Raw genomic sequence first — 57469 nt, forward strand, 5'->3', positions numbered from 1 at the left:
ACCCAGGCCGCGGCCATGAAGGTCATGAAGATCAGGATGTATTCGCTGACCTCCACGCTGTAGGTGCTCGGATGGTCGAAGATGTAGCGGAAGATGACTTCCTTGAAGACCATGAGCATCAGGGCCACCAGGCCGATTTCCGTGAGGATCTCGGCGAAGCGGGAAAGTTTCGTGATGCCGTTGATGATGGGATTGCCTGGACCGTTCATGCTGGGTGCCCCCTGTATTCGTTCCCCGGAGGCCCGGAGGCCTCCAGGGAACGTGTCAACGCGTTGTGCCGTTTGTCCGCCTGGCATCCCTGGAACAGTAGTGGCGGACGAGGATGGCAGGTTCAAGAGCGGGATGCCATCAGATCGAGGTGGTAAGGGCCGCTAGCGATGACTCTTCGCGAAGTCGATGTACTGCTTGCCGTTGGAGACCTGGGACAACCACCAGTCGTTGACCGGGGCGACGGTGTCCTCGAGGGCCTTGAACTCGGCGTCGGAGAGGGTATGCACCGCGACGCCCTTGTCCTTGTAGAGCTGGATCACGCCGTCCTCGAATTCGATGAGTTTGGTGAGCTGCTCTTCGTCGCGCTCCTTGGCGCACTGCATCATGACGTCCTGGATGTCCTTGGGCATGGAGTCCCAGATGGACTTGTTGATGACCAGGAAGCAGTTGCAGTAATACATGTTGGTCAGGGTCAGGTCCTTGACCACTTCATAGAGCTTGCGCCCGGCGCCGGTGATCAGCGGGCGGGTGCAGCCGTTGATCAGCTTGCGCTGCAGGGCCAGGTAGAGCTCACCGGAGCTCAGCGTGGTGGGGGAGCCGCCCAGGGCCTCGCAGATCTTGCTGGCCGTGCTGCCGGAAACGCCCCAGAGCTTGCCTTCGAAGTCCGCGGGCTTGGTCACGGGGCCCTCGGAGTAGATCTGGTATCCGCCCGCGCAGGCGACGCCCAAGAGGTGCAGGTTGTGCTTGGCCAGCTCGTCCTTCACGCCCAGGTCCCAGAGCCCTTCGTGCAGGGCCTTCTGCATGGCGGTGGCGTCCTTGAACAGGAAGGGCAGGCCGCCGATGCCCATGGCCGGGATGATGCCCGTGGTGTACGTGTCCAGGGGGGAGGTCATGTCGATGTCGCCGCGCTCGCAGGCGGGGACTTCTTCCTTGGCCTTGTACAGCTGGGCGCTGTGGTAAATTTCGATCTTCACTTTGCCGTTGGTCTTCTGCTCGACCTTTTTGGCGAAGTTTTCCATCGGCTCGATAATAAAGGTGTACTTGGGGTTGAAATAGGTCGAGTAGGTGAGTTTGTAGGTCTTTTCGGCCTTGGCCGTCTGCGCCGAGGCGGCGCAGACGATTAGGGCGAAGACGAAGGTAACAAGGATACTCAGTGACTTCTTTCTCATAACACCCTCTGTCTGTTGGCCGCGCCGGGGCGCGGCGTGTATTGCCAGGCCCGCGACGGCCGCCCCTACGGCGGCTGTTGCGGGCTGGTTTGCCGAATGGTGTGCGGGCCTTGCCGCGGCGGCTAGTCGGCCTTGTACTTGGCCTCCAGGTCGTAGTAGGCGGGCAGGCCGATGAAGGAGTTGAACTCCTCGAAGGTGATCAGGGAGTCGTTGAAGTTCGAAGTGCTCTTCTTGTCCTTCAGCTCCAGGAGGTAGTCCTTGACGCCCTTGGCGGCGGCGTACAGGGGGCCGGTGCAGTAGATGGCGATGCCGTAGCCCATGGCCTGGAGGTCGTCGGTGCTCAGGTTGGGGGTCCGGCCGCCTTCGAGCATGTTGGCCAGGGTGGGGGTGTCGGGGAAGGCCTTGTTGAGCTTCTTCATCTCCTCCTCGTTCTCCGGGGACTCCAGGAACAGGAGGTCGGCGCCGGCCTCTTCGTAGGCCTTGGCGCGGCTGATGGCCTCGTCGATGCCGAAGTTGGTGCGTGCGTCCGTGCGGGCGATGATCACGAAGTCCTCGTCCTTGCGCGCGTCGCAGGCGGCCTTGATCTTCTGGATCATCTCATCCTGGGGGATCAGCTTGCGGCCCATCATGTGTCCGCACTTCTTGGGGAAAACCTGGTCCTCCAGCTGGATGGCGCAGACCCCGGCCTTCTCGTACTCGCGCACCGTGCGGATCACGTTCAGGGGGTTGCCGTAGCCTGTGTCGCCGTCGGCCAACACGGGCACATCCACGGCGGCGGCGATGTCCGAGGCGCGGCGGGCCATCTCGCTCATGGTCAACAGGCCCACGTCGGGCTGGCCCAGGACGCTGGCGGACTGGCCGTAGCCGGTCATGTACACGGCCTTGTAGCCCAGGGCTTCGATCATCTTGGCGCTGAACACGTCGTAGGCGCCGGGGGCGACGAGAATTTCGGGATCTTTGAGCAGTTTCTTGAGCAGGGTAGTCTTCTTCACTGTGTGACCTCCGAGAGAGAAGGGTGGTTATGTCTCCGCGTGACGTCCGGCCCCTGGCCGAACGGATAACGACTCCCGAAGAGCAAAAGTCGGTCCAACCGCCGCCGGGATGCGGCGGATGGCCCGGCGCCGGGATTTTCTCCCGGGGCGGAACGAAAAATCCCTCCCCTGCGGCCTTTAACCCTTATGCGTTATTGCATAGCCTGTTTTGCCGATAATCCTGTTTTTCCTGATATGTTAACGAAATAGCCGCTGCCCCAAGGGGGCAACGGCTATGAATTATCGAATAGGTGTTTGGTTATCCGGCTGGAATTGCAGCTATTCTTTGCTCAATCTGCGGCTGAGGCTGGGCTGGGTGATGCCCAGGAAGCGCGAGGCCACGGACTGGTTGCCGCGCGCCCTGCGCATGGCCTCCTGGATCAGGCAGGTCTGGATGCCTTCCAGGGTGGGCAGGACGTTCATGCCCGTGAGGAAGTCCTTGAGCCCGTCGCAGGCCGGGCAGGGGAACTGGTCGTCCTGGTGCACGCGGTCCCGGAAGGTGTCCAGGGAGAGCATCCGGCACTTGTGCTTGCTCACGGCGTCCAGGACCAGGGTCTCCAGTTCGCGCACGTTGCCCGGGAAATGGTAGCAGCCGAGCAGGGTGATGAGCTCCGGCGGGTAGGACGGCTGCTTCTTGCAGAGCTTTTCCGCCGCGCTCTTCATGAAATGTTCCACCAGGAGCGGGATGTCCTCCAGGCGGTCCCGCAGGGGCGGGATGCGGATGTGGTGGGTCTGCAGGCGATAGTACAGGTCGCGCCGGAAGCCGTCCTCCTCGCCCATGGTGCGCAGGTGCTTGTTGGTGGCGGCCAGGACGCGCACGTCGGCCTTCTGGGGCACGTCGGAGCCCAGGGGATAGTATTCCTGCTCCTGCAGCAGGCGCAGCAGCTTGATCTGCGAGGCCGGTGACAGGTCGCCGATCTCGTCCAGGAACAGGGTGCCCCCGGCGGCCCGCTTGATGAGCCCCTCGCGGGCCGAGTCCGCGCCCGTGAAGGCCCCGCGCCGGTGCCCGAACAGGGTGTCCGAGAAGTTCACGTCGTCCAGCCCGGCCACGTTGAGGCTCACGAAGGGGCCGGGGCGGCCGGAGAGGCTGTACACCGCGCGGGCGATGAGCTCCTTGCCCACCCCGGTTTCCCCGGTGATGAGCACGGGCTCGGGCGAGGCGGCCACGGCCTCGATGTACTGGAAGATGGCCAGCATGGCCGGGCTGCGGGTGATGATCCCGGCGAAGGCCTCGGGGGTCTCCAGGGCGTCCGAGAGCACGCGCTCCTTGAGGGCCTTGTTCTCGCGCGCCAGTTCGCGGCGCTCCACGGCGCGGCGAACGCTTGAGAGCAGCCGCATGTTCTCCATGGGTTTGACCAGATAGTCGAAGGCCCCGGCCTTCATGCAGTCCACGGCCGTCTCCAGCTCGTCCGTGGCCGTGATCACGATGACGGGCACCTCGGGGTGCTCCTCGGTGAGCCTGGGCAGGAGGTCCAGGCCCGTGGGCCCGGGCATGACCAGGTCCAGGAGCACGGCCTCGAAGGGATATTCCTCCATCAGCGGCCGCACCTTGGCGCTGGACTGGCAGCAGACCACCTGCTCGAACCCGCCGCTGTTCAGGATCAGCTCGAAACTTTCCAGGACTTCGGCCTCGTCGTCCACCACGAGTATGGGTTTGTCTGACTGGCTCTTGATGCTCATGCGTGTGCTTCCTTGTCGCTCTGGTTTATCGCGGGAACGTTCCTGCGCCCAGGGGGGTTGGGGTTCTGGGCAGGGAGATGTCGGCCGGTATGCGGATGCGTACGGTGGTGCCCTCTCCGGGGCGGGAGTCGAATTCCAGTGAGCCCCCGAATTCCCGGACGATGCTCAGGGATATGGACAGCCCGAGGCCGGTGCCTCCGGTGTCGCGCTTGGTGGTGAAGAAGGGGTCCGTGACGTGCCCCAGCTGGTTCTCGGGAATGCCCACGCCCTGGTCGCGGCATTCCAGGACCACGAATCCGGCCTCCAGGGCCGTGCGCACGTGGATGGCCCGGCCCGGGCCGGTCAGGGCCTGGCAGGCGTTCTGGACCACGTTGATGACGACCTGCTCCAGGCGCTGGAAATCCGCGCGCACCAGGGGCAGACCGTCGGCGAGCTCCAGGGAGAAGTTGTCGGTGCATTTGCGGATCATGCTGCCCAGGAGGATCTCGGCGGACTGGATGACCTCGTTGACCTGCACGGGAACCAGGGCCTCCACGGTGCTCTGGCGCGAATAGGTGCGCAGCTCCTTGACGATGCGCTGGATGCGCACGGCCCCTTCCAGGATGCGCGAGCAGAGCACGGGGACCTTTTCGCGGAACTTGGAGTAGGGCAGGCCGCCGATGACGAAGTCGCCGTTGTCGCGGTGGTATTCGTCGAGGATGGCCCCGGTTTCCTGCCAGGCCTCGGCGAACAGCTGGGCGTTGGACATGATGAAGGTGTTGGGGTTGTTGATCTCGTGGGCCACGCCCGAGGTCAGGATGCCCAGGGAGATCATGCGGTCGGCCTGCACCAGCTGCTGCTGGCGCTTGGCTTCTTCGCGCTCCACCAGGATCTTGGCGCTGATGTCTTCGAAGATGGTCACGGTTTCCGTGAGCCTGCCCCGGGGGTCCAGGAGCGGGGCCGTGTGCAGGGCCAGGAAGACCTGGTCGCGGCCCGGGCGCTCCAGGACCACGCGCGCGTCCTGGGGCTGGCCGCCATGGGGCAGCGCCCGGGTGACGAAGATCTCCTCCTGGGACAGGGGCGTGCCGTCCATGTCCGTCATCAGGGCCGCCGGCTGGGCGTAGCCCGCCCCGCCGTCCCCGGCCCGGGCCAGGGCCAGGATGTCCTCGGCCCGCGAGTTGGCGAAGGTGATGGCCCCGGAGGTGTCGGCCAGGATGATGCCCAGGGGGCTGGTCTCCATGATCCGCGAGACGATGGCGTGCTCGCGGCGCAGGGCCTCCTCGGCGCGGCGCTGCTCGGTGATGTCCAGGAGCGAGCCCTCCAGGAAGGGCCGTTCGTCCCGCGCGTTGGAAACCAGGCGGCAGGACATGGAGACCCGGATGATCCCGCCGTCGCGGCGGCGCACCAGGGTCTCGTAGCCGTCGATCTTCTGCTCCATGCCCAGACGGGCGATGAAGGCCTCGCGTTCGTTGGGGTCCAGGTAGACGTCCCGTCCGATGTCGGAAACGGACTCCATGAGGTGCTGTGGGTCCCGGTAGCCCAGGATGCGCGCCAGGGAGGGGCTGGCCTCCATGTAGGCGCCTTCCAGGGTGCTCTGGAAGATGCCCATGGCCGCGTTCTTGAAGATGCCGTGGTATTTTTCCTCGGCGCGGCGCAGGCGGGATTCCGTCCTGCGGCGGCGCTGGATGTTGGCCAGCAGGAAGAAGACCAGCACGGCCAGGCCGCCCGTGACGCTCAGCGTCAGGACCAGGAGCACCTTGTGCAGCATGGGGATGGGCGCCACCGGCGTCGCTAGGCGGCAGGACACGATGCGCCAGCCGCGCACGGGATAGGGCACCGTGGCCACGAGATATTCCTGGTCGTCCATGGTTACCCGCTGCCTGTCCAGGTCGAAGTCCAGGGGTTTGATGTCGTTGGGGCCGAACTGGCGGGTTCGCTTGATGTTCTCCATGGCCGAGCCGCCCAGGGGCCTGATGGAATGGTACAGCCAGCCGGGTTGGTTGCTGGCGAAGATGACCCCCTCGGGGGAGACGACGGCCGTGGGGTCCTCGGTCTCCTTGAGTAGGCCTTCCACCTCCTCGATGCCGATCTTGAGCATGATCAGGCCCAGGGGCATGGGCTCGCCGTCCACGTATACGGGCGCGCTGAGGTACAGGCCGCGGCTCCGGGTGACGGCGCCGAAGGCCGGGAACACGGCGGTCTCGCCGCGCAGGGACTGGTGCACGTAGGGCCGGAAGGAATAGTTGTTGCCCGTGGTGGACGCGGCCTTGTTGTCCGAGCTGGAGACGATGGTGCCGGACCTGTCGTAGACCGCGATGAGCTCGGAATGCATGACCTCGTTGGCCGTGTTCAGGGCCAGGCGGATGTCGTGGTTGTCCTGCCCGGCCTCGCCCTGGAGCACGTCGGCGGCCAGCTTGTTGTGGGCCAGGGTGCGGATGACCTCCATGCGTTGCTTGAGGTTGTGCTCCATCTGCTTGGAGAGGATCTCCATGTCCTGGCGATGCGAGCTGCGCAGGTTGTCCTGAGCCAACAGGTGCAGGGTCACCAGGGAGATGACGCCGAGCGCCAGCGACAGGATCACCAGGAACAGGACGAAGGCGGAAACCATGGGCAGGCTGTTTAGGCGTTTGTCCTTGGGCAGAGGCATCTGTTCTCCACGTCAGCAGGGCTGCGGCCGGGCCTTTCGCCTTCTCTGGCGGGGACGGGCGGCCGTGAGGTGTCCGTACGAGGGTAGTTGAGTGTGTAGTCCGTTCGTACATCCAAGCAATTCTTTTGCCAAGATGCCCCGGGGATGCGCGCCGGGACGAATTGGTATATGGTGCGCCCCGCGCACGGCGACGGGGCCGCGCGGAAAAAAGAGAGGCGAGATGCGGATCATCGGCGGCACATTGGGCGGGCGGACCATCCGCTCCGTGGAGGGCCCGGGCTACCGCCCGGCCACGGGCAAGGTGCGCGGGGCCGTGTTCTCCATGCTGGAGGCCCGGGGGCTCGCCTGGGACGGGCTGGCCGTGCTGGACCTGTTCGCGGGCAGCGGCTCACTGGCTCTGGAGGCCCTGTCGCGGGGCGCGGCCCACGCCGCCTTCGTGGAGAAGAACAAGAAGGCCGCGGCCTGCATCGAGGGCAACCTGAAGGATCTGGGGATCCCCCGGTCCAGGGCGCGGGTGCTCTGCGCGGATCTGTTCAAGGCCCTCGCCGCCGCGCCGGACCGCCAGTACGGCCTAGTGTTCATCGATCCGCCCTATGGCAAGGACCTGCTGGTCCCGGCCCTGGAGCTGGCTCTGGCCAATGGCTGGGTCGCGCCCGGGGCCTTCGTGCTGGCCGAGGTGGAGGCGGCATTGGACATCCGCCCCGAGACCGTGCATGCTGATCTGGCCCTCGAAGCCGACAGGCTGTATGGGCAGACAAGGATTCTGATATGGACGAGGACCGTGCAGTGACCGCCATCTATCCCGGGACGTTCGATCCCCTGACCAACGGCCACGTCTCCATCGTGCGACGGGGACTCAAGCTTTTCGACACCGTCATCGTGGGCGTGGCCGCCGATTCCGGCAAACGCCCTCTGTTCACCTTGGACGAGCGCGTGGCCCTGGCCGAGAAGGTCTTCGAGGACGACCCCAAGGTGAAGGTGGAGCCGTTCTCCGGCCTCTTGGTGGACTATGTGCAGCGCCGCGGGGTCAAGGCCATCCTGCGCGGGCTGCGGGCCATCTCGGACTTCGAGTACGAGTTCCAGATGGCCCTCATGAACCGCCGCTTGGCGCGCGACGTGCAGACCGTGTTCCTGATGACCGACTACAAGTGGATGTACATCAGTTCCTCCATCATCAAGGAGGCGGCCTGCCACGGCGGCAACATCCAGGGTCTGGTGCCCAACGTGCTGGTGCCCGAGATCTATAAGCGCTGCGCCGAGCGCGCCAGGGAGCAGGGCGGGGACGCCGGGTAGCCATGGCCGTCTCGGTGCTCTGCGTCGTGGGCCCCACGGCCGCCGGCAAGACCGGCGCGGGCATCGCCCTGGCCCGGGAGCTGGGCGGCGAGGTCCTGAACTTCGATTCCCGCCAGGTCTACGAGGATTTCCCCGTCATCACGGCCCAGCCCACTCTGGACGAGCGTCGGCTCTGCCCGCACCTGCTGTACGGTTTTTTGCCCACGCACCGCTCCCTGGGGGCGGCGGCCTACGCCGACCTGCTCCTGGAGACCATCGCCCAGGTGCGCGGCCGGGGCGCGCTGCCCGTCCTGGTGGGCGGCACGGGCCTGTACCTGAAGGCCCTGCTGCAACCCCTGGCCCCCATCCCGCCCATTCCCGAGGCCATCCGCAAAAAGATCCAGGAGGCCTGCGAACGCCTGGGCCCCAACGGACTGCACCGCGACCTGGCCGCCGTGGACCCGGCTCTGGCCGCGCGCCTGCACCCCAACGACCGCCAGCGCATCATGCGCGGGCTGGAGGTCTACGCGGGCACGGGCAAACCCCTGTCCTGCTGGCACGCCGAAACCGCCGAGGCCCGGGACATCCACGCTCTGAAGCTGGGCGTGGGCCTGCCCCTGCCCGAGTTGACCCCGTATCTCTATCAGCGCATCGACGTGATGCTCGAGGCCGGGGCCCTGGACGAGGCCCGCGCGGCCATGGGGAAGAACGCCGACCCCGACGCCCCGGGCTGGAGCGGCATCGGCTGCGCCGAGGTCCTGGCCCACCTGCGCGGGGAAATCGACCTGGAGGAGTGCAAGCGCCTCTGGGGCAGGAACACCCGGGCCTACGCCAAGCGCCAGTTGACCTGGTTCAAGGCCGACAAGGACGTGGCCTGGTTCCGGCCCGGGGAGCATGCGGCCATGCTGGCTGCGGCGCGGGCGTTTTTGGTCGCCTAGGGACCCGTCGCCCTTGCCAATCCGGCTTGGAAAAGCCACTATCCCCGTCATGCAACGCGTTCGATTTCTTGCCTTTCGGTGGCTGCCGCTGTTCGCCGCGGCCCTGTTCTCCTTTTTTCACTGTACCCCGGCCCTGGCGCACCCCCACGTGTTCGTGGACAACGACGTGTGCTTCGTGTTTTCGGACCAGGGCCTGTCGGGCGTCCGCGTGCGCTGGGTGTTCGACGACATGTTCGGGACCATGATCCTGGAGGACTTCGACAAGGACGGGGACCATGACTTTTCCCGGGCGGAGATCGCGGCCGTGAAGGCCGGGGCCTTCGATAACCTCAAGAACTTCGATTACTTCACCTTCGTCGAGGTGGACGGCGCCGTGCGCAGGGTGAGCGAGGTGCGGGACTTTCGCGTGGGCTTGATCCACGCCAGGCTGTTCTACGAGTTCTTCGTGCCCTGCGAGGTTCCGGCCGCCGGAGGCGGGCACACGGTGCTGCTTTCGGTGCACGATCCGGAATACTACGCCGACGTCTACACTCCCGAAGAGGCCAAGCCCGGGCTGGAGCGCGCCGGGGCCTTCGACACGCAGGTCCGCGTGCGCCTGAACTCGGACAAGCTGTACTCTCCGTTCCAGGTCTGGACCCCGGAGATAACCCTGACCTTCGCCCCGCGATGATGCGCCTGCTCGCAGCGATCATCCTCCTGGCGGCCCTGGCTGTTCCGTGCCTGGCGGCCACCACCGCGAATCCCTTCGCCTCGGGCGGCGGCCGCGCCGAGGCGGACGCGCAAGCGCGGCAGCCTGGGGATTCCGTTTCCCGGCCCTCGGGCGCGGCGTTCGGGGCGTTCATGCAGCGCGTGGTGCGCGTGCAGCGGGAGCTGCGCTCCGGGCTCTCGGCCCGGGTGCGGGCCCTGCACGCCCATTGTTCGGCCTGGGGGCTGCTGGCCTTTCTGGGCCTGGCCCTGGGCTACGGCGCGGTGCACGCGGCCGGTCCCGGGCACGGCAAGGCCGTGGCCACGTCCTTCGTGCTGGCGCGCGGGGAGCCGCCCGCGCGCGCCGCGCTCCTGGGATTGGCCATGGGCGCGGCCCATGCGGCCTCGGCCGTGCTCCTGGTGCTGGTCCTGCGGGTGGTCTTCGAGGGCGCGTCCATGGCCGGGTTCTCCAGCCGGGGTCTGTGGCTGGAGCGGGCCAGCTATCTGCTGGTGGCCTGCCTGGCCATGTGGATCATGGTCGAGGGGGTGCGGGGCCGCAAAGAGCAGGGCGCGGCGCGAACCAGCCGCCGTGGCTTCTGGGCCACGGCCCTGGCCACGGGCCTGGTGCCCTGTCCGGGCGCGGCCATCGTGCTGCTGTTTTCCCTGGCCCTGGGGGCCTGGGGGCTGGGGCTGGCCGCCGTGGTCGCCATGGCCCTGGGCATGGGCCTGACCATCGCCACGGCCGCCGTGCTGGCGGCCTGCTGCCGGACCTCGGTGCTTTCCCTGTCCGCTGCCCGGCCGAGGCTGGCTGGCGGCCTGCACGCGTTCCTGTCCCTGGCGGGCGGGCTGGTGATCCTGGCCCTGGGGCTGTCCCTGTTCCTGGGGACCTTCGGGTAGGACTCAGGCTCCGGAGGCCTTGAAGAAGGCCAGCGTTTCGGCCCAGGCGTCGGCGTGGGTCTCGGCGCAGGGGAAGGAGCCCGAGGCCGGGTCCGGCCGGGCCGAGAGGTTGGAGAAGGCGTGCCCGGCCCGGGGGTAGACCACCACGCGGCAGTCCGCGCCCGCAACGTCCATTTCCCCTTCCAATTGCGCCAGCTGGTCCATGCTGGCCACCCTGTCCAGGGCCCCGTGCAGCACCAGCACCCGGGCGCGCACGTCCCCGGGGTTCGCCGGGTGCGTGGTGTCCGGATAGCCGTAGAAGCTGGCCACGGCTTTGACGTCCGCGCCGCTCCGCGCCAGCTCCAGCACGGCCCCGCCGCCAAAGGAAAATCCCAGGGCCACGCAGCGCCTCGCGTCCACCCCGGGCAGGGCGCGCAGGGCGTCCAGCCCGGCCAGGGCGCGGCCGCGCATGAGCAGGCGGTCCTGCCTGAAGGGGCGCGACAGGATCGAGGCCTCGGCGCGGTCCCGGGCGCGCACGCCGCGCCCGTACATGTCGTGGCAGAGCACGAGATAGCCCTCGCGCGTCAGGGCTTCGGCGTGGGGCAGCAGATAGTCCCCGAGGCCCGTGTATTCGTGGATCAACAGCGCCCCGGGCCAGGGGCCTTGCCCTTCGGGGCGCAGGACCAGGCCTTCCAGTTCCACGCCCTGGTGGGCGTAGGCCAGCGGTTGCGGAGCGCTCATGCCGTCGTCCTCCTGCGGGGGACGCGCAGGGCCCCGGCGACCCCGCGTAGGGTCACCGCGCCGATGACCACCGCGCCGCCCGCCACGGCCCAGGGGCCGGGCAGCTCGCCGTAGCCCAGGGCCACCCACACGGGGTTGCAGACGGGCTCCAGGGTCGTGATCAGCACGGCCTCCAGGGCGCCCAGGCGCTTGATGCTCCAGACATAGAGGAGCAGGGGCAGGCCCTGCTGGATCACGCCGAGGTACAAGAGCCCCCCCAAGCCCGCCGCGTCGGGCAGGCCATGGACCAGGAAGGGCAGGCCGCACAGCGCCGTGAGCGCGTGGCCCAGTATCACCGACTCCACCGGGGACGCGGCCTTCTGGGAGCGCATGCACAGGGTGAACACGGCGTAGCACAGGCCCGTGGCCGTGGCCGTGGCCGTGCCCCAGAGCCCGGCGGGCGTGAGCTCGTCCAGGAAGAACAGCACCATGCCCGCGAGGCACACGGCCACGAAGACCCAGTCCGAGGGGCGGGTGCGCTCCTTGAGGACGGCCGGGGCCAGGAGCGCCACGTACACCGGCGCGGTGTAGGCCAACAGGATGGCGTTGGCCGAGGTGGTCAGCTTGGTGGCGATGACGTTGGTCACCAGCATCCCCGAATACCCCAGTGCCGCGCCCAGGGCGGCCGGGGACAGGGAGAAGGACAGCCTGCGGCCCATGATCAGGCCCATGATCAGGGCCAGCACCAGGGCCGAGAGGGCGCTGCGCGCGCCCGTGATGGCCATGGGGTGCAGGTCGATGACCTTGATGGCCAGCCCCCCGGTGCTCCAGAACAGGGCCGTGGCCGCCATGACCAGGGCGGCCCGGGTATGGGCCGAGGAAGGGGCGGCGCTCACGGCGCGGGTTCCATGGGGCTGCGATGCATGAACATGATCGCTCCTTGTGCCCCAACCCCGCCCCGCATTCAAGGGCATCTTTTCGTCCAATGAAAAAGTCGCCCGAAGGCGGTTTTTTGTGTGCCGAAGGAGTATTTGATCTGGATATCGAAGTGGAATTCTTGTAGCCCATAGTATAAAAGGTTTATCATAGTGTTGTAGTGTGGTTCATTGTCTATTCCCTGTGTAATGAATAGGAAGGTATGGAATTATAATGAAAAATTATACTATCCTTGCAATGAATGGGAGTCATCGGTCGGAAAATGGATTCACGGAAATAGTTTTGAAGAATTTTTTACAAGGCGCTGATTCTGCTGGTGCTCAATATGATGTGATGTATTCCTCCAAGCAAAAAATAGTAGCCTGTGAAAGCTGCGGAAAGTGTCTTTTTGAAACTCCTGGCGTGTGTAAATTCGACGACGACATGGGGGCAGTCATTCAAAAAATGGATGAAGCTGACCTGCTTGTCTTTGCCTGCCCTGTATATTTCGATTCCATGCCCAGCAACATGAAAAAAATATTCGAGCGCATGCGGTCAACTCTGGATGCGTTTTTTGAATTCAGGAACGGAAGAACATATCATCTGAAAAGCAAAAAAAAGAAACAAAAAGTCGTATTGATTTTCACGGCGGGAAATCCAGAAAAAGAGTCTTTCGTCTCCATCAGCAGAATATTCAACCGGATTGTCGACAACATGGGCTGGCAACTCGACGGGGAATTTCATTTTCCGGCGTCGCACCTTCTTGTTGCCGAGCCGGAGCTGCTGGCCGATCAACTTGAAGCCGTGCGGTTGTGTGGAACGGAGTTGGTATCACAAGGAAAGATCAGCAGGGCATTACTTGAAACAGCTAATAAAGGATATGTAAACGACCCGGAGGCCACCCTTCGGCAGATGACGCAAACTATTTTGCAGATAAGGGAGGACCGGCAGAATGGTGCGGCCAGTGGAGAAAGCTGGACGGCTGAGTAGCGGGAGATCGTCTGATTGCCAGGCCTCCGGTGCTCCAGAACAGGGCCGTGGCCGCCATGACCAGGGCGGCCCGGGCATGGGCCGAGGAAGGGGCGGCGCTCACGGCGCGGGTTCCATGGGGCTGCGATGCGTGGACATGATCGCTCCTTGTGCCCCAACCCCGCCCCGCATTCAAGGGCTTCCTTGGTCGCGCGCCTACATGGCCTGTTGCAGACGCTTGATGTCCCGCACGGGAGGCGCTCCGAACAGGCCCTTGTACTCGCGGCTGAACTGGGAGGGGCTCTCGTAGCCCACCTGGAGGGAGGCGGACGCCGCGTCCAGGCGTTCGGTGAGCATCAGCCGCCTGGCCTCGTGCAGCCTGAGCCATTTCTGGAACTGCAGGGGGCTCATGGACGTCAAGGCCCGGAAATGGTGGTGAAAGGTCGAGACGCTCATTCCGGCCTGCTCCGCCAGCCCCTCCACCTTGAACTGTTGGGCGTAGTTTTCCTTGAGCCACTCGACGGCCCGGGCGATCTGGTGGCCGTGGCTGCCCGCCGTGGCTATCTGGCGCAGCCGCGCGCCCTGGTCCCCCACGAGCAGCCGGTAGAGTATTTCCCGTTCCAGCAGCGGGGCCAGGATGGGGATGTCCGCGGGTTCGTCCAGTAGGTCCACGAGCCTGTTGAAGGCCTGCACCAAGGGCAGCGAGATTTCGCTCACGGCCATGCCCCGCCCGGTCCGTGCGCCTCGGGGCTGGGGCAAGGCGCCGTCCACGAGAAGCCGCGTCACCGCGCGCAGGTCGATGCGCATCACCAGGCCGAGCAGTGGTGTTTCCCTGCTGGCCTCGACCACGTTGGCCACCACGGGCAGGCCCACGGAGGTGATCAGATAGTGGTGCGCGTCGTACACGTATTCCTCGTCCGCCAGAAGCACGCGCTTGGCCCCTTGGGCCACGAGGCAGACGCCGGGCTCCTGGGTGTAGCTCGCCGGCTCCGTGGGCGACTCGTAGCGCATGAGCAACAGCCCCGGGACACGGGTTGACAGCAAGGGGTCCCCCTCGGTCCATCGGGCAATCTTCTCGGCCAATGCGCGGCGGGCCAGGAGCAGTTCCTCCAGGGCGGTGGCGTCGTGTTCTTGGTTCATTTCCGTCCTCCTTGGTCCGTTCCTTCTATCAGACCCTGGCGGTCATGGACAACCCGTCCTCCCTGTGCTTCGGACGATCAGGCAAGAATCCCACAGGATCGGTCTACCGCCGTCTCCCGTTCGCGTCGTACACCGACACTCACGATGCAAACAACCAGCACCCACAGGAGGGAGCCATGAATTTCGAGTTCTACAATCCAACGAAACTGATTTTCGGCGCCGGGACCCTTTCCCGGCTGGGCGAGATCGCCCGCGAACACGGGCACAAGGCCCTGGTGGTCACGGGCGGCGGCAGCGTCAAGCGCAGCGGCGTGTTCGACCGCGCCATGGACGCCCTGAAGGCTGCGGGCGTGGACGTGGCCGAATGCGCGGGCGTGGAGCCCAACCCGAGGATCACCTCGGTCAGACGCGGAGTGGACATCGCGCGCAGCCGGGGCTGCGACGTGGTCATCGCCCTGGGCGGCGGCAGCACCATGGACGCGTCCAAGGCCATAGCGGCGGGCGTGCTGTACGACGGCGACCCCTGGGATATGATCGGCCACGGCCAGGAGGACTGGGCCGTTCCCACCGAGGCCCTGCCCGTGATCACCGTGCCCACCCTGGCCGCCACCGGCTCGGAGATGAACTGCGGCGCGGTCATCTCCAACGACGAGACCAGGGTGAAGTCCTTCGTGTCCGCGCCGTGCCTGTATCCGCGTGCGGCCCTGGTCGACCCCGAGTTGACCCTCACCGTGCCCCGGGACCAGACCGCCTATGGGGTCTGCGACATCATCACCCACGTGACCGAGGGCTATTTCAACGGCGTGGACGGCACCCCCATCCAGGACCGCTTTGCCGAGGGCGTGGTTATCAACGCCATCGAATGGGGCCGCAGGGCCGTTGCCGACGGCAACGACCTCGAAGCCAGGGCCCAGGTCCAGTGGGCTTCCATCGTGGCCCTCAACGGCTGGGTGCAGGCGGGGGTGGACATGCTGCCCCCGGTGCACATGATCGAGCATGCCCTGTCCGCGCACAACGGGGTGACCCACGGCGCGGGCCTGGCCGTGGTCAATCCGGCCTGGATGCGTTTCGCGGCCAAGGCGCGGCCCCAACGCTTCGCGCAGTTCGCCGAGCGGGTGTTCGGGATATCTCCACAGGGCAGGGACGCCCTGGTCGTGGTCCGGGAGGGCATCGACGCCTTCGAGGTATTCCTGCGTTCCATCGGCTGCCCCACGCGGCTGCCCGAGCTGGGCATCGGCGACGAGCTGTTCGCGCAATACGCGGACGACGCGCGCCTGGTGCTGCACGACGCGGACGGAAACCTGCTCGGCCGCCCGGCCATGAGCAGGGAAGATATCATCGAGGTCCTGCGTTCCGCCCTGTAGCGAAAGCGGCGAAAGCGGCGAAAGCGGCGGATGCGCTGGATAAAGGAGTGCAAGTAATGGAAATCAAGAAGAACGGAACCCAGCAGTCCATGCGTGGCCCCGGGGAGTGGTTCACCGGGACCGTGCGCCTGGACCCGCTGTTCATGGAGGCCGAGGCCCCGTCCCGCGTGACCGGGGCCAGCGTGACCTTCGAGCCCGGGGCGCGCACCGCGTGGCACACCCATCCCCTGGGCCAGACCCTGGTGGTCATGGCGGGCTGCGGCCGCGCTCAGCGCGAAGGCGGGCCCGTGGAAACCATCCGCCCCGGCGACGTGGTGCGCTTCGCTCCGGGCGAAAAGCACTGGCACGGGGCCGCCCCCCACACCGCCATGACGCACATCGCCGTGCAGGAGGAACTGGACGGCTCGGCCGTGGCGTGGATGGAGAAAGTCGCGGACTGACCGGTAATCTTATCCCTTGCACAATGAAAAAGCCGCCCTTGGGCGGCTTTTTCATTGTGCAAGGCTGTAGCTCTACAGCGCCCTAGACGACGTCCCAGACCTGGCCCGTCGGCGTGTCCTGGACTTCGATTTCCATGGCGGCCAGTTCGTCGCGCAGGGCGTCGGAGGCGGCGAAGTCCTTGGCCGCGCGGGCGGCTTGGCGCTTGTCCAGCAGCTCGTCCACCTTGGCGGTGTCCACGCCCTTGCGTTTGGCCTTCACGTCGCGAAGGCCCGTGAGGAATTCCTGCGGGTCCATGCCGAACACGCCGAGCACTTGGCTCCACTTCTCGAAGTCCGCGATGACGCGCTCCCAGAGGACCTTGGCGTCCTTGCTCTTGCGCATGGCCTTGTCCTCGGCGATGCGCCCGGCCAGGCGCACGGCCCCGAACACGTGGCCCAGGGCGGCGGCGGTGTTCATGTCGTCGGCCATGGCCGCGTCCCAGTCGGCCTCGATGGAGTCGAGGTCCTGGGCCAGGCCCTCGGGCAGGGCGGCCCCGGACCACTTATCGCGGGCCACGGCCTCCTTGAGCTCGGCCAGCAGCGTGTAGATGCGCTTCAGGTTCTTCTCCGCCTCGTCCATGTTCTCGAAGGTGAAGTCCACGGGGCTGCGGTAGTGCTTGGTGATCAGGAAGTAGCGCAGGGTCTCGGGCTGGTAGGCCTCCATGATCTCACGGATGGTCTTGAAGTTGTTCAGGCTCTTGGACATCTTCTCCGAGTCCACCTGCACGAACCCGTTGTGCACCCAGTAGCGCGCCATTTCCTTGCCCGTGGCGGCCTCGGACTGGGCGATCTCGTTCTCGTGGTGCGGGAAGACCAGGTCCTGGCCGCCGCCGTGGATGTCCAGGGGCAGGGCCAGGTGCTTGTCGCTCATGGCCGAGCACTCCAGGTGCCAGCCCGGGCGGCCGGGGCCCCAGGGGCTGTCCCAGGTGGGCTCACCGGGCTTGGAGGCCTTCCAGAGGGCGAAGTCCAGCGGGTCCTCCTTTTCCTCGCCCGGGGCCACGCGCGCGCCCGAGCGCATCTCGTCGATGTCGCGGCCCGAGAGCTTGGCGTAGTCCTTGAACGAGCGCACGCGGAAGTACACGTCGCCGGAGTCCGTGGCGTAGGCGTGGCCCTTGTCGATGAGCTCCTGGGTCAGGGTCAGCATCTCGGGGATGTGCTCGGTGCACTTGGGCTCGATGTCCGCGCGCACGATGTTCAGGCGGTCCATGTCCTCGTAGAAGGCCTGGATGAAGCGCTCGGCCAGTTCTCTGGGGTCCTCGCCGTTTTCGTTGGCGCGGTTGATGATCTTGTCGTCCACGTCGGTGAAGTTGCGGGCAAACGTCACGTCGAGGCCCAGGGAACGCAGGTAGCGCACCAGCACGTCGAAGACCACCGCGGAGCGGGCGTGGCCGATGTGACAGTAGTCGTAGGCGGTGATGCCGCAGACGTACATGCGCACGCGTCCTGGCTCCTGGGGGATGAATTCTTCCTTGCGACGGGTCATGGTGTTGTAGATCTGCATCCGGTTCTCTCCGTGTCCGGCGGCCCCTTCGGCCGACTTGAGTTGTAGGGTACTGTGTTCGTTGAGCTTTATCGTCGCATCCACGGGGCGCTCCAGTCCGTGGCGCGGGGGTAGGGATAATGCATCAATTGCCCGGGGCCGTCAAAGCCCGAGGGCCCGCGCCGCCGGGGTTCAGCCCCGCGCGAGGCCCGTGACGCAGGCCACGGCCTTGATGCCCTGGCCGCTGCCCGTGAAGCCCAGGCCCTCCTCGGTGGTGGCCTTGACGTTCACGCGGCCCTTGTCAAGGACCAGGAGCCTGGCCACGGCGTCGCGGATCTGCTCCTTGTACGGGGACAGGCGCGGGGTCTGGCAGACCAGGGTCAGGTCCGCGTGGGTCAGGCGCAGGCCGTCCTCGCGGGCCATGGCCAGGACCTCGTTGACCAGCACCGAGGACTGGATGCCCTTGTAGCGCTGGTCCGTGTCCGGGAAATGCTCGCCGATATCGCCCCGGCCCAGGCAGCCCAGCAGCGCGTCGGCCAGGGCGTGCAGCAGCACGTCGCCGTCGGAGTGGGCCTGGACCTCGGGCCCGCCCGGGATGGGCACGGTGCCCAGCACCATGGGCCTGCCCGGCCCGTACTTGTGCACGTCGTAGCCCCAGCCCGTCACGGGCAGGGGAGCGGGCTCGTCGCTCGCCAGCATGGCCAGGTCCTCCGGTGTGGTGATCTTCTTGTTGGTCTCCTCGCCCGGGACCACGGCCACCTCCGCGCCCATGGCCTCGATCATGGAGGCGTCGTCCGTGACGGCCAGGCCGCGCTCCCCGCAAAAGGCGTGGGCCTGCCTGAGGAGCGCGAGGTCGAAGGCCTGGGGCGTCTGCACGGCGCGCAGTTCGACCCGGGGCAGGGTCTCGGCCACCACCTCGGCCCCCGCGCCGCCGGGGACCACGCGCTTCACCGTGTCGGCCACGGCCACGGCGGGCACCACGGCCCGCGCGCCTAGGTCCAGGGCGTCCAACAGGCGCGCGGCCAGGGCGGCGGAGGCGAAGGGCCGCGCCGCGTCGTGCACCAGCACCCGGTCGCAGTCGCCGGGCAGGGCGGCCAGGGCGTTCAGCACGGAGTCCTGCCTGCGCTCCCCGCCCACGGCGAAGCGCCAGGGCAGGCGCAGGGGATGGTCCCTGGCCAGGTCCTCGGCCTCGGCGCGCGCGGTCTCGAACTGGTCGGGCGAAAACACCAGCACCAGCCCGGAGATCCGCGCCACGCGGGCCAGGACGCTTGCGCCCTGCCAGTACAGGGGCAGGCCCCGCCAGATGAGGAATTGCTTGCTGCGCGGCAGCCCGGCGGCGGCCATGCGCGTGCCGCTTCCGGCGGCCAGGAGTACGGCCCAGGTGGTCATTGTCGCTCCATGAGGTCTTCGGCCGATGGTATCCGCTTCCGGGCACGGCCCGCAAGCCCTGAAAAGGTCGGGCGCGCCGGGGCGGATGCCCGCGGCGCGCCCGTCGCTGATGAATGGGAGCCGGACGATAAGCCGGGTTTTGTTCCCCGCTTGCGCGGGGCGGCCATCATTCCTCTAGGACCGCGGTTGCCCGCGGCCTCAAGCAGCCTACCCGAAGGCATCGGCCGAGCCGGCCTCGATCGCCTTCCTATTTGGCCTTGCTCCGGACGGGGTTTACCAAGCCGGCCATGTCGCCATGGCCGCTGGTGGGCTCTTACCCCACCGTTTCACCCTTACCCGCCAAGCTGGCGGGCGGTCTGTTCTCTGTGGCACTTTCCGAGGGTCGCCCCTCCTGGACGTTATCCAGCGTCCCGCCCTGCGGAGCCCGGACTTTCCTCCCCGCCCCAAAAGGGGCGCGGCGATGGCCTGTCCGGCTCCCAAATATCCTCTAAGGCCTCGAGGGGCCGCAGTCCAGTCTATTCCTCGTCGGCCTCGATCTCGGCCTGGGCTTCGGCTTCGGCCTCCAGCAGGGCATCGGTCTTGGCCTCGGCGGCCTCCTTGGCGGCGGCCTGGGAGGTGGGGGCGGCTTCCTTGTCCTCGAAGTGCTCGCACCAGTAGGTCAGGCGCTGGCAGTTGGGGCAGCTGATGATCTGCTCGCCCTTCTGCAGGTCGATGAATATCTGCGGGGGGATGCGGATGTTGCAGCCGCTGCAGACGCCGTCCACCACGGGCACGATGACCGGATGGTAGATGCGCGAGCGGATGAACTCGTAGCGGCCGAGCACGGGCTTGGGCACCACGGCGCAGGCGGTCTCCCGTTTCTTGGACAGGGTGGCCAGGCGCTTCTTGGCGGCGGCGCTGCGCTTCTTGATGCCGGTCTGGTATTCCTCCAACTTGGCCGAGAGCTCCTCGGCCTCGGCGGACACCTCGGCGCGCAGGCCGGTCTGGCGCTCCAGCTCCTCGGCCAGGGCCACGCGCTCTTCCTCGCGCATGCGGTTGACCTTCTCCATGTTGTCCATCTCACGCATCATGGCGTGATACTCGCGGGTGTTGCCCGCCAGCATGAGCTTGTTCTTGCTCTTTTTGATCATGGAGGAGTTGTCCTCGATCTCGGAGTCGAGGCGCCTTTGCTGGGTCTTCAGGATATCGATCTTCTCGTCGAACTGGGCCAGCCGGTTGGCGAAGTTTTCGCTCTTGGTTTCCAGCTCGGCCAGCTCCTTGGGCAGATTTTCCAGCTCGGCCTCCAGGCCGACGATCTCGTCGTCCACTTTCTGCAGGACCACGAGTTGTTCGATTTGTTCGAGATACATGCTCAACGGGGTTTCCTCCCTTGGTTCGCCCGAATGCGGGCGGGGGGTTCGGCGCGCCCCCGCGGGGGCGACGGGTCAAATTTTAACGGGCCGGTGGACCGTGAAGGGCTCCAGGCCGGGGAAGAAGCGCACCTTCACGCCTTCCTTGCCCAGTTGGTCCGCCACGAGATCCGCCAACTCCCGGGTCATGCGTTCCTCCAGGGAGAAATGCCCCACGTCCACGGTGAACTGCGGGGATTCCAGGGCCTGGTGGTATTTCATGTCTCCGGTGACGAAGACGTCCGCCCCCGCGAGGGCGGCCGCGTCCATGAGCGAGGATCCCGAGCCCGTGCAATAGGCCACGCGGCCGACGGTCTGCGGGGTCTCGCCCGACAGGGTCCAAAAATCGCGCTCCACGGCCTGGCCGAGGCGCACGGCAAAGTCTTTCCAGGGCATGGCCTCGGGCAGAGCCCCGGCCAGGCCGAAGCCCGCGCCCGGGTCGCCCGGGTCCGTGGGTTCCAGGACCGCGCAATGGGCCAGCCCCAGCTCCCGGGCCAGCCAGCCCGCGGGCCCGGCGCTCTGCACGTCCAGGGACGTGTGCGCCGCGTACAGCCAAGCCCCGGCGGACAGGACGGCGCGCGCCGTGTCCAGGAAATAGCCGGGGCGCGACAGAGGCAGCGGGCTGCGGTACAGGGGATGGTGCGTGAGCACCATGTCCGCGCCCCAGTCCAGGGCGGCGGCCACGGCCCGGGGCGAGGGGTCGATGGTCACGGCCAGGCGCGCCACGTCCTCGCACAGGCCCGCTATCTGCACGCCGCTGTTGTCCCAGTCGGCCTGCCCCTCGGGCGGGGCGATATGCTCAATGCAGGCGATGACGTTCTGGACGTTCATGCTTTCTCCAAAAAATCAAGGTGCTTCCCTGTGTCTGTAAAGGCGGAAAACACCTCTTTCTTCGTGTCCGGCCCTTGTGTCCCGGATATGGCGGCGGGAAGGGAACCGGGAGCCTGCGAGTCGTGTCCAAATGGTGGGCCAAGTAGGATTCGAACCTACGACCATCCGGTTATGAGCCGGAAGCTCTGCCAACTGAGCTATTGGCCCGGCCGCCAAATCGTCGAGCCGTTCCACATAGCGGAAAAGTGACAGGATTGTCAACGGGTCGGGCGCGGGAGGAAGGGGAAAATCCGGCCGGACGCGAGGGCGTCCGGCCGGGAAGAGAGCGGGATCAGTCGGCTTTTTCCTTGGGGCATTTTTCCTTCACGTATTTGATGGCCTGGCGGGCGGCGATGGCCCCTTCGCCCACGGCCACGGCGATTTGCTTGAAGCGGCCCACGCAGTCCCCGGCGGCGTAGATGCCGGGCAGGTTGGTCTCCTGGCGCTCGTTGGCCACCAGGTAGGGGGCGTTGCGCTCCAGGCCCAGGGTGTAGGCGAAGTCCGTGGACCCGGCCTCGCCCATGGCGATGAACAGGCCCTCGGTGTCGAAGGCCTCGCCGTCCTCGAAGCGCACGCGTTCCAGGCCGTTCTCGCCCTCCAGGGCCGTGATCTTCTTTTCGATGATCCGGATGCCGGCGGCCTCCAGCCGGGCGCGCACGTCGTCGCCGAAGGCGGGCTTCTTGCCCTGGGTGCACAGGGCCACCTTGTCCGTGTAGGTCAACAGCTCCAGGGCCTGGTTGGCGGCGTACACGCCCTCGCCCAGGGCCGTGACCTGGCGGCCGCGGTAGAAGAACCCGTCGCAGGACACGCAGTGGGACACGCCCTTGCCGTCGTATGCGTCCTCGTTGGCGATGCCCGAGCCCGTCTTGGAGACCCCGGCGGCGATGAGCACGGCGCAGGCCTTGTACTCCCCGGATTCGGTCTTGACCTTGTAGGTCATGTCCTCCTCCATATGCACGGTGAGCACGCGCTGGTCCACGATCTTCGCGCCGAAGCGCTCGGCCTGGGCGCGGCCCGAGGCCATGAGGTCGGCGGCGCTGACGGTCTCGGGGAAGCCGAAATAGTTGTCTATGGGGTAGTCCCCGTCGATCTTGGGCTTCATGCCCACGACCACGGTGTCCACGTTCGCGCGCGCGGCGTAGATGGCGGCGGAGAGGCCCGCCGGGCCTTGTCCGATGATCAGAAGCTGGACGTTTGTCATGCGCTACTCCCGGAGTGGATGCGGATGGTTGTTTCGTCTTCCCGGTGTCAGGCCGTGTGGTTCTCGGGCGGCGGGACGTGCCGGGCCAGGTAGATGAACGGGGTGTCCAGGACCGCGACCACCGCCTTGAAGGCGTAGGTGGTGGCGAAAATTTCCACGAGCACCGGGGTCTCGAACAGTCCCCAGAAGGCCCCCAGGCAGAAGATGGCCGAGTCCAGGAACTGGCTGACCAGGGTGGAGGCGTTGTTCCGCAGCCAGAGCATCCTGCCGTCGGTGCGGCGCTTCCAGAAGTGGAAGGCCCAGACGTCGTGCAGCTGCGAAACCAGATAGGCCGCCAGGCTGGCCGCCGCCAGGCGCGGCATGAACCCGAAGATGCCTTTCAGGTGCGGCTGGGCGAAGTCCCCCGGGGCGGGCGTGAACAGCAGCGCCAGCTGCATGTAGCCCGTGGCCATGACCAGGGTGGCGAAGCCCAGGAGTACGCCCTTGCGCGCGGCCTCGCGGCCGTGAAATTCGCCCAGCAGGTCCGTGGCCAGGAACACGCTGGCGTAGAGTACGTTGCCCAGGGTCGTGGTCAGCCCGAACAGCTCGATGGTCTTCAACACCTGGATGTTGCACAGGATCAGGTTGAAGACGATGAGCGCGTACAGGGCGGGCCTGCCGAACAGGCGGAACAGGACCACCACCAGGGTCAGGTCCGTGAGGGCGAAGCCCAGCCAAAGCAGTTCGTTCATCTGTCAACTCCGGAGTTAGTTTTAGAAGGAGGGCGGCCTCCTTCCCGGCGTGTGCCGGAATCCGAAATAAATGACCCATACCGGCCCGGCGGTCAAGGCCGTTGGGCCGGAAAAGGGCGCGCGGAGCGGGCCGCAGGCAGGAAAAAGGCCGCGTCCCCGAGGGGGGCGCGGCCCGATGATTCGTCTGTGGGAAAGCGTCAGTTGGCGGCTTTTTCCTGGGCCTGGAGGGGGTCGCCCTCGGTGGTGCAGACCACGTTGCGCCCCGAGGACTTGGCCAGGTACAGGGCGCGGTCGGCCTCGCCCACTAGGTCGACGTTGCGCTTCAGGCTGCCCGGGGACAGGGAGGCCACGCCGATGGACGTGGTCACGGAGAACTGCTTGTCCCCGATGCTGAAGGGCAGCTTGGCCACCTTGCGGCGCAGGCGGTCCGCCAAGAGCCAGGCGTGGTCCTCGTCGGTGTGGGGCAGGATCACGGCGAACTCCTCGCCGCCGTAGCGCGCCGCGAAGTCCGTGGAGCGCAGGCTGTCCAGGAGCAGGGCCCCGACCTCCCGGAGCACCAGGTCTCCGGCCTGGTGGCCGTAGGTGTCGTTGATCTTCTTGAAATGGTCCAGGTCGAAGAGCAACAGCGAGATGTCCTGGCCGTAGCGCTGGGCGCGGCGCAGCTCGTCCACCAGACGCTCGTCGAAGCACTGGCGGTTGTAGATGCGGGTCAGGCCGTCGTGGTCCGCGCGCAGCTTGACCTCGCGGTAGAGCAGGGCGTTCTTCAGCGCCAGGCCCAGGTGGCTCACGGCGCTCTTGAGCACGTCGCGCTGCTGGCGCGAGAGGCGTGCGGGCAGGCTGGTCAACAGGGCCAGGGCCCCGAAATTCTTGCCGCCGGCGGACAGGGGCATCATGATGGTGCGCCCGGAGGCCGGAGCCAGGGAGGCCTTGGCGTCGGCCCCGGAGTCCATCAGGTAGGTCATCTGGTAGCCGTTGACCTTGTGGCCGGAGAGGCGCGTGGCGCTCTCCATGAGCATGCTGATCCATTCCTCCTGGGCGGCGGCGTCCTCCTGGAAGGTGAGGAAGATCTCGGACTCCACGGAGCCCACCTGGTCCGTCTGCCAGAAGATGCACTGCAGGGCCGCCAGGGGCAGCAGCGTGTTCAGGTCGCGCCGGGCCTGGGTCAGGATGGCGGCCGGGTTCAGGCTTTCCGAGGCCTTGGCCATGAAATCGTTGAGGAAGATCAGGTAATCGGTCTTCTGGGAAAGGATTTCCCGCTCCAGGGCGATCTCGCGCGTCATGCGCACGATGTCGTCGTACAGGGAATGCACTTCCCGGGCGCGGTAGAGGATCTCGCGCACCTTGGCGTCGTTCACCGGGGTGCGCAGCACCGAGAGGAAGCCCTGGTCCAGGATGCGCTCCACGTCCAGGACCTCGTCGGCCCCGGCCATGAGGACCTTCTGCGGGGGGTCCCATTCCAGGACCGAGGCGCGGAAGTCCGCGTCCAGCCCGGCCCACACCCGGGTGGGTATCCAGATCAGGAAGGGGGTATCGCGCTCCATGTCCTCGTCCGTGGGCATGGCGTCCGCGGGCCAGTTGCGCACGTCGAAACCGGGCGCCGAATCCGCGAGGCGGCGGCGTTCGATGTCCGACAATCCGAATCCCCAAAAGAGGTTGTCTTTTTCCCTCGAGCTCATGGTCCGTCCTGTGTGGAAGGTCTGTTTTCGCACTTTTAATGCAGGATTAGGGCCAAAACAGTCAGCCTGGGCGGAGGGCGGCGCAATCCGGTTGAATGGCAGGACTTGCGGGCAATCCGGGAGTCGGAGAGGGACTTTCCCGGACGCCCATAAAATTGGCCGGGGCCGTGTCCGGCGGGGTCAAAGTTGCCGCCCGCGTCGGTTTTCCGACTCCCGGGGGTAAAGAAAGCTAAACAGGTGGGTCGTTTCTGCCGATTATCTAGGGAAGGAGGGCCGGGCGGAGCCCGGCGTACGCGTACTTATGCAACCCCTCGTATCCATCATCATACCCTGCTACAATTACGGGCGTTTCCTGCCCGACCTGTTCGATTCCCTGGCCGCCCAGGCCATGGGTCTGTACGACGTGGAAGTCATCGTCGTGGACGACGGCAGCACCGACGACAGCGCCGACGTGGCCCGCGAGCTGGGCCCGGGCCTGGGCGCGTGCCGGTTCAAGGTCATTCCCCTGACACATCAGGGCCACCCCGGGCCGGTGCGCAACGTGGGGCTCACGGCCGCGCGGGGGGACCTGCTGCTGTGTCTGGATCCCGACGACAGCCTGGAGTCCGAGTATCTGGAGCGCGTGGTCGGGGCCCTGGAGGCCCATCCCGAGGCCTCCCTGGCCTACACGGACTATCTGGAGAGCGGCCCCGAGGGCGTGCGCCCGGTGTTCGTTCCGGAGTTCGACCCCGGCCTGCTGCGCACCCAGAACATCCTCTGCCCGGCGGCCATGGTGCGGCGCGAGGTCTTCGACGCCAGCCGGGGCTACAGCGCGCACACGGCCTACGAGGACTGGGAGTTCTGGGTCCAGGCCGCGGCCAACGGGTTCAAGGGCCTGCGCGTGCCCGGGACCCTGTTCCGCTACAACCTCCACGAGGCCAACCGCTCCTGGAAGGCGCGGCGCGAGGACGGTCTGGCCAAGGCGCGCATCGTCATGGACAACAAGTATTTCTTCGGCTCCGAGGTGGCGGCCTGGGCCCGCGCGCTGTTGCGCGGCGAACCCTGGGCCGTGGCCTTCGGGCGCGGGCTCATCCCCCGCGCCGAGGACGTCCGGCAGCTCTTGGATTTGTCCGCCGCAGTGGCCGGGCGGCGGGGGCTGCGCAGCGCGGGCGCTTGACGAACCCCCGGCGCACAGGCATTTCAAGCCGATGCAATCAAAAAAGATCTGGGCGACATTGGACCCCTTTTTCGAGGGGGGCGAGATCATGGGGCGCAGCGTGGCCAACGAGTCCTTCCTGCGCGCGCTCCTGGCCCGCGATCCTTTTGACGAGTACCATTTCTATCTCAGCGGCGAGGGGCTCATGGACCGCCTAGCCGGGACCCTGCGCCTGCGGTTCCCGGAGGTCCACGGCCGGGGCGGGTTCAAGGTCCGGGTGCGCGGGGCCCTGGCGCACATGCTGCCGCGCGTGAACTACCACTGTTTCCACCTCTCGGACTGCATCAACCACCCCGCGTTCCTGGCGGCCCTGCGCAACGAGCTGTCCCGGGAGGTCTTCCCCATCACCGGGGTCACGCATTCCTTGTCCTACGGCCGCTACGCCCGCGACTTCCTGGCCCAGCTCTGGCACGGGGCCACGCTCCGGGACTGCGTGGTGGGCACCTCCACCACGGCCCTGGAGGTGGTGCGCGCGTACTACGATTTCCTGTCCGAGACCTTCGGGGACCTGCCCCGGCCCTCCCTGGAGCGCATCCCCCTGGGCGTGGACGCCCAGGCCCTGGCCCCGGCCACGGACGAGGAGCGCGCCCAGGCCCGGGAGCGCCTGGGCCTGGCCCCGGGCCAGTCCATGATCCTGGTCTTCGCGCGCCTGTCCCATTATTCCAAGATGGACCTTGTGCCGCTCCTCAGGGCCATGCAGCGCCTGCCTTCCCAGGGGGTGCGCCTGAGCTCCGTGCGCCTGTTCGTGGCCGGATGGGTGCGCAAACAGGAGCAGGGCTTCGTGGATACCTTCAAGAACCTGGCCGCAAACCTGCGCCTGCCGCTCACTGTGGTGCCCTGCCCGGACGAGGCGGCCAAGGCCGACCTGTATCGGGCCGCCGACGTGTTCCTGTCCCCCGTGGACAACCCCCAGGAGACCTTCGGCCTGACGATCCTGGAGGCCGGGGCCGCCGGGCTGCCCGTGGTGGCCAGCGACTACGACGGATACCGCGACCTGGTGGCCCACGGGGAGACCGGGTTCCTGGCCCCCACCATGGGCCCGGCGGACACCCGCTCCCTGGACCGCATGGCCCCCCTGATCTACGACAACGAATACCATCTGTTCCTGGCCCAGCAGACCGCCGTGGACGTGCCGTCCCTGGCGCGCTACCTGGGGCGGCTGCTCCAGGACCCGGAACTGCGCCGGACCATGGGCCGCGCGGCCCGGGCCCGGGTGGAGGAGCGTTTCACCTGGGAGAAGGTGGTGGACGCCTACGTGGACCTCTGGGACCGGCTCTGGGAGCTGCCCGTGGAGCCTCCGGCCGAGGCGGGGCTGCACCCCCTGGCCGTGCCCTTCGGCCGGGTCTTCGCCAGCTATCCCACCAGCACCTTCGACCCGGAGCTCAAGGTCCGCTGGACCCGCCCGGGCGAGGCCGTGTACCGGGGCTTCGACTTCGTGTCCGTGTACCGGGGCCTGGGCAACGCCGTGACCCCGGAGGACGTGCGCAAGGTGGCCTTTTTGGCGCGCAGGCCCCAGGCCCTGGGGCTGCTGCTGCCCAAGGTGGCGGAGATCCTGGGCCGCGACGAGGAGCAGTGCCGGTTCCTGATCCTCTGGTGCCTGAAGAACGACTATCTGGAGCGGGTCCATGACGGGGACTGAGACGCCCCGCGTGTTCACCCACACGCTCTTGCGCGGGCAGGGCGGCACCACGCGGGTGGCCCGGGCCGTGCACGCGGGGCTGGGCGCGGGCGTGTTCAGCTACGAGCGCGACGACGGCCTGGGCGAGGACGCCGACGCGGCCACGGCCCCGGCGGACGTGGGCCGGGCGGCCCGGGACGCGGGCGCGGGCCTGGCGCACGTGCACGCCAGCGAGGACTGGGCCGCGTGCATGAACGGCGTGGCCGACTCGGGCCTGAAAAGCGTCGTCACCCTGCATGACTGCCGGGCCTTCACGGGCGGCTGTCCCTATCCCCTGGACTGCAAGTTTTTCGCGGGCGGCTGCACGGCCGACTGCCCGCGCCTGTATGCGGACGCGGACCAGGTGGCCGGGGCCCGGCGCGAGGCCATGCTGCGCGCGGCCCCGGAGATCGCGGCCCCGTCGCGCTGGATGGCGGGCCTGGCCCGGGCCGTGTGGCCGGATTTGTCCGTGCGCGTGGTGCCCAACGGCGTGCCCTGGCCCGTGCGTCTGCCGCCCCGGGCCGAGACCCGGCGCAAGGTGGGCGTGGCCCCGGGCGCGCGCATGGTGCTCTTCGTGGCCCACGGCGGCGCGGACGCGGCCTACAAGCAGGGGCGCAAGTTCCTGCAGGCCTTCGAGCGGATCAAGGCCCGGGTGCCCGAGGCCCTGTGCTACGTGGTGGGCGGCGGCGCGATGGAGCGCAAGGGCTCCGTGGTGCATTTGCCCTACGTGGACGCGGCGGCCCTGGCCCGGCTGATGCGCGCGGCCGACGTGCTGGCCCTGCCCAGCCTGGCGGACAACCATCCCCTGGTGGTGCTGGAAGCCATGAGCGCGGGCCTGCCCGTGGCCGCCTTCGCCTCGGGCGGCATCCCCGAGCAGATCAGGAACGGGCAGGACGGCCTGCTGGTGCCCCCCGGGGACTGGAGCGGCCTGGCCCAGGCCGTGACCGGCCTGCTCCAGGACCTCGTCACGGCCCGCCACCTGGGCGACGCAGCCCGCGCCGACGGGGAACGCCGCTTTTCCCAAGATCGTATGGTGGGGGATTATCTGAAGCTCTACGCCCGGCTACCCTGACAGGCCGTTGAAAAACAGCAATCTGCTGCGTTGCTGCGGGAAATGCAAACCCTCGCGTACGGGGAGTACGCGTCGGCCTTGCATTCCCCTTGCGCCTTGCATCTTACTATTTTTGAACGGCCTGCCCAAGTCGGAAAAAATTAAGAAAAAGACTGCCACCAAGGCCGTTTAGAAAACACTCCATCGAGGGCGGCGAGTGTCAGGTGGATACTATATCTGTGCAAAATCTTGTGCCTGTCTATTTCACATGAGAATAAATTTTGACCAATGGGTTCTAATTGTCGAATAGGTCAGTTTGTTATTCAAAATCAAGTAGCTCAAGACGATTGTAAATGCTTAAATGGTCATCAGGTTCAAGTGCCCAGCGATAGGCTGGATGCACTTCCCATCCGAACCCGAAGTCAACAAAACTTGCAGTGAGATATTTATTTTCTTCGAACGTTTTCCTTACGGTGATGTTGTCTTTGTTTATTCTTCTTGCGGTTAGAAAGTTGATTTTATACAAGAAAAACAATAGCTCATTAGCGCTTGCTGGACTGTCTGGTGTTTTTGAGAAGTAGAATGGTGTGTCTGCTGACACCGACGATATTTTTGATTCAATTTGTCCTGTCGAATATACGTAGGAGTCAGAATATTTTTTTGATTTTTTAACCGATGGCTTCAAGGAAAAAAGTAAGCGGCGTATGTCTGGAAGCTCAGAGCGAAATTCATTTTCGATATCTTGAATCCTTTCTAGAGAATAGCTGTCAAATATCCCTTGGAAGTCTTCGGTTGTGATAGTGTTGTGATTATTTTTCCGTGCTTGCCTCGCTGCAAGTGAGCATAATTTAACAAGGTCGCGCGGACGATTCCGTACGAGTGACATCAAGATACGATATATTGGAGCGCCATTCCACTTGCCGACACCTTCAAATGTCTGTGTCATAATCGGTTTTAAATATGTAGCAATTCGCTGCTGATGTAATACAATTAAGTCTTCTTCAGAAATTTCCCGACCGTAGAAGGTTTCTACTCTTTTGGCTAATAGAGCAAGGATTTGTGTATTGTGCCAAGTGTACCATACAACTGATCCTTCAATTTTGTCTGTGGATTCATCAGATGTTCTTACTAAGTAATAGACATCTGATCTTAACGAAACTTTAAAATGAACATTATTCAACTCATTACTAATGTCGCGAATTGCATTGAGTAATGCTGATATCCTGACTATATCTTGTCTTTTCCCTTCCCATCCCCTGTCCAGATCGTCAATATAGACATTTATCCTTTTGTTTTTTTGAAAATTGTCGAATATGGATTTCTTTGCCTTGTCTGCGATTGTTGTTCCTTTAATTGTGTCAATGATTGTTGAAATAAATTTTCCTGTACTTGGAACGTTGGGGAGAATTTTTTTTGAACTCTCTTCTGAAAAGTAACGGATAACTTTGTCTGCTATGATTGATCGTATGCCTTCATCCCATATTTGTATGAGTTCAAGGAACCCCTCATTTGTATTTGCTATGCCGATTACATCGTTTGGTTTGATTTCTATAGGGAGAAACCCGTTATCAATGTCTTCGGATGCAGCAATTTTGAAAAGGGCTGATTTCCCAATGCCCTTGTGACCAACAAGAATTCTCAGTTTTAGGTTTGCACTTACTTGTTCAAATACATCATTTTTGAAGTAATATTCTTTCAGTCGTTCTACGTCTTCATCTTCAGCCGCCTCATGTCCGAAAAGGCGCTGGATATTTTCCTCTGAAAAAACATTGTTAATTTTCAATTTGCCTTGCTTGATCTTTCTAGGCAAATCTTTAAAGGGAGATGACATTTTCACCTCGTTTATTTAATTATATACAGCAAGTGGGCTTATATCAGTTCTTCATTTTTTAAGCAATATGGTTTTGTCGAGTGCGCGGGTGAATAAGTGGGGTTGGTACGGGGGCATCAGCAAGGTGGACATTCAAAACCAAATCAAATTCGATTAATTAGATTTTATCTAGCATTGTTTTGAAAATGAAATTTGATTTCGATAAGTGTCGAATCTTTTTCCTGCTGATGGCGACGAAGAGGAATCAGGCACCAAGAAGATATCTACACGGGAGGGAGAATGGAATTCAAAAAAGTAATCGCGTGGTATGATGGGAAACATCCCTAGTCTGCTATTTTGCAGTATGTTTTGTGTTCTAGTCGATGCAGCGTGCATTATCTCTGATACCCTAAATTTATCTAAACCAATTGGAAGAATGAAACCAGTTCCTCTCCCTCCCTTCCGCTAACCCGCCTCCCGTCGGACCCGATCCACGAATTCCAGAACGATATCCGCAGTGGGGCGGTGGTAGAGCATGCCTACGTGGCAGACGGGGGTGGTTTGGGCCATTTTCCAGCCCGGGGCGTGGATGAAGAGGCCGTCCAGGGGCGTGACCATGTTGTCCACCAGGGAATACACGGCCAGGCAGGGGGCCGGGGGCGGGGTGTCCGCCGCCTCGATGGAGCGGATGAGCTGGCCCTTGTAGGCTAGGCTGTGGCCCAGGTGGTTCATGCCCAGCCCGGCCATGGTGGTGCCCTGGTGCGGGGTGCCCATGGTGGCGGCGCAGAGCACGCGATCGCGCAGGGGAGAGGTGTTCAGGAATTGGCGGATGGCCAGCCCGCCCAGGCTGTGGCCCACGAGCACGATCTTCTCGCCGGGCCGCGCCGCCAGCACGGCCCCGATCTCGCGCTCCAACTGCGCCACGATGGCCGGGAAATCCAGACGCCAGCTGTTGTAGGTGGTGGCGTGGAGGTCCGTGTATCCGGCCCGGTGGAACCAGCGCGCGAAGAGCAGCCAGGCCGAGGCCGAATGGGTGTAGCCGTGCACGAAGAGCACGGGCGGGCCCTGGCGGCCGCTGCGGGCCGCGCCCAGGGGCGTGAGCCAGAGGTGCTTGACCAGGAACAGGGGGAACAGGGCCGTGGCCACGGCCTGGCTGACCAGGCTGGAGGCGAAGCCCCGCAGCAGCGGTATCCAGGGTCTGCCCCCGGATTCCCGGGCCAGCAGGTCCATGTGCTCCGTGCCCCGGGCCTGGTGCCAGAACAGGGCGTAGGTGGTGCCGCTCACGGCCACGAGGGCCAGGGCGCAGAGAATGATGATGGCTGTGGTCATGGTGTTTTCGGGCACGATCCTACAGCCCGTGCGCCGGGAAGGGAAGGGTCTACCTGGCTGTTTAAAATCGCTTTAAGCAGACCGTTCAAAAATAGTGAGATGCAAGGCGCAAGAAAAATGCAAGACCGACGTGTACTCCCGTACACAAGGTTTTGGATTTTTCGCAGCAACGCCGCAGATTGCTGTTTTGGGGCGGTCTGCTAGGCCGCCGGGATCAGCCCGGCTTCGAACTGCTCCACGCTGCGTTGCCAGGAGAATTGCATGGCCCGGGCGCGGCAGCGCGCGGGGTCCATGGCCAGGGCCTTACGCACGGCCCGGCCCAGGTCCCGGTCCAGCCAACCGGTCTCGCCGTGCAGGACCACGTCCCGGGGCCCGGTCACGGGATAGGCGGCCACGGGCAGGCCGCAGGCCATGGCCTCGATGAGCACCACGCCGAAGGTGTCCGTGAGGCTCGGGAACACGAACACGTCGGCCGCGGCCAGGTGCTCGGCCAGGTCCAGCCCGGTCTTGCGGCCCAGGAACAGGACCCCGGGGTGGGCCCTGCGCAGCTTGTCCAAGGCCGGGCCGTCGCCGATGACGGCCTTGGACCCGGGCAGGTCCAGCTTCAGGAAGGCCTCGATGTTCTTCTCCACGGCCACGCGGCCCATGTACATGGCCAGGGGCCGGGGCACGTCCAGGATGCCCTTGTCGCGCGGCTGGAAGAGCCCCGTGTCCACGCCCCGGCTCCAGTCCGCCAGGTGGCCGAAGCCGCGCGATGTGAGCTCGTCGCGCAAGGACGGCGTGGCCACCAGGGTCCGCTGGGCCGGGCCGTGGAACCAGCGCATCAGGCGGTAGACGAGGCCCGTGGGCAGGCCCGAGCGCATGCGCACGTATTCCGGGAAGCGGGTCATGAAGGCCGTGGTCAGGGGCAGGCCGCGCCGCACACAGTGGTTCCTGGCGGCCAGGCCCAGGGGGCCCTCCGTGGGCGCGGCCACGGCCTCGGGCGCGAATTCGTCCAGCATGCGCGCCAGCTTGCGCCCGGGCAGCACGGACAGGGGGATGTCCGGATAGGTGGGGCAGGGCACGGTCCGGAACAGGCCGGGATGGACCACCAGGACGTCGTGGCCCCGGGCCTGGAGGCCCGCGACCATGCGGTTCAGGGTGGTGACCACCCCGCAGACGTAGGGGTTCCAGGCGTCGGTGGCGATGGCGATTTTCATGTCTTCTACGGCTCCTGTTCGCTGAGGTCGAAACCTCGGGGACAAGTATCCGTAACCGCGCCGGGTTGTGTGAAGATGCGGTGACATGCGGGGGATGTCTCGTGATTGTTACATTTTCGCCGATTCGTTGACACAAAACTCCCGGGATGGATATGGGGTGGGGACTGTCGGCCGCGCCACGGGGCGGGGCATGAAGGAGCGACGAACATGGATCAGGAACAGTTCCGCAAGGCACCGGCGATCATGCGCAGGCGCGACTGCGTGGTGGTGGCCAACCCCGCCGCCGGGCGCATGCGCCGCGAGAAGGGCAGGCGGCGGATCGCGGCCATCGCCCGGGACCTGGACGCCCCGGTCCTGGGCCTGGACAGCGTGAGCGCCGAGGACTTCCGGGCCTGCGTGGCCGAGGCCTCGCGCACCAGCGACGTGGTCCTGGTGGCCGGGGGCGACGGCACCTTCACCGACGCCCTGAACGCCCCGCGCGGCAACGCCGCCCTGGGCTACCTGCCCTTCGGCACGGGCAACGCCCTGGGCAGCGCCCTGGGCCTGTCCAACCGGGCGGACTACCTCCAGCGGGTGCGCAGGAAGGCCGGCACCGAGGTGGGCGTGATGCTCGTCAACGGCGGGCGCAAGGCCTTTTTCGCCAGTCTGGGCGTGGACGCGCTCACCGTGCGCAAGTACGAGGAGCTGCGCGTGTGGCGGCAGAAGGGCCTGGTGCGCTACGGCCTGGCCTTCGCCGCGGCCCTGGCCGAATACCGGCCCGCGGACGTGGAGATCCGCGACGGCTCCGTGGTCAAGGCCGCGCCGGGCAGCCTAGCCACCATCATTTCCAAGCATCCCTTCTACGGCTACGGCTTGCGCGTGAACCGGGGCGACCTCACGGACCCCTGCCTGCACGTGCGGGCCTTCAACCTGGGGCGGCTGCGCACGGCCTCGGCCCTGGCCGCGGCGGCCCTCAAGGTCCGCCCGGACACCGGGGTCTTCCACAAGGGTCGGAGCTTCACTGTCTCCTGCCCCACGGAGCAGGCCTTCCAGTGCGACGGCGAATGGTGCGGCACGGGCACGGAGTTCAGCTTCGAGGTCCTGGCCCGCGACCTGCGCATAATCCTCTAAGGTGCTGGCGTTTTCAGACAATAAAAAGGGCCGCCCCAGTGGGGCGGCCCTTGTGTTTGCGTATTGGCGCGGGCTCAGCCGTCGGCGTTGATCTGGCCCACGATCTCCTTGAGGGAGGTCTCGGCGCGGTCGTTCTCCACCTGGCAGGTGCCCACGGCGTCGTGGCCGCCGCCGCCGTACTTGAGCATCAGCTTGCCCACGTCGGTCTTGGAGCTGCGGTTCAGGATGCTCTTGCCCACGGTGTAGACGGTGTTCTGCTTGTTCAGGCCCCAGAGGATGTGGATGGAGATGTTGGTCTCGGGATACAGGGCGTAGATCATGAAGCGGTTGCCCGCGTAGATGGTCTCCTGGTTGCGCAGGTCGATGATCACGACGCTGCCCTGGACCTCGGAGTTGTCCTCCAGCATCTTGCGGAACAGCTGCTCCTGCTCGAAATAGCGGTTCACCCGCTCCTTGACGTCGGGCAGCTCGAGGATCTTCTCCACGGGCATGGCCCGGCAGTATTCGATGAGGTCTTCCATGAGGCGGTAGTTGCTGATGCGGTAGTCGCGGAAGCGGCCCAGGCCCGTGCGCGGGTCCATGATGAATCCGAGGAGAATCCAGCCCGTGGGCTTGAGGATTTCGTCCCTGGACAGCATGGCCGAGTCGACCTTGTCCACGGCTTCCATCATCTGGTCGAAATCCTTGGGGAATTTCTCATGGCCGCCGTAGTATTCCCAGATCACGCGGGCCGCGCTGGGAGACTGCTTGTAGGAGCCCTTGAATTCGAAATCCGTGCCCAGGCGGGTCGCCTCGGAGGCGTGGTGGTCGAACCACATGCCGCAGCCCTTGACGTAGGGCACGTTGGCCAGGATGTCGTTGTCCGTGACATCGATTGTCCCGTCCTGCAGGTCCTTGGGGTGCGCGAATTTCCATTCGTCGATGAGCCCCAGTTCGTTGAGCAGGACGGCGCAGATCAGGCCGTCGAAATCGGATCGCGTCAGCAGTCTCATGCAAAACCTCCTTGGAACGACGCCTGGCGGGCGGGCGAGGACCGCCTGTTCCATGTTATTTACGTTGTCCATCATATAGCCATAACGCGGAATTACTGTCAAAGTTTTTAAAGGAAAGGAATCCGTGTTTGGCTCGGGAAGGCGCGGTTTGCCGTGGATGCCGGGGAGCTTGCCCCGGCCCTCGGGCGTCCGGGTCAGCTGGAGGGATCGACCGGCTTGGGGGCCGTCGGCTTGCGGTTTTTCCCGGATGCGGCCTTGGATCCGGGCCGGGCCGAGGCCGTCCTTCCAAGCAGGGCTTCCAGGGCCTCCTTCTCGTCCAGGTCCATGGGCGGATCCTGCCAGCGGGAGGGCTCGCCGTCCACGAGGATGATGTCCGCCTGGGCCCCGGCCACGAAGGCCGCCACCACGATGGGGTCGAAGAGGATCCCCGACTGCTCCTTGACGTACCTGACGGCCTCGTCGCGGGACACGGGGGCGCGGTAGGGGCGCTCGGCGGTCAGGGCCTCGAACACGTCGGCCACGGCCAGGATGCGGCCGTAGAGGTGGATGGCCTCGCCTTTCAGGCTGCCGGGATAGCCCCGGCCGTCCCAGCGCTCGTGGTGCTGGCCCACGCCCTTGGCGATGCCCGCGAACACCGGGGACAGCTTGCGCAGCAGGGATTCGCCCAGGGGCGCGTGCTTCTGCATCAGGGCGAGTTCGCTCCTGGTCAGCTTGCCGGGTTTCTGGAGGATGGCGTCGGGTATCCAGACCTTGCCGATGTCGTGCAGCAGCCCGGCCCAGTATATTTCCTGGAGTTGCGGCTGGGAGAGCCCCATCTGGCGGCCCATGGAATAGGCGTTGTGGGCCACGCGCTGGCTGTGATCGCCCGTGCGGTTGTCGCGGGCCGTGATGATGGCCGAGAAGGTCTTGAGCACGTTGCGCAGGGTCTTGCGCGACGTGTCCAGCATGCGCTTGAGCTGCGAGGCGCCTCGGCGCAGGCGGCCGAAGAGCAGCCCGCTCAGGCCAGCCACCAGCAGGAAGAGCGCCATCCTGGTCAGCCAGTTGGCCAGGTCCTGCTTTTCGCCGGTGGCCACGTTGATGGGCATCAGCGGCCCCAGGCACAGGCCCGCGGCCAGGGCCGCCAGGAGCCCGCCCCAGAGCCCGAAGCGGTACGCGGCCAGGACCAGGGGCAGATACATGAGGTGGGCGTAGACGTACTTGATGCCCCCGGTGGCCGCCACCAGCCAGACCACGCCCAGGATGCCCGCCAGGAGCAGGGCGGGCTCCAGAACGCGGCGCGAGAACGCGCCCCACTTTCCGCGCGGGCGCGGTCCGTCCATGGAGGCCAGGTCCGGCAGGGGGCCCAGCAGATGCGACAATCCGGGTTTCATGGCTGCACCGGGAGGTGGAATCGTAAAAATACCTATTCTCCATTGTAATGCCTAGCAGTGGAGTATTCTATAGTCAAGAGGGAGTTCTAAGGGAGGCGCTGGAAACGGGCCCGGGAAGGGCGGCTGGTCGGGGTCAGCGGGGCCTGGCGGTCAGGGCCTGGCAGCGCAGTTCGCGCAGCCTGCGCCCGGACTCCTCGCCCAGGCCGCGCTGGTCCTCGGGCAGGCGGACGCGCAGCATGGCGTCCAGGTCGCCGAGGGCCGTGGCGGTGTGGTCCTCCCCGCAGTCCGCGGCCGCCAGGGCGAAGAGTTCGCGGGTCAGACGCCGGGCGTGCAGCGCCGCGAGCAGGTCCACGCGCGTGCCCGGGCGCAGCTCGGGATAGCGGGCCGCCTGCATGTGCAGGCGCGCGGCCAGTTCCCCGGCGCGGATGAAGCGCTCGGGCAGGGCCAGGCGGCGGCCCAGCCTTTCGGCCAGGGGCGCGCCCAGGGCTTCGTGGCCGTGGTGGCTGGGATGGCCGTCCGGCGGCGTGGCGGTCTTGCCCAGGTCGTGGCAGAGTGCCATCCAGCAGGGCAGTTCCTGCCCGGCCAGGGCGTCCATGATCCGGGCCGTGTGCTCCAGCATGGAGCAGTCGTGGTGGGGCGCGGGCCCGGCCGGGACGGCGTCGGCCCCGTCCAGCTCCGCGAACCAGGGCGCGAGGCAGCCCGTATCCGCCAGCACGCGCAGGAAGCGCCCCGGGGCCGGGGAGCGCAGGGCCTTGCGCAACTCCGCGCCCACGCGCTCGGGAGACAGGTCCGTGGCCAGGGGCGCGGCCCGGGCCATGGCCCGGGCCAGCTCGTCGTGCAGGGCGAAGTCCGGGAGTTGCGCCGCGAAGCGCGCCGCGCGGAAGACCCTAAGGGGGTCCTGGTCCAGGGCGTCGGGTCCGGCGGGACGCAGCACGCGGCCGTCCAGGTCCGCGAGGGACGTGGGCAGCCCGGCCACCAGCCCCCGCGCGTCCGTGGGCGCGGGCAGGGCCGGGAAGTCCGGCAGGGGCAGGGCCAGGGCGTTGACGGTCAGGTCCCGGGCCGCCAGGTCCGAGGCCAACTCGTTCAGCACGTCCCCCGGGCCGAAGGAGCAGCAGGCCGCGGGAGCGCATTCCGAGCGCGGGAAGGCGAATTCCCGGCCGTCCACCAGGAACACGGGAAAGGACCGGCCCACCTCCCGGGCCCCGGGAAAGCGCCGCAGGAACTGGGCGCGCGTGGCCCCGAGCACCAGGTAGTCGCGGTCCGCGACCTCCCGGCCCAGCAGCATGTCGCGCACCGCGCCGCCCACCAGACAGATCAGCATGAGCGACCTTATATCAGACCGGGGACGAACCATGCTAGTCGGGATTGACCTCCGGGCCGGGGAGAAGTACGGAAGACCTATGATCGAATCCTGCGGGATTCTGCTCTGGGCCGAAGGCCGGGAGGGGCTAGCCGCCCCCCTGGATCCCGAGGCCCTCGCGAAGTCCCATCCCCTGTGGGCCGCCGAGGTTGACCGTCGCGGCCCGTGGCTCAAGCGCGGTCCCTGGTGGGCCCCCTCCGACGACGCTTCGACGAACGCCTCTTCCGTCATTGTCTGCGGCGAATGCGGTTCCTCACTGGACGTTGCCCGTGCGCTTTCCGCCGACGGGCTCCTGCCGGAGTGGGGCGCCGTGCTGGCCCTGTCCCAGAACTCCGGGCGTGGCCAACTCAGGCGTTTCTGGGTGTCACCGCCGGGTAACATCTATGCCGCGTGGCGCTGGCCCTCGCTGTCCGCGCCCTGGAACGGCCTGGTCCCCCTGGTCGTAGGGGGGATAATGGCCGAAGCCCTGGAACAGTGCGGGCTGAGCGTCTCCATCAAGTGGCCCAACGACCTGCTTCTGGCCGACGGCTCCAAGGTCGGCGGCATCCTGGTGGAGGAGCGAGGGGGAGAAGTCCTTGTGGGCATCGGGGTGAATCTTGTTTCAGCCCCGCTGGACAGGGATATTCGCACGGAGTGGAGCCCACGGGGAGGGTCGTTGTCACCGCTTGGTGACGTGTTTTCCACCATTTCCCTGTGGCAAAGGCTTGTGGATTTGGCCCGGAACTGGTATGACAGTCGGGCTTGCGACGCTGATCCCCGTTCTTTCCTGGCGGGGCTCGAAAAGCGGGTGGTCTGGCTGGGCCGCCGTGTTCGGGTCCTGGGCGCGCAAGAGGAGTTCTACGCTGTGCCTGTCGGCCTTGCGGAGGACGGCGGCCTGATCCTCGATCGTCAAGGCCGCAGGGAGATTCTCCGTTCCGGGAGCATCGCGCCGGACTAATTGTTAAGCGGCGATAGCCCCGCAAGGTGCGGGGCGACGTCATGAGGAGTTGTGGCCTTGGCTCAGAAACCCCCCCGTCCCATTCCGTTCAAGGACGTCCTTGAGAAGATCAAGGGCAAGAGAATTCTCGTCGCCAACCGGGGTATTCCCGCGCGCCGCATCGTGCGCACCATCCGTGAGATGAGCGACGCCATCCCCGTGATGACCGCCACCGACGTGGACAAGACCTCGCCGGCCACCACCGGCGTGCAGGAGCTCATGCTCCTGGGCGACAACCCCAGGGCCTATCTGGACATCGACCGCATCATCCGAAAAGCCAAGGCCAGGGGCGTGGTGGCCATCCACCCCGGCTGGGGCTTTTCCGCCGAGGACGAATCCTTTCCCGAGAAGTGCCGCAAGGCGGGCATCGAATTCATCGGCCCCGAGGCCGAGCCCATGCGCATCCTGGGCAACAAGGTCCAGGTCCGCGCCCTGGCCAAGCGCCTGGGCGTGCCCGTGGTGCCCGGTTCCGACGGCGCCGTGAGCATCCCCGAGGCCCGCGAGATCGCCGGGCAGATCGGCTACCCCGTGATGCTCAAGGCCGAGGGCGGCGGCGGGGGCCGCGGCATCTACGAGGTCTTCCGCCCCGAGCAGCTGGAGGACGCCTTCAACAAGGCCTCGGCCATGGCCCAGGCCAGCTTCGGCAACCCCCGCCTGTACGTGGAGCGCCTGTTGACCAACGTGCGCCACATCGAGATCCAGGTGGTGGCCGACCGCTACGGCAACGTCTTCGCTTTTGACGAGCGCGACTGCACCGTGCAGCGCAACCACCAGAAGCTGGTGGAGATCACCCCCTCGCCCTGGCCGGGCATGACCGTGGAACTGCGCGAGAGCCTCAAGGAATACGCCTGCCAGCTGGTCAAGGAAGTGGGCTACTACTCCCTGGCCACGGTGGAGTTCCTGGTGGAGGGCGACGGCACCCCGTACCTCATTGAGGTCAACACCCGTTTGCAGGTGGAGCACGGCATCACCGAGCTGCGCTACGGCGTGGACCTGGTTGAGGAGCAGATTTCCATCGCCTTCGGCGGCAAGCTGCGCTTCAGCAAGACCGTCACCAAGCCCAGCAACGTGGCCCTGCAGGTGCGCGTGAACTGCGAGGACCCGCAGGACGGCTTCTCGCCCAACTCCGGGCGCATCACCCGTTACGTGTCCCCGGGCGGCCCCGGCATCCGCCTGGATTCCTGCGTCACGGCGGGCTACGAGTTCCCCTCGCAGTACGACAGCGCCGCGAGCCTCTTGGCCGCCTCGGGCAAGACCTGGAAAAAGGCCCTGCGGGTGCTGGACCGCGCGCTTCGCGAGTACAACGTCAGCGGTGTGAAGACCACCATCCCCTTCCACCTGCAGATCATCCGCAACCGCAAGTTCCGCGACGGCGACTTCAACACCAATTTCATCGGCAACACGCCGGAGCTCATGCATTACGTCGACGAGGAGCCCGAGGCCCTGCGCCTCTCGCGGCTCATCGCCGACATCTCGGCCAAGGGCTACAACGAGTACGTGTCCCTGGGCGAATACCGGGGCCGCGCGGACAAGCGCCTGGACGCCTTCGAGCCCGTGCTGCCGCGCATCTTCCCCAACGCCCAGGAGCACCCCTATCCGCGCTTCGACCGCCAGGCCACCCTGGACTACGTGCGCGATTCGGACCACGTGCACTTCACGGACACCACGGGCCGCGACCAGACCCAGTCCAACAGCGGCAACCGCTTCCGCCTGGCCGAGGACGAAATCGTGGCCCAGTACCTGGACAACTGCGGGTTCTTCTCCCTGGAGAACGGCGGCGGCGCGCACTTCCACGTGGCCATGCTGGCCAACATGACCTATCCCTTCACCGAGGCCGCGCGCTGGAACGAGCTGGCGCCCAAGACCCTGAAGCAGATCCTGATCCGTTCCACCAACGTGCTGGGCTACAAGCCCCAGTCCAAGAACGTGATGCAGGCCACCGCGGAGATGGTCAACGAGCACTACGACATCATCCGCTGCTTCGACTTCCTGAACCATATCGATAATATGCGCCCCTTCGCCGAGGTGGTGCTCTCGTCCACGCGCAACATCTTCGAGCCCGCGCTGTCCATGTCCCACGCCAAGGGCTTCGACGTGAACCACTACCTGGGCGTCACCGAGGAGATCCTCGGGCTGGTGCGCGACATCGCGGGCGTGTCCACCAAAAAGGCCCAGAAGATGATCATCCTGGGCCTCAAGGACATGGGCGGCCTGTGCCCGCCGCACTTCATGAAGGCCCTGGTGACGGCACTGCGCAAGAAGTATCCCGACCTGGTGCTGCACTACCACCGGCACTATACCGACGGCCTGTTCGTCCCGGCCCTGGGCGAGGCCGCCAAGGCCGGCGCGCATATCGTGGACACGGCCATCGGCGCCTGCGTGCGCTGGTACGGCCAGGGCGAGGTCCTGTCCACGGCCGCGTACATGGAGCAGGACCTGGGCCTGAAGACCAATCTGAACAAGGACGTGATCCGCACCTGCAACTTCGTGCTCAAGCAGATCATGCCCTATTACGACCGCTATACGGCCCCGTACTTCCAGGGCATCGACTACGACGTGGTGGAGCACGGCATGCCCGGCGGCGCCACGTCCTCGTCCCAGGAAGGGGCCCTCAAGCAGGGGTATATCCACCTGCTGCCGTACATGCTCAAGTTCCTGGCCAGCACGCGCAAGATCGTGCGCTACCACGACGTGACCCCGGGCTCGCAGATCACCTGGAACACCGCCTTCCTGGGCGTGACCGGGGCCTACAAGCGCGGCGGAGAGCGCGAGGTGCGCGACCTGTTGGACGTGCTGGACTACGTGGTCAACACGCCCGAGGAGGAGCAGTCCGAGAACATCAGGCGTTCGCGCCTGGCCATCTACCGCGACTCCAACGACGCCTTCCGCAACCTGCTGCTGGGCAAGTTCGGGCGGCTGCCCCTGGGCTTCCCCGCGAACTGGGTCTACGAGAGCGCCTTCGGCCCGGACTACAAGAAGGCCCTGGCCCGGCGCACCGAGGCCTCGCCGCTGCTCTCCCTGCCCGACGTGGACCTGGACGCCGAGCGCGCGGCCCTGCGCGAGCACCTGCGCCGCGAGCCCAATCACGAGGAATTCGTGATGTACCTGAACCACCCGGGCGACGCCCTGAAGACCATGAAGTTCGTGCAGCGCTTCGGCGACCCCAACTGCGTGCCCCTGGACGTTTGGTTCGAGGGCCTGGAGGTCGGCCGCGAACTGTCCTTCCTGGACAGCTCGCGCAAGCCCCACAGCATGACCATCGTGCACATGACCGACCCCGACGACTCGGGCACCAGCGTGGTGCGCTACATCCTGGACTCCGAGGCCGTGATCTGCCCGGTGAAGGTGGCCGAGCCCGTTTCCGGCGGCAAGGCCAGCGTGGAGCGGGCCGATTCCTCCAACCCCTTCCAGGTGGGCGCGCCCTCCAACGGCGATCTCTGGATCATGTACGTGGAGCCGGGCCAGGTGGTGGAGGCCGGAGAGGAACTCTTCAACATCTCCATCATGAAGCAGGAGAAGGCCGTGCTCGCGCCTGTGGGCGGCGTGGTCAAGCGCGTGCTCAAGGCCGCCAACTTCAAGGACGACAAGAAAATGGTCCCCGTGGTGGAAGGCGAGCTCCTGGTGGAGCTGGGTCCCATACCCAAAACCTGCCCGGGATGCGACATGCACATCCTGGACGACAATTACAGCTTCTGCCCCGGTTGCGGGCGTAAACTCTAAGGACCACGGCCCGCCGGAAACGGCGGGCCGCCTCAATACAAACTCGCGCCGTGGGCCGAAGGGCGGCCCGCCCGCGCATCAGCATGTTCCTGCGCCTCAAAGGAGGAGGACACAATGGCTAAAGCCAAAAGTGCCGAGACCGATACAAAGCCCTCGAACGCAAAGAAGAAAGGGGCCGCCAAGGCCGGCGCCTCCAAGCAGACGGTGCTCACGGGCGCCGACATCGTGAGCATTGGCGAGGAGGCCGAGATCCTGGTGGGCGGGAAGAACTACAACACCGCCATCATCAGCCAGGTCAAGGGCATCCGCGCGCCCCAGTTCCGCGCCATTTCCTCCATAGCCTTCCACAAGCTCCTGGACGAAACCAGGGTCAACGCGGCGCTGATCCGCTCCACGGTGGACGCCGAGTATTCGAAGATCGACTGGACCAACGAGGACATCAACAAGGACCCCGAGTACCTCCAGAAGTTCGTCAAGAAGATCGCCAGGATCGTCTACGACTCCAAGGAGAAGGGCACCCTGGTCAAGCTGCGGTCCTTCATCAACAACATCGTCGAGGGCTTCGCCACCAGCCCCGAGGGCATCGACCAGCTGCGCAAGCGCTCGGTGCTCGTGCAGTCGGCCATCCTCTCCGTGGATCTGCCCGCCGAGGTGGACGCCGAGGTGCGCCGCGCCTACCTGGACATCTGCAAGGAGGCGGGTCTGGAAGACGTGCCCGTGGCCGTGCGCTCCTCCGCCGCCGGCGAGGACAGCCGCAAGAAGGCCTTCGCCGGGCTGCAGGACACCTATTTGAACATCGTGGGCGAGAACATGTGCGTGGACGCCTATCACTGGGACTGCGCCTCCGCCTACAACCTGCGCTCCATGACCTACCGCCGCGAGGCCATCCTGGACGCCATCGCCAAGGCCGAGGAGACGGGCGACGACGAGTTCGCCGCCGTGGCCAAGAAGGAATGGGCCATCGAGAACACGTCGCTGTCCGTGTGCATCATGCGCATGATCAACCCCGTGATCTCGGGCACGGCCTTCTCCGCGGACACGGCCACCGGCTGCCGGGGCACGGACCGCAAGGAGCTGGTCTCCATCGACGCCAGCTACGGCCTGGGCGAGGCCGTGGTGGGCGGCATGGTCACCCCGGACAAGTTCTACGTCTTCCAGCGCGACGACTCCGCCGAGGTGGTCATCCGCTTCATGGGCTACAAGGACAAGAAGATCGTCTACCAGGCCGAGGGCGGCACCAAGCTGGTCAAGGTCGACGACCTGGAGGCCTACCAGTGGTCCCTGTCCCTGGCCCAGGCCGAGGACGTGGCCTGCGGCGTGCGCGCCATCTCCAAGGCCTACGGCGGGATGATCATGGACACCGAGTTCTGCATCGACTCCTCGGACCGCCTGTGGTTCGTGCAGGCCCGGCCCGAGACCCGCTGGAACGAGGAATTCGAGACCCACCCGAGCACCATCTTCATGCGCCGCATGGAGGTGGACGCCAAGGCCCTGGCCACCGCCGAAATGGTCATCGAGGGCAACGGCGCGTCGCGCGGGGCCGGGCAGGGCACCGTGAAGTTCCTGCGCTCCGCCCTGGAGCTGAACAAGGTCAACAAGGGCGACGTGCTGGCCGCCGAGCGCACGGACCCGGACATGGTGCCGGGCATGCGCATCGCCTCGGCCATCATGGCCGACGTGGGCGGCGACACCTCCCACGCGGCCATCACCTCCCGCGAGCTGGGCATCCCCGCCGTCATCGGCATCCAGCGCGCCGAGGTGCTGCGCAGCCTGGACGGCCAGGAGGTCACGGTGGACGGCTCCCGCGGCCACGTCTACCGGGGGCTGTTGCCCCTGGTGGAGAAGGGCGGCGAGATCGACGTGGCCGCCTTGCCCGCCACCAAGACCAAGGTCGGCCTGATCCTGGCCGACGTGGGCCAGTCCCTGTTCCTGTCGCGCCTGCGCCAGGTGCCGGACTTCGAGGTGGGGCTGCTCAGAGCCGAATTCATGCTCGGCAACATCGCCGTGCATCCCCTGGCCCTGGAGGCCTACGACAACGGCCAGCTGGACGTGCTCATCAACAAGAAGCTGCGCTCCCTGGACGCCCGCCTGACCAAGGTGGTCAAGGAGCAGCTGGCCGAGGGCGTGCAGAACCTGGACCTCAAGCTGCGTGAATACGTGGCCGTGGTCACGGGCCTGGGCAAGGAGATCGAGGAGATCAGCGAGCGGTCCTCGGGCAGCCGGGGCACCACCGACGAGGTCCTGGCCATCCACCGCCGCCTGCGCGAACTGGACAAGCAGCTGGACACGCACCTGGAGCTGGCCACCCGCCGCCTGGACGTGCTCAAGACCAGCGAGGACCTGGAGGCCCACGTGGCCGTGATCATGGGCTACACCGAGATCCTCGAAACCCCGGGCACGGACCCCGACGCGGAAAAGCGCCGCCAGGACGCCCTGGACAAGGTCCAGGCCCACTGCGCGCGCATCGCCGAGGAGCCCATGGTCCAGGACGTGCTGGAGCGCATCGGCGCCCTGCGTCGCGACGTGGCCCTGAAGGTCGGCCTGACCCGCGAGATCGACGAGGTCAAGACCTTGAAGGACCGCATCCGGGGCATCATCCGTTCGCGCGGCTTCCGCAACGGCAAGGAGCACTACGTCCAGACCCTGTCCCAGAGCCTGGCCCTGTTCGCCATGGCCTTCTACGGGCGGGACATCATCTACCGCACCACCGACTACAAATCCAACGAATACAGGAACCTCATCGGCGGCAGCCTGTTCGAAGCCTACGAGGACAACCCCATGATCGGCTACCGGGGCGTGTCCCGGAACCTGCACGACTGGGAGATCGAGTCCTTCAAGCTGGCGCGCGGCGTATTCGGCGGCAAGAACCTCCAGATGATGCTGCCCTTCGTGCGCACCCTGGAGGAGGCCCGTTCCATGAAGCGCTACCTGGAGCAGGTCCACAAGGTGAAGAGCGGCGTGGACGGCCTGAAGCTGATCATGATGAGCGAGATCCCGGCCAACGCCATCCTGGCCAAGCAGTTCATCCAGGAGTTCGACGGCTTCTCCATCGGCTCCAACGACATGACCCAGATGGTGCTGGCCACGGACCGCGACAACTCGCGCCTGCAGCACATCTACGACGAGGAGGACCCGGCCGTGGTCTGGGCCATCCTGGTGACCATCTTCACGGGCCAGAAGTTCCAGAAGAAGGTGGGCTTCTGCGGCCAGGGCGTGTCCAACAGCGTGATCCTGCGAGGCCTGGTGGCCATCGCGGGCATCGCGTCGGCCTCGGTTGTGCCGGACACCTACCACCGCACCAAGCTGGACATGGCCGACGTCGAGGCCCTGAACATCCCCTCGGACAAGCTCGGGGCCTGGCTCAAGGAGCGGCACCTGGCGAACCTGGTGGCGCTGCTCAAGGAGAAGAACTACGGCCACATCCTCAAGAAGTACAAGACCGCCAACGACCTGATGGAGTGGTACGAGGGCGAGCTGGCTCGCTTCGCCGAGCAGCTGCGCGACAACCTGGACGCGGACAAGGAGCGCTTCTACCGCCAGGAGATGGAGGCCTTCCGCTCCGTGTTCCACAAGCCCGTGATCTACGCCAGCTGGGACTGGGAAGGCACGGTGCTGGACGCCCTGCACCAGGCGGGTTTCGCGACCTTCCAGGAGCAGCAGGAGGCCCTTGCCGCCACCCGCAAGAAGCTCGGCTAGACCGGGCGCGGGGTCATATGGATAATCAACGCTCCCCGGCGCTCTGGCCCGGGGAGCGTTTTTCTTTTCAGACCGTTGAAAAACAGCGATCTGCGGCGTTGCTGCGAATAATTCAAACCCTCACGTACGGAGAGTACGCTTCGGTCTTGAATTTTTCTTGCGCCTTGCATCTCACTATTTTTGAACGGTCAGTGGTGATGTTACGATGGGAGGCATGGTGAAGACCTGGAAGAAGCATGTGGCCGCTCTGGCCGACGGAACGGTGGACGATCTGCTGGCCCGGGCGCGCGCGGACGCGGGCGAGGTCTATCCTCCGGCGGGCATGGAGCTGCGCGCCTTGGAGCTGACGCCCTTCGACGCGGTGCGCGTGGTCATCCTGGGCCAGGACCCGTACCACGGACCGGGCCAGGCCCACGGGCTGGCCTTTTCCGTGCCCGAGGGCCTGCGTACGCCCCCGTCCCTGCGCAATGTCTTCAAGGAGCTGGACGCGAGCTGCGGGGCCGTGGCCGGACGCTCCACGGATCTGACCCCCTGGGCGCGGCAGGGCGTGCTGCTCCTGAACGCCGTGCTCACGGTGCGCGCGGGCAAGCCCGGGTCCCATGCGCGCCTGGGCTGGGAGGGCGTCACCGACGCCATTATCGGAGCCCTGTCCGAGCAGCGGGAGGGCCTCGTCTTCCTGCTCTGGGGCAATTTCGCCCGCTCCAAGGCCGCCCTCGTGGACCGGGAGCGGCATCTGGTGCTCACGGCCGCGCATCCCTCGCCCTTTTCCGCGCACCGGGGGTTCCTGGGCTGCGGGCATTTCGCGGCCGTGAACGAGCATCTTGCGGCCAGGGGCGAGAAACCGGTGGACTGGTGAAAGCCCTGGGGGAGGACGCCATGATCCTGGGAATCGAGGGCAGCCCGAGGAAGGAGGGCAATTCGCATCTGATCCTGGACGCGGTCCTGGACGGCGCGCGCGCGGCGGGAGGGGAAAGCCGCGCCGTGCACCTGCGCGAGGTGGATTTCGCGGCCTGCACGGGCTGCGAGTCCTGCCGCAGGGACAAGGCCTGCACGGGGTTCTCGGACGGCATGACGGCCGTCTATCCCCTGCTGGAAAAGGCCCGGGGCCTGGTCCTGGCGACCCCGGTGCACAACTACAACGTCTCCGCGCGGATCAAGGCCTTCATCGACCGCCTGTACTGCTACTACGACTTCGGCGACGCCCGCCCGCGCCCCTGGTCCAGCAGGCTGGCCGGGCAGGGCCGCAAGGCCGTCATCGCGGCCGTGGCCGAGCAGGAGAGCAGGGCGGATATGGGCGTGGCCATGGAGGCCATGCGTCTGCCCCTGGCGGCCCTGGGCTATGAGATCGTGGCCGAAGTCGAAGTGCTGGGGGTGTTCGACCGCGGGGCCGTGGCGCAGCGGCCGGAGGTGCTGGCTCTGGCCGCGCAGGCCGGGCGGGATTTGGCTCGTTCCCTGGGCTTCTGATACGTTTCGCTCTCGCCCGGCGCGGTCCCACGCCGGGCTCCGTTTTTTCCCGCGATTTTCCCCATCCTTGTCTTCCACGCACGGGCCGAAATTTTCGGCCCGGGTTGGCAGGAATCCTCGCCCTGTGATAGCATATAGCCTGTCTTTTATTTTTAGCGGGTTGCGAATCGGGAGGCGGGAATGTCCATTTCAGTGCGGTTGACCATAGCCGCCATGGGGTTGTTTTGCGTGACCCTGGTGCTGGCCGGGGCCACCCTGAGCGTGTCCAGGGAGCAGAAGGCCGACGGCCTGGTCATCAACCTGGCCGGGCGGCAGCGCATGCTGAGCCAGAAGGCGGCCAAGGAGGCCCTGCATCTGCTGGGCGTGGAGGAGCAGGGGCAGGGAAGGGAGGCGCTGCGCTCGAACTTGGAAGGGACCGTGAGGGTTTTCGAGACCACCCTGCGGTCCCTGCGGAATTCGGGGCCCGCGCCCCTGACCCTCAATCCTTCCGGCCCGGCCGCGGACTTGCCCCTGCCCTCGGGCGAGGTGGCCGCGCAGCTGGACAAGGTCGAGGCGCTGTGGGAGCCGTACCGCAAGCTGCTGCTGGGGCTGGACGAGTCCGGCCGGGACAGGCTCCTCAAGGACAGCGTGGCCGTGCTCGGGGCCATGAACAAGGCCGTGGGCATGCTCCAGGCCGAGTCCGAGGCCAAGGTCTCCCGGCTGCTGTGGATCCAGGCCGGGGGCTGCGCCCTGGCCCTTCTGGGCGTGGTGCTGACTTTTTTGTTCATCCGGATCAGCGTGTCCAAGCCACTGACGGGGTTGAAGGAATTCACGGATTGCGTCGCCGAGGGCGGCGTTCCCGAATGCAGGGAAGGCCATTACGTCGGCGAATTCAAGGTCCTGCGCGACGCCCTGGTGGGCATGGTCGCGTCCCTGAGCGACGCCCTGGCCGACCTGCGCGAAAAGGACAAGTTGGCCCGGCGCAGCCTGGCCGAGTCCGAGGATGCCTCGCGCCGCGCCCGGGAGGCTTTGGCCGAGGCCGAAAAGGCCAAACGCCAGGGCATGTACGACGCCGCATTGGCCATCAAGGGGCTCACCGAGCGGGTGGGCCGGGCCACGGCGCGGCTGAACGGAAAGATCGACGAGGTCAGCAAGGGCGCGGCCCTGCAAAGCGAGCTCAACAGCGAGGTGGCGGTCAGCCTCGAACGCATGGACCAGGCCAGCAATGAGATCGCGGGAAGCTCGGCCGAGGCCGCGGACAACGCCGATCTGGCCAAGGACACGGCCGAGAGCGGGGCGGGAACGGTGGCCGAGGTGGTGGGGGCCATCGCCTCGGTGCAGGAGAGCACCAACAGCATGAAGATCAGCCTCGACGACCTCAACCGCCGCGCCGACGGCATCACCCAGATCCTGACGCTGATCAACGACATCGCCGACCAGACCAACCTCCTGGCCCTGAACGCGGCCATCGAGGCGGCCCGCGCCGGGGACGCCGGGCGGGGCTTCGCCGTGGTGGCCGACGAGGTGCGCAAGCTGGCGGAGAAGACCATGCAGGCCACCACCGACGTGAGCGAGGCCGTGCACGCCATCCAGGAGGGGACCCGCAGCACCCTCGCGGGCATGGGCCAGGCCCTGGGGGCGGTGGAGAGGAGTTCCGGTCTGGCCGGGGGCGCGGGAAGGGCCCTGACGGAGATCGTGGAGATCGTGTCCGGCACGTCGGCCCGGGTGCGGCCCTTCGTCTCCCTGGCCGAGGAGCAGTCCCGGGCCGGGCACGAGGTGAGCGGGGTCATGGAGCGCATCACGGGCATAGCCAAGGATTCCGTGCGCGGGGCCACCGAAAGCATCGGCTTGCTCGGGGAGCTGCTCAGCGCGGTCAACGATTTGGAGAGCATCGTCTCCACCCTGTCCGAGAACAGGCTCAAGGTGTCCTACGATGCCGATTCGGCGGCCCGGGGGGACGGCGAGATGGTCTTCCTGCCCTGGAGCCAGAGCCTGGCCGTGGATGTCCCCTCCATCGACAAGCAGCACCGGCGTCTGGTGGACATGATCAACGGCCTGTTCCGGGCCGTGCACAAGGGGGATGGCAAGGACCGGGTGGCCTCGCTGCTCACGGGTCTCAAGGAATACGTGCATGTGCATTTCTCCACCGAGGTGGGGATGATGCAGAAGGCCGGATACGACGACATCCAGAATCACCAGGGCATACACGCGGATATCGTCAAGAAGGTCGTGGAGCTGGAAAAGGATTGGCTCGCCGGCAAGCCGGGCGTGGAGATGAAGGCCCTGACCTTCCTCAAGGACTGGCTCGTGAATCACATCATGAAGGTGGACAGGAAATACGTCCCGGCCATGAAAAAGGCCGGTCTGGAGTAGGCCGCCTCGAACAAAAAGCCCCCGCGGCGTGCGCCGCGGGGGCTTTTTTCATCATGATCCACGCCCGGCCTACATGCCCAGGCGGTCCTTGACGTTGTTCTTGATCCAGTGCGGGTCCCACCATTCCACGGGGTTAACGGCCACTCCGGCCAGGAAGACCCCGTAGTGCAGGTGGTCGCCTCCGGCCAGGCCCGTGACCCCGGTACGGCCGATGATCTGGCCCTTGGCCACCGCGTCGCCCACGGCCACGTCGATCTGCGAGAGATGCGCGTACATGGTCATCAGGCCCATGCCGTGGTCCAGGACCACGTTCTCGCCGTAGATGCCGTTTTCGCTGGCGCGCACCACGCGCCCCGCGTTGGCCGCCGGGACCTGGGCGTTGCGCACCGAGGCCAGGTCGATGCCCAGGTGGGTCTGGTGGTCCACCACCTCGCCCTGGTAGCGGTAGGTGCGGTGGTCCGCGAACTGGGCCCTGTTGGCCGCGTTGGGCAGGCGCTGGAACGGGCCGCTCCACAGGGGCTTGTCCGCCGTGTCCGCGCCCAGGGCCAGCATGGCCTCGCGGTCCTGCTTGCGGGTCTCGTTGTTGACCTTGAGATACACGCCCAGGAGGCTGGTCTCGTCGGGGTAGTCCTGCTCGAACTGCGGCATCTTGGCTTCCAGGAAGCTGTCCGGGATGTTCAGGGTGTCGTGCCGGAACTCACGGTCGTTGGCGTGGAAGGCGAAGCCGCGCTCGCGGCGGTTGCCCGCCATGTCCTCGGCCTCCAGCACGGGATGGAAGTCCTTGAGCTCCATGTCCCAGGGAAAGGCGAACAAACAGGCCCAGGAGCCCGGCGCCAGCTCGTGGCCCGGGAAGAAATGGTCGCCCACGCGCACGCCGCTCTCATGAACGGGCTCGTTCAGGGTGTAGGCCACCGCGCCGCAGCCGCCCCGGTTCAGGTTGTGCTGCATGCTGGTGAGGGCGATGCGGGGCTTGGTGCGGTCCAGGGTCAGGGTGAAGGCCAGGTCGGCCGCGTTGCCCTTGTTCAGGCGGTGCATGGAGCCGTCCACGGCCAGGACCTTGAGGGTCACAGGGCCGTCCTTGATGCCCTTGATGGCGTCGCCCAGGGTGAAGGCCAGTTTGGCGCTGGCGGGCTTTCCGGCCGGGGTTTCGCCGCACAGGGGCAGGGTCGTCCCGTCCTTTTCCAGGGTCACGGACATCAGGCGCAGGCCCGAGGGGTCCTCGGCCGCGAGGGTGAATTGCGTATTCGGGCCCACGGCGCCCTGGGCGGGGGTCAGGGTCACTTGGGGCGGGGTGGTGTCCTTGAAATAGACGAGGCTTCCCCCGGCCAGCATGGCCACCACGGCCACGACGACCAGGACGGTGAATTTCGTGTGCGAAGTCAAAGCGATGTTGCTCCTGGTTTGGTTCCTTGTGGGTCCTTGTTTTCGGTGGCCGAGGATAGCTCTTTCCCCGAGGACTCTCAACCCGGCGGTCCGGCGCGTGTTTCGGGCGCATTTCGCTGTTGTACGGAAAATCGGGCTGTGATGGGATAGGTTGTAATACGAAAACAAAAAAGGTGTTACCCTGGTGGTGCGGTGATGGGTTAATATATAAAGAATCGCCTGAACAGTTACCACGCTGTATACGAATGCAGCAATGGTGTTACTAAATGACATAACATTGAGTGAAACCTCTAACCAGTTGAGAATATGTCGGAATTAACCCGAAAATTTCTTGATTTGTATTGACCTCCCGAAAAAAGTGTGTTGAACATATTGCCAACTTTCACGTTACATATTTGTTCCTGAATAGGACGACAGGGTGCGTCTTCTCGCAAAGTCAGCACCCTGCCGCTCGGTCTCCCCTGGGAGGCTGGTGAAATATTTCACATTTCGGGGCCCAACGCATCTTCCTCCCAGGTCTGAAGAATCTGGTTGTCTGCGGGATCAAAGATGCGCACCCGAGGAAGGGTTTAGTAACTATGGAGGTGTCTTATGAAATGTTCAATCGGTAGCGGTAGGAATGATGTGTTGGAATCCTTGGCTGCGAAAGGGGTTTCACGCCGTGATTTCATGAAGTTCTGTGCCGCTGTGTCCGCCGCCATGGCTGCGGACGCCACGTTCACCCCGGCCAAGGTCGCTCAGGCCCTGACCTCCGACAAGCGGCCTCCGGTGGTCTGGCTGCACTTCGCCGAGTGCACCGGCTGCTCCGAGTCCGTGCTTCGCAGCACCGAGCCCGACATCGCCACCGTGCTCTTCGACGTGATCTCCCTGGACTACCACGAGACCCTGATGCAGTGCGCGGGCGAGGCCATCGAAGAGGCCCTGCACAAGACCGTGCACGACAACGAGGGCAAGTTCGTTCTCGTGCTCGAGGGCGGCGTCCCCACCAAGGACGGCGGCGTCTACGGCAAGGTGGGCGGCAAGACCATGCTTTCCATCCTTGAGGAAATGTACCCCAAGGCCCTGGCCACCATCTGTCTGGGCACCTGCGCCGCCTACGGCGGCGTGCAGAAGGCCGCCCCGAACCCCACCGAGGCCAAGGGCTGTTCCGAGGCCCTGGGCGGCGCGGTGATGGTCAACGTTCCCGGTTGCCCCCCGAATCCCATCAGCTTCATCGGCACCGTGGTCTACTTCCTGACCAAGGGCCTCCCCGAGCTGGACGACGTGGGCCGTCCGACCCTGTTCTACGGCGAGTCCGTGCACGACAACTGCCCCCGCCTCAAGTACTTCGAAGAGGGCATGTTCGCTCCGTCCTTCGATTCCGAGGAAGCCAAGAAGGGCTACTGCCTGTACGAGCTCGGCTGCAAGGGGCCGGATACCTTCAACAATTGCCCGAAGGTCCTGTTCAACCAGGTCAGCTTCCCCATCCAGGCCGGGCACCCCTGCATCGGCTGCTCCGAGCCGGACTTCTGGGACACCATGAGTCCCTTCTACGAGTCCGCGTAGCCTGATCCGAGGCGCATTGGAGTATCTGGAAACACGAAGAGACTTTCGAGCAATTTCATAGGAGGAAACCATGGCAGGTTGTAAGCCGAAATCAGCCCCGGTCACCCCTGTTGGGGACTACACCGGTAAAGTCGTCATCGACCCCATCAACAGGATCGAAGGCCATCTCCGCATCGAGGTCGAGGTGGAGAACGGCCGTGTCAAGAACGCCTGGTCCAGCTCGCAGCTGTTCCGCGGCCTGGAGATCATCCTTCAGGGTCGCGACCCCCGCGACGCCAAGCACTTCACCCAGCGTTCCTGCGGCGTGTGCACGCACGTGCACGCCTTGGCCTCCACCCGCTGCGTCGAGAACGCCGTGGGCGTCTCGGGCAAGATCCCCGAGACCGGCCTGATCCTCAGGAACCTGCTCCTGGGCTCGCAGTTCCTGCACGACCACATCGTGCATTTCTATCATCTCCACGCCCTGGACTGGGTGGACGTGGTCAGCGCGCTGTCCGCCAACCCCAAGAAGGCCGCCGAGATCACCAACACCGCCGGCCTGGGTCACCGCAAGCACACCGTGGCCGAGTTCGAGGCCACCCAGGCGCGCTTGAAGAAGTTCGTGGAAGGCGGCCAGTTGGGCATCTTCACCAACGCCTACTTCCTGGAGCCCCACGCGGCCTACAAGCTGCCGCCGGAGCTGAACCTCATCGCCACCCATCACTATCTGCTGGCTCTCAAGCTGCAGCTCTTGCCGTCCCGCATGATGGCCATCATCGGCGGCAAGAACCCGCACACCCAGAGCCTGTATGAGGGCGGCATCACCTGCTACGATGCCCTGAAGCCCGAAATGATCGCGCAGTTCAAGGCCCTGTTCAAGGAGACCATGGACTTCGTGAACACCTTCTACATCCCGGACGTGCTGGCCGTGGCCCCGTACTACCTCGACTGGGGCGGCATCGGGCACACCACGCACTTCATGAGCTGCGGCGAGTTCCCCATGGACGAGGCCGACCAGGACAGCCGCTTCCTGCCTCACGGCGCCATCTTCAACAACGACATCTCCAAGGTCCACGACTACGACCTGAAGATGGTCGAAGAGCACGTGAAGCACAGCTGGTACAAGGACGGCTCGCCCAAGCATCCCTGGAAGGGCGTCACCGATCCCATGTACACCAGCCTGAACGAGATGGAGACGGGCGCCACCGGCAAATACAGCTGGATGAAGGCCCCGCGCTACGACGGCAAGGCCACCGAGGTCGGCCCCCTGGCGCAGACCCTGGTCTCCTACGTGCGCGGCCACAAGCCCACCCAGGCCCTGGTCAACGCCGTGCTCAAGCACCTCGGCGTGGGCCCCGCGGCCCTGTTCTCGACGCTCGGCCGCACCGCCGCCCGCTGCATCGAGACCAAGGTCATCGGCGACGAGATGGTCTCCTGGATCGAGAAGCTGGAGAAGAACGTCGCCGCCGGCAAGACCGACGTCGTCGCTCCCTTCAAGATGCCCGACTCGGCCTTCGGCGTGGGCGCGGTCAACGCCCCCCGCGGAACCCTGTCTCACTGGATCGAGATCGAGGGCGGGAAGATCAAGAACTTCCAGCTCGTGGTTCCGTCCACCTGGAACCTCGGACCTCGGGACGACAGCGGCACCCTGAGCCCCGTGGAAGAGGCGCTGATCGGCACCCCGGTGTTCGATCCCAAGCGGCCCGTCGAGGTCCTGCGTACCGTCCACTCCTACGATCCCTGCATCGCCTGCGGCGTGCATATCATCGACCCCAAGACCAACGAAACCTACAAGTTCAAGGTCTGCTAACGGGTGGACAGTAACGGTTGAAGCCTTATATGATGGGACCCGGCCTTCGGGCCGGGTCCCTCTTTCTTTTGTTCGAGGAGCATTCGTGACGCAGGAAGACAAGAAGATATTGGTCCTGGGCCTGGGCAACATCCTGCTGCGGGACGAGGGGATCGGGGTCCGGGTCGTGGAGCGCATGCAGCGCGAGTACGAGTTCTCGGACAACGTCACGGTCATGGACGGCGGGGTTCGGGGCATCATCCTCATGGACCCCATCACCGAGGCCGACCACGTGGTGGTCGTGGACGCGGTGATCAACGGCCATCCGCCGGGAACCCTGTACCGGCTCACGGGCGACGACGTGCGCCTGTCCGTGGCCTTCAAGAATTCGGTCCACGACATGGACCTCCTGGAGACGCTCTGCTGCTGCGAACTGGTCACGGGCAAGCGGCCCTCGGCCGTTATCGTGGGCATCGAGCCCAAGGACTACCAGACCGACCCCAGCCTGGAGATCAACCCCGAGCTTCTGGAGCGCGTGCCCGAGATGATCGAGAACGTGCTCAAGGAGATAGAGGACGCCGGCGGCTCCTGGAGCCCCAAGGCCGCCTGAGCCGACCGCATCAAAGCCAAGGAGGCGAACATGTGCCTGGCTACGCCCTGCAAGATAGTTGATTACATCGACGACGACATCGCCAAGGTCCAGGTGGGCGACAGCGACACCTTCATCCAGTGCGCGGTGATGCTTCTGCCCGAGAAGCCTGCCCTGGGCGACTACGTGCTGGTGCATGCCGGATTCGCCATCAACATCGTGGAACAGGAGGAGGCCGAGAAGACCATCGCCCTGTTGCAGGAGATGACCGAGCTCACGGGGGTCAAGCCCGTGGGCAACACCGCCTTCGACCTTTCCTGACCTTTTTCGCCCTGATTCCGGGCTGATGGTGCAAAGGCCGCGTTCCTTCGGGAGCGCGGCCTTTGTGCTGCCCTCGCACGGCAGTCTTGTCTGTTTTGGCGCAATGTTGCGCGGTCCAGGAAAATATTCGTCGGCCATCGTGCAAACGCGCAGAACGGGCGTTTTGCGCGATGATTTCGTGGGATAATTATGGGAACAATTTCACGAGAGGGCGGGGGCTTAATCATGCAATTTGTCGCCATGACATGGCAGCGGCACGGCTGGTGCAAAGGGCAGGGCGTCAACGAACAAATGCGCTTTGGCGAGGAGGTCAAGGTTATGCGACTCACATTTGCCGTTCACGGTCATTCCTGCGACTTGGCGTTGCATCCCATTTCCGAGAACACGGCAATGAGGATCCGGGACAAGGGTGCGGAAGTCTACAAGGACAAGCCTCTCCGCTGGTGGCGCAAGGGCAACACGGCCACCTGGGGGATGAAGATAGATGACGACTGCCACATCCGCGTGACCCTGGACGGGGAGACCGTTCCCTTCGAGGCCGGCGCGGTCACGGCCACGCCGCTCAAGGTGCGGCGCCGCATGTACCTGGACAGCAAGGCCAAGTACCTCTGCGTGCTGGGCTACGACAACGAGATTTGCAAGTTTTCCTGGAACTGGGACGGGGTGGACTCGTTCGATCCCTCCAAGTTCGAGTTCCTGGTGCACATGTGGGATCGCATTATGGGGGTCCCCAACTACTATATCCTCGACGAGGTGCGCTACGACGGGCAATTTGCGGACAGGCACGACTGGTGCGACGCCAAGGGATTCACCCTGGTGGAGCCCAAGGTCATCGACCTGGACGAGGTGCGCAGGGAGTGGGCCGAAAAGGGCTGGGACGCGGAAAAGGCCGCCCAGCTGCGTTTTGGCTCCGAGCCCCTGTTCCCCAACGAGTAGCGGCCTTTCCTTACCCTCCCCCCAGGGACGGCCGTCCGCCCGGCGGCCGTCCATCACCAAAAACGGCCCCGCCTTCCTGCGTGGAAGGGCGGGGCCGTCCTCGTCGCTTGCGGCGTTGCCGGTTCAGAGCTCCGGTTCGCCCTCAAAGGCCTCCAGCAGCTTCAGGGTCAGCTTCAGGAAGTCGGCCTCGGTGATGATGCCCATCAGGCCCTCGTCGCCCACCACGGGCAGGCAGCCGTACTTGTGGTTCAGCAGCAACTCGGCCGCGCTGCGCAGGTCCGAGTCCGGGGCCACGGTCTTCACGTCCGTGCGCATGATCTCGGCGATGGGGATGCCGGATTCGATCTCGTCGCGCGTGCTGCGGTCCACCTCCGCGAACTGCGAGAGGGTGGCGTTCAGGATGTCCCGGTGCGTGACCAGGCCCTTGAACTCCATGTTCTCGCCCACGATGGGGATGTGGCGGATGCGGGCCAGGGACATCATGGATCGAGCCGTCTTGAGGGTGTCGGACGTACGCAGGGTGAAGACTTCCTGCGTCATCAGGTCTGTTACCTTGAGCATGCGAGGGCTCCTTGTTGTAGTTACATAAGATTCCCGCATCCCCGGCGGGCTGTCAAGGGGCCGGGACCGCGCGCTTTGTTGACTTGGGCACTGAAATCTGATGGAACCCCTTCACGCGCGCGTCCGCGCGGGACATCGCTATGGAGGAGGGCGGCCGTTGAGGGTGGATCCCAGGCGCAGCAGGGAGAGGATGGTGCGCGAGCAGATCGAGGCCAGGGGGCTGACGAACCCGGCCGTGCTCGCCGCCATGCGGCGCATCCCGCGGCATGATTTCGTG

47 protein-coding genes, 1 tRNA gene and 1 other RNA gene (1 of these 49 cut by a window edge) are annotated in these 57469 nt (G+C 65.6%); 24 read left to right on the plus strand and 25 right to left on the minus strand.

Going from position 1 to position 57469, the window contains the following annotated elements:
• The 5 genes from ACYYG1_RS05665 to ACYYG1_RS05685 all read right to left on the minus strand — a co-directional run.
• Positions 1-209, minus strand: a 209-nt coding sequence (locus ACYYG1_RS05665) for a TRAP transporter small permease (RefSeq protein WP_461209317.1), incomplete at its 3' end; no start/stop codon positions are given.
• A 162-nt stretch (positions 210-371) separates the two neighbouring features.
• Positions 372-1379, minus strand: a complete 1008-nt coding sequence (locus tag ACYYG1_RS05670; RefSeq protein WP_461209318.1) for a TRAP transporter substrate-binding protein — start codon at positions 1377-1379, stop codon at positions 372-374.
• A 122-nt stretch (positions 1380-1501) separates the two neighbouring features.
• Entirely contained in the window at positions 1502-2371 is an 870-nt protein-coding gene (locus ACYYG1_RS05675; protein WP_461209319.1) for an isocitrate lyase/PEP mutase family protein, read from the minus strand.
• 318 nt (positions 2372-2689) lie between these two features.
• Positions 2690-4090 (minus strand): sigma-54-dependent transcriptional regulator, encoded by a 1401-nt coding sequence (locus ACYYG1_RS05680; RefSeq protein WP_461209320.1) that lies wholly within the window; start codon positions 4088-4090, stop codon positions 2690-2692.
• A 25-nt stretch (positions 4091-4115) separates the two neighbouring features.
• Positions 4116-6716, minus strand: a complete 2601-nt coding sequence (locus tag ACYYG1_RS05685; RefSeq protein ID WP_461209321.1) for an ATP-binding protein — start codon at positions 6714-6716, stop codon at positions 4116-4118.
• Between the two features lie 220 nt (positions 6717-6936).
• On the opposite strand from ACYYG1_RS05685, the gene rsmD reads away from it, so the two are divergent.
• Genes rsmD through ACYYG1_RS05710 form a run of 5 tightly spaced genes read left to right on the plus strand, consistent with a single transcriptional unit; the run spans position 6937 to position 10507 of the window.
• Entirely contained in the window at positions 6937-7506 is a 570-nt protein-coding gene (rsmD, locus tag ACYYG1_RS05690) for a 16S rRNA (guanine(966)-N(2))-methyltransferase RsmD (RefSeq protein ID WP_461209322.1), read from the plus strand.
• On the plus strand, positions 7485-8009 hold the full coding sequence (gene coaD, locus ACYYG1_RS05695) for a pantetheine-phosphate adenylyltransferase (protein WP_461209323.1): 525 nt from the start codon (positions 7485-7487) through the stop codon (positions 8007-8009). Before rsmD ends, coaD begins: the two co-directional genes overlap by 22 nt.
• A 2-nt stretch (positions 8010-8011) precedes the next feature.
• Complete coding sequence (gene miaA, locus ACYYG1_RS05700) at positions 8012-8926, plus strand: tRNA (adenosine(37)-N6)-dimethylallyltransferase MiaA (RefSeq protein ID WP_461209324.1); 915 nt, start codon at positions 8012-8014, stop codon at positions 8924-8926.
• Between the two features lie 49 nt (positions 8927-8975).
• On the plus strand, positions 8976-9596 hold the full coding sequence (locus ACYYG1_RS05705) for a DUF1007 family protein (RefSeq protein ID WP_461209325.1): 621 nt from the start codon (positions 8976-8978) through the stop codon (positions 9594-9596).
• Entirely contained in the window at positions 9593-10507 is a 915-nt protein-coding gene (locus tag ACYYG1_RS05710; protein WP_461209326.1) for a nickel/cobalt transporter, read from the plus strand. Before ACYYG1_RS05705 ends, ACYYG1_RS05710 begins: the two co-directional genes overlap by 4 nt.
• Positions 10508-10510: 3 nt before the next feature.
• On the opposite strand, the gene ACYYG1_RS05715 is transcribed toward ACYYG1_RS05710, so the two are convergent.
• Both ACYYG1_RS05715 and ACYYG1_RS05720 read right to left on the minus strand, forming a co-directional pair.
• The gene (locus ACYYG1_RS05715) at positions 10511-11227 is read right to left on the minus strand and encodes a dienelactone hydrolase family protein (RefSeq protein WP_461209327.1); all 717 of its coding nucleotides are present in this window, start codon (positions 11225-11227) and stop codon (positions 10511-10513) included.
• Positions 11224-12102: a DMT family transporter gene (locus ACYYG1_RS05720; RefSeq protein ID WP_461209328.1), complete on the minus strand. Its 879-nt coding sequence runs from the start codon at positions 12100-12102 to the stop codon at positions 11224-11226. Before ACYYG1_RS05720 ends, ACYYG1_RS05715 begins: the two co-directional genes overlap by 4 nt.
• A gap of 253 nt (positions 12103-12355) precedes the next feature.
• Between ACYYG1_RS05720 and ACYYG1_RS05725 the strand changes: the two genes are divergently transcribed.
• Positions 12356-13111 carry a flavodoxin family protein gene (locus ACYYG1_RS05725; RefSeq protein WP_461209329.1) on the plus strand — a complete coding sequence of 252 codons (756 nt, stop codon included), beginning with the start codon at positions 12356-12358 and terminating at the stop codon, positions 13109-13111.
• 195 nt (positions 13112-13306) lie between these two features.
• Here the strand turns inward: ACYYG1_RS05725 and ACYYG1_RS05730 are convergent, their stop codons facing one another.
• A complete protein-coding gene (locus tag ACYYG1_RS05730) occupies positions 13307-14230 on the minus strand; it encodes an AraC family transcriptional regulator (protein ID WP_461209330.1) in 924 nt (307 codons plus the stop codon).
• 176 nt (positions 14231-14406) lie between these two features.
• On the opposite strand from ACYYG1_RS05730, the gene ACYYG1_RS05735 reads away from it, so the two are divergent.
• Complete coding sequence (locus ACYYG1_RS05735) at positions 14407-15594, plus strand: iron-containing alcohol dehydrogenase (protein WP_461209331.1); 1188 nt, start codon at positions 14407-14409, stop codon at positions 15592-15594.
• Positions 15595-15650: 56 nt separating this feature from the next.
• Positions 15651-16034, plus strand: a complete 384-nt coding sequence (locus ACYYG1_RS05740; protein ID WP_461209332.1) for a (R)-mandelonitrile lyase — start codon at positions 15651-15653, stop codon at positions 16032-16034.
• Positions 16035-16116: 82 nt separating this feature from the next.
• Here ACYYG1_RS05740 and cysS read toward each other — a convergent pair whose 3' ends face one another.
• The 9 genes from cysS to ACYYG1_RS05785 form a co-directional block, all read right to left on the minus strand.
• The gene (gene cysS / locus ACYYG1_RS05745) at positions 16117-17574 is read right to left on the minus strand and encodes a cysteine--tRNA ligase (RefSeq protein WP_461209333.1); all 1458 of its coding nucleotides are present in this window, start codon (positions 17572-17574) and stop codon (positions 16117-16119) included.
• Positions 17575-17745: 171 nt separating this feature from the next.
• Positions 17746-18942, minus strand: a complete 1197-nt coding sequence (gene ispD, locus ACYYG1_RS05750; RefSeq protein ID WP_461209334.1) for a 2-C-methyl-D-erythritol 4-phosphate cytidylyltransferase — start codon at positions 18940-18942, stop codon at positions 17746-17748.
• A 112-nt stretch (positions 18943-19054) separates the two neighbouring features.
• Positions 19055-19419, minus strand: an RNA gene (gene rnpB, locus ACYYG1_RS05755) — RNase P RNA component class A.
• A 38-nt stretch (positions 19420-19457) separates the two neighbouring features.
• A complete protein-coding gene (locus ACYYG1_RS05760) occupies positions 19458-20291 on the minus strand; it encodes a zinc ribbon domain-containing protein (RefSeq protein WP_461209335.1) in 834 nt (277 codons plus the stop codon).
• Between the two features lie 75 nt (positions 20292-20366).
• Positions 20367-21161, minus strand: a complete 795-nt coding sequence (locus ACYYG1_RS05765; protein ID WP_461209336.1) for a Nif3-like dinuclear metal center hexameric protein — start codon at positions 21159-21161, stop codon at positions 20367-20369.
• 131 nt (positions 21162-21292) lie between these two features.
• Positions 21293-21368 (minus strand) — tRNA-Ile (locus ACYYG1_RS05770).
• A 124-nt stretch (positions 21369-21492) separates the two neighbouring features.
• The gene (locus tag ACYYG1_RS05775; RefSeq protein WP_461209337.1) at positions 21493-22401 is read right to left on the minus strand and encodes an NAD(P)/FAD-dependent oxidoreductase; all 909 of its coding nucleotides are present in this window, start codon (positions 22399-22401) and stop codon (positions 21493-21495) included.
• Positions 22402-22448: 47 nt separating this feature from the next.
• Entirely contained in the window at positions 22449-23132 is a 684-nt protein-coding gene (locus tag ACYYG1_RS05780) for a queuosine precursor transporter (RefSeq protein ID WP_461209338.1), read from the minus strand.
• Positions 23133-23329: 197 nt separating this feature from the next.
• The gene (locus tag ACYYG1_RS05785) at positions 23330-24808 is read right to left on the minus strand and encodes a GGDEF domain-containing protein (RefSeq protein WP_461209339.1); all 1479 of its coding nucleotides are present in this window, start codon (positions 24806-24808) and stop codon (positions 23330-23332) included.
• 301 nt (positions 24809-25109) lie between these two features.
• Here ACYYG1_RS05785 and ACYYG1_RS05790 point away from each other — a divergent pair, with 301 nt between their 5' ends.
• The 3 genes from ACYYG1_RS05790 to ACYYG1_RS05800 all read left to right on the plus strand — a co-directional run bounded on the left by ACYYG1_RS05790 (position 25110) and on the right by ACYYG1_RS05800 (position 28732).
• A complete protein-coding gene (locus ACYYG1_RS05790; protein ID WP_461209340.1) occupies positions 25110-25964 on the plus strand; it encodes a glycosyltransferase family 2 protein in 855 nt (284 codons plus the stop codon).
• An 88-nt stretch (positions 25965-26052) separates the two neighbouring features.
• Positions 26053-27642, plus strand: coding sequence for a glycosyltransferase family 4 protein (locus ACYYG1_RS05795; protein WP_461209341.1), 1590 nt, complete (start codon positions 26053-26055; stop codon positions 27640-27642).
• Complete coding sequence (locus ACYYG1_RS05800; protein WP_461209342.1) at positions 27629-28732, plus strand: glycosyltransferase; 1104 nt, start codon at positions 27629-27631, stop codon at positions 28730-28732. The genes ACYYG1_RS05795 and ACYYG1_RS05800 overlap by 14 nt, the downstream gene beginning before the upstream one ends.
• 298 nt (positions 28733-29030) lie before the next feature.
• On the opposite strand, the gene ACYYG1_RS05805 is transcribed toward ACYYG1_RS05800, so the two are convergent.
• The 3 genes from ACYYG1_RS05805 to ACYYG1_RS05815 form a co-directional block, all read right to left on the minus strand.
• Positions 29031-30542, minus strand: a complete 1512-nt coding sequence (locus ACYYG1_RS05805) for a P-loop ATPase, Sll1717 family (protein ID WP_461209343.1) — start codon at positions 30540-30542, stop codon at positions 29031-29033.
• A gap of 444 nt (positions 30543-30986) precedes the next feature.
• Complete coding sequence (locus tag ACYYG1_RS05810; RefSeq protein WP_461209344.1) at positions 30987-31850, minus strand: esterase/lipase family protein; 864 nt, start codon at positions 31848-31850, stop codon at positions 30987-30989.
• 200 nt (positions 31851-32050) lie between these two features.
• Positions 32051-33049 carry a glycosyltransferase family 4 protein gene (locus tag ACYYG1_RS05815; RefSeq protein WP_461209345.1) on the minus strand — a complete coding sequence of 333 codons (999 nt, stop codon included), beginning with the start codon at positions 33047-33049 and terminating at the stop codon, positions 32051-32053.
• Positions 33050-33256: 207 nt separating this feature from the next.
• On the opposite strand from ACYYG1_RS05815, the gene ACYYG1_RS05820 reads away from it, so the two are divergent.
• Entirely contained in the window at positions 33257-34159 is a 903-nt protein-coding gene (locus ACYYG1_RS05820) for a diacylglycerol/lipid kinase family protein (protein WP_461209346.1), read from the plus strand.
• Between the two features lie 74 nt (positions 34160-34233).
• On the opposite strand, the gene ACYYG1_RS05825 is transcribed toward ACYYG1_RS05820, so the two are convergent.
• From ACYYG1_RS05825 to ACYYG1_RS05835, 3 genes are all read right to left on the minus strand, one after another.
• A complete protein-coding gene (locus tag ACYYG1_RS05825) occupies positions 34234-35151 on the minus strand; it encodes an exopolyphosphatase (RefSeq protein ID WP_461209347.1) in 918 nt (305 codons plus the stop codon).
• A 194-nt stretch (positions 35152-35345) separates the two neighbouring features.
• On the minus strand, positions 35346-36521 hold the full coding sequence (locus ACYYG1_RS05830; protein WP_461209348.1) for an HD-GYP domain-containing protein: 1176 nt from the start codon (positions 36519-36521) through the stop codon (positions 35346-35348).
• A gap of 133 nt (positions 36522-36654) precedes the next feature.
• Entirely contained in the window at positions 36655-37842 is a 1188-nt protein-coding gene (locus ACYYG1_RS05835) for a tRNA nucleotidyltransferase/poly(A) polymerase-related protein (protein ID WP_461209349.1), read from the minus strand.
• 79 nt (positions 37843-37921) lie between these two features.
• On the opposite strand from ACYYG1_RS05835, the gene ACYYG1_RS05840 reads away from it, so the two are divergent.
• The 6 genes from ACYYG1_RS05840 (at position 37922) to ACYYG1_RS05865 (ending at position 50089) form a co-directional block, all read left to right on the plus strand.
• The gene (locus ACYYG1_RS05840) at positions 37922-38818 is read left to right on the plus strand and encodes a biotin--[acetyl-CoA-carboxylase] ligase (RefSeq protein ID WP_461209350.1); all 897 of its coding nucleotides are present in this window, start codon (positions 37922-37924) and stop codon (positions 38816-38818) included.
• Positions 38819-38875: 57 nt separating this feature from the next.
• Positions 38876-42577, plus strand: a complete 3702-nt coding sequence (locus ACYYG1_RS05845) for a pyruvate carboxylase (protein ID WP_461209351.1) — start codon at positions 38876-38878, stop codon at positions 42575-42577.
• A 114-nt stretch (positions 42578-42691) separates the two neighbouring features.
• Positions 42692-46273 (plus strand): PEP/pyruvate-binding domain-containing protein, encoded by a 3582-nt coding sequence (locus ACYYG1_RS05850; RefSeq protein WP_461209352.1) that lies wholly within the window; start codon positions 42692-42694, stop codon positions 46271-46273.
• Between the two features lie 214 nt (positions 46274-46487).
• Entirely contained in the window at positions 46488-47129 is a 642-nt protein-coding gene (gene ung, locus ACYYG1_RS05855) for a uracil-DNA glycosylase (protein ID WP_461209353.1), read from the plus strand.
• Positions 47126-47737, plus strand: a complete 612-nt coding sequence (locus ACYYG1_RS05860; protein WP_461209354.1) for a flavodoxin family protein — start codon at positions 47126-47128, stop codon at positions 47735-47737. The genes ung and ACYYG1_RS05860 overlap by 4 nt, the downstream gene beginning before the upstream one ends.
• 180 nt (positions 47738-47917) lie before the next feature.
• Complete coding sequence (locus ACYYG1_RS05865; RefSeq protein ID WP_461209355.1) at positions 47918-50089, plus strand: bacteriohemerythrin; 2172 nt, start codon at positions 47918-47920, stop codon at positions 50087-50089.
• 69 nt (positions 50090-50158) lie between these two features.
• Here ACYYG1_RS05865 and ACYYG1_RS05870 read toward each other — a convergent pair whose 3' ends face one another.
• Positions 50159-51472 carry a M23 family metallopeptidase gene (locus ACYYG1_RS05870; protein WP_461209356.1) on the minus strand — a complete coding sequence of 438 codons (1314 nt, stop codon included), beginning with the start codon at positions 51470-51472 and terminating at the stop codon, positions 50159-50161.
• Between the two features lie 591 nt (positions 51473-52063).
• Between ACYYG1_RS05870 and ACYYG1_RS05875 the strand changes: the two genes are divergently transcribed.
• The 5 genes from ACYYG1_RS05875 (at position 52064) to ACYYG1_RS05895 (ending at position 56631) form a co-directional block, all read left to right on the plus strand.
• Positions 52064-53017 (plus strand): hydrogenase small subunit, encoded by a 954-nt coding sequence (locus ACYYG1_RS05875; protein ID WP_461209357.1) that lies wholly within the window; start codon positions 52064-52066, stop codon positions 53015-53017.
• Positions 53018-53087: 70 nt separating this feature from the next.
• A complete protein-coding gene (locus tag ACYYG1_RS05880; RefSeq protein WP_461209358.1) occupies positions 53088-54806 on the plus strand; it encodes a nickel-dependent hydrogenase large subunit in 1719 nt (572 codons plus the stop codon).
• A gap of 85 nt (positions 54807-54891) precedes the next feature.
• Complete coding sequence (locus tag ACYYG1_RS05885; protein ID WP_461209359.1) at positions 54892-55395, plus strand: HyaD/HybD family hydrogenase maturation endopeptidase; 504 nt, start codon at positions 54892-54894, stop codon at positions 55393-55395.
• Between the two features lie 30 nt (positions 55396-55425).
• Positions 55426-55695, plus strand: a complete 270-nt coding sequence (locus ACYYG1_RS05890; protein WP_461209360.1) for a HypC/HybG/HupF family hydrogenase formation chaperone — start codon at positions 55426-55428, stop codon at positions 55693-55695.
• 390 nt (positions 55696-56085) lie between these two features.
• Complete coding sequence (locus ACYYG1_RS05895; RefSeq protein WP_461209361.1) at positions 56086-56631, plus strand: hypothetical protein; 546 nt, start codon at positions 56086-56088, stop codon at positions 56629-56631.
• A gap of 123 nt (positions 56632-56754) precedes the next feature.
• On the opposite strand, the gene ACYYG1_RS05900 is transcribed toward ACYYG1_RS05895, so the two are convergent.
• Entirely contained in the window at positions 56755-57192 is a 438-nt protein-coding gene (locus ACYYG1_RS05900; protein WP_461209362.1) for a CBS domain-containing protein, read from the minus strand.
• A gap of 157 nt (positions 57193-57349) precedes the next feature.
• On the opposite strand from ACYYG1_RS05900, the gene ACYYG1_RS05905 reads away from it, so the two are divergent.
• Positions 57350-57469, plus strand: the beginning of a protein-coding gene (locus ACYYG1_RS05905) for a protein-L-isoaspartate(D-aspartate) O-methyltransferase (RefSeq protein WP_461209363.1). The gene runs 525 nt beyond the window's last position; 120 of the gene's 645 nt are visible here — the first part of the coding sequence; it begins with the start codon at positions 57350-57352; the stop codon falls past the right edge of the window.

It is taken from the genome of Desulfocurvus sp. DL1XJH-121, from assembly GCF_054819825.1.

Excerpts from the sequence above, each read along its gene's own strand:
- ACYYG1_RS05760 (WP_461209335.1), bottom strand. The coding sequence starts at position 20,291 with ATGTATCTCGAACAAATCGAACAACTCGTGGTCCTGCAGAAAGTGGAC.
- ACYYG1_RS05795 (WP_461209341.1), top strand. The coding sequence starts at position 26,053 with ATGGGGCGCAGCGTGGCCAACGAGTCCTTCCTGCGCGCGCTCCTGGCC.
- ACYYG1_RS05835 (WP_461209349.1), bottom strand. The coding sequence starts at position 37,842 with ATGCTGATCTGTCTGGTGGGCGGCGCGGTGCGCGACATGCTGCTGGGC.
- ACYYG1_RS05765 (WP_461209336.1), bottom strand. The coding sequence starts at position 21,161 with ATGAACGTCCAGAACGTCATCGCCTGCATTGAGCATATCGCCCCGCCC.
- ACYYG1_RS05740 (WP_461209332.1), top strand. The coding sequence starts at position 15,651 with ATGGAAATCAAGAAGAACGGAACCCAGCAGTCCATGCGTGGCCCCGGG.
- ACYYG1_RS05825 (WP_461209347.1), bottom strand. The coding sequence starts at position 35,151 with ATGAGACTGCTGACGCGATCCGATTTCGACGGCCTGATCTGCGCCGTC.
- coaD (WP_461209323.1), top strand. The coding sequence starts at position 7,485 with ATGGACGAGGACCGTGCAGTGACCGCCATCTATCCCGGGACGTTCGAT.
- ACYYG1_RS05880 (WP_461209358.1), top strand. The coding sequence starts at position 53,088 with ATGGCAGGTTGTAAGCCGAAATCAGCCCCGGTCACCCCTGTTGGGGAC.
- ACYYG1_RS05865 (WP_461209355.1), top strand. The coding sequence starts at position 47,918 with ATGTCCATTTCAGTGCGGTTGACCATAGCCGCCATGGGGTTGTTTTGC.
- ACYYG1_RS05790 (WP_461209340.1), top strand. The coding sequence starts at position 25,110 with ATGCAACCCCTCGTATCCATCATCATACCCTGCTACAATTACGGGCGT.
- ACYYG1_RS05705 (WP_461209325.1), top strand. The coding sequence starts at position 8,976 with ATGCAACGCGTTCGATTTCTTGCCTTTCGGTGGCTGCCGCTGTTCGCC.
- ACYYG1_RS05900 (WP_461209362.1), bottom strand. The coding sequence starts at position 57,192 with ATGCTCAAGGTAACAGACCTGATGACGCAGGAAGTCTTCACCCTGCGT.
- ACYYG1_RS05815 (WP_461209345.1), bottom strand. The coding sequence starts at position 33,049 with ATGAAAATCGCCATCGCCACCGACGCCTGGAACCCCTACGTCTGCGGG.
- ACYYG1_RS05850 (WP_461209352.1), top strand. The coding sequence starts at position 42,692 with ATGGCTAAAGCCAAAAGTGCCGAGACCGATACAAAGCCCTCGAACGCA.
- ACYYG1_RS05785 (WP_461209339.1), bottom strand. The coding sequence starts at position 24,808 with ATGAGCTCGAGGGAAAAAGACAACCTCTTTTGGGGATTCGGATTGTCG.
- ACYYG1_RS05670 (WP_461209318.1), bottom strand. The coding sequence starts at position 1,379 with ATGAGAAAGAAGTCACTGAGTATCCTTGTTACCTTCGTCTTCGCCCTA.
- ACYYG1_RS05895 (WP_461209361.1), top strand. The coding sequence starts at position 56,086 with ATGAGGATCCGGGACAAGGGTGCGGAAGTCTACAAGGACAAGCCTCTC.
- miaA (WP_461209324.1), top strand. The coding sequence starts at position 8,012 with ATGGCCGTCTCGGTGCTCTGCGTCGTGGGCCCCACGGCCGCCGGCAAG.
- ACYYG1_RS05780 (WP_461209338.1), bottom strand. The coding sequence starts at position 23,132 with ATGAACGAACTGCTTTGGCTGGGCTTCGCCCTCACGGACCTGACCCTG.
- ACYYG1_RS05710 (WP_461209326.1), top strand. The coding sequence starts at position 9,593 with ATGATGCGCCTGCTCGCAGCGATCATCCTCCTGGCGGCCCTGGCTGTT.
- ACYYG1_RS05820 (WP_461209346.1), top strand. The coding sequence starts at position 33,257 with ATGGATCAGGAACAGTTCCGCAAGGCACCGGCGATCATGCGCAGGCGC.
- ACYYG1_RS05730 (WP_461209330.1), bottom strand. The coding sequence starts at position 14,230 with ATGAACCAAGAACACGACGCCACCGCCCTGGAGGAACTGCTCCTGGCC.
- ACYYG1_RS05875 (WP_461209357.1), top strand. The coding sequence starts at position 52,064 with ATGAAATGTTCAATCGGTAGCGGTAGGAATGATGTGTTGGAATCCTTG.
- ACYYG1_RS05830 (WP_461209348.1), bottom strand. The coding sequence starts at position 36,521 with ATGAAACCCGGATTGTCGCATCTGCTGGGCCCCCTGCCGGACCTGGCC.
- ACYYG1_RS05715 (WP_461209327.1), bottom strand. The coding sequence starts at position 11,227 with ATGAGCGCTCCGCAACCGCTGGCCTACGCCCACCAGGGCGTGGAACTG.
- ung (WP_461209353.1), top strand. The coding sequence starts at position 46,488 with ATGGTGAAGACCTGGAAGAAGCATGTGGCCGCTCTGGCCGACGGAACG.
- ispD (WP_461209334.1), bottom strand. The coding sequence starts at position 18,942 with ATGACCACCTGGGCCGTACTCCTGGCCGCCGGAAGCGGCACGCGCATG.
- ACYYG1_RS05680 (WP_461209320.1), bottom strand. The coding sequence starts at position 4,090 with ATGAGCATCAAGAGCCAGTCAGACAAACCCATACTCGTGGTGGACGAC.
- ACYYG1_RS05800 (WP_461209342.1), top strand. The coding sequence starts at position 27,629 with ATGACGGGGACTGAGACGCCCCGCGTGTTCACCCACACGCTCTTGCGC.
- ACYYG1_RS05890 (WP_461209360.1), top strand. The coding sequence starts at position 55,426 with ATGTGCCTGGCTACGCCCTGCAAGATAGTTGATTACATCGACGACGAC.
- ACYYG1_RS05725 (WP_461209329.1), top strand. The coding sequence starts at position 12,356 with ATGAAAAATTATACTATCCTTGCAATGAATGGGAGTCATCGGTCGGAA.
- rsmD (WP_461209322.1), top strand. The coding sequence starts at position 6,937 with ATGCGGATCATCGGCGGCACATTGGGCGGGCGGACCATCCGCTCCGTG.
- ACYYG1_RS05775 (WP_461209337.1), bottom strand. The coding sequence starts at position 22,401 with ATGACAAACGTCCAGCTTCTGATCATCGGACAAGGCCCGGCGGGCCTC.
- ACYYG1_RS05735 (WP_461209331.1), top strand. The coding sequence starts at position 14,407 with ATGAATTTCGAGTTCTACAATCCAACGAAACTGATTTTCGGCGCCGGG.
- ACYYG1_RS05805 (WP_461209343.1), bottom strand. The coding sequence starts at position 30,542 with ATGTCATCTCCCTTTAAAGATTTGCCTAGAAAGATCAAGCAAGGCAAA.
- ACYYG1_RS05685 (WP_461209321.1), bottom strand. The coding sequence starts at position 6,716 with ATGCCTCTGCCCAAGGACAAACGCCTAAACAGCCTGCCCATGGTTTCC.
- cysS (WP_461209333.1), bottom strand. The coding sequence starts at position 17,574 with ATGCAGATCTACAACACCATGACCCGTCGCAAGGAAGAATTCATCCCC.
- ACYYG1_RS05840 (WP_461209350.1), top strand. The coding sequence starts at position 37,922 with ATGATCGAATCCTGCGGGATTCTGCTCTGGGCCGAAGGCCGGGAGGGG.
- ACYYG1_RS05810 (WP_461209344.1), bottom strand. The coding sequence starts at position 31,850 with ATGACCACAGCCATCATCATTCTCTGCGCCCTGGCCCTCGTGGCCGTG.